This window comes from Roseibium sediminicola, from assembly GCF_023156505.1.
Taxonomy (GTDB): domain Bacteria; phylum Pseudomonadota; class Alphaproteobacteria; order Rhizobiales; family Stappiaceae; genus Roseibium; species Roseibium sediminicola.
The window spans coordinates 1-55675 of sequence record NZ_JALNMJ010000004.1 but is presented as its reverse complement, the minus strand read 5'-3'; the positions used below and the strand labels follow the sequence as shown (position 1 = coordinate 55675).

The 55675-nt window shown below is 58.3% G+C and carries 62 protein-coding genes, 2 tRNA genes and 2 pseudogenes (1 of these 66 cut by a window edge); 49 read left to right on the top strand and 17 right to left on the bottom strand.

Annotated elements, in window-relative coordinates; translation table 11 throughout:
• The 3 genes from M0H32_RS07525 to M0H32_RS07515 form a co-directional block, all read left to right on the top strand.
• Window positions 1-469: the 3' portion of a sensor histidine kinase gene (locus M0H32_RS07525; protein ID WP_248152777.1), read on the top strand. It extends 1049 nt beyond the left edge of the window; only the last 469 of its 1518 coding nucleotides appear in the window; its start codon lies off the left edge, out of view; the stop codon is at window positions 467-469.
• A gap of 17 nt (window positions 470-486) precedes the next feature.
• Window positions 487-1338: a response regulator transcription factor gene (locus tag M0H32_RS07520; protein ID WP_248152776.1), complete on the top strand. Its 852-nt coding sequence runs from the start codon at window positions 487-489 to the stop codon at window positions 1336-1338.
• Between the two features lie 154 nt (window positions 1339-1492).
• A complete protein-coding gene (locus M0H32_RS07515; protein ID WP_248152774.1) occupies window positions 1493-1990 on the top strand; it encodes a DUF192 domain-containing protein in 498 nt (165 codons plus the stop codon).
• A gap of 280 nt (window positions 1991-2270) precedes the next feature.
• On the opposite strand, the gene M0H32_RS07510 is transcribed toward M0H32_RS07515, so the two are convergent.
• From M0H32_RS07510 to M0H32_RS07475, 8 genes are all read right to left on the bottom strand, one after another.
• Window positions 2271-2945: a hypothetical protein gene (locus tag M0H32_RS07510; protein WP_248152772.1), complete on the bottom strand. Its 675-nt coding sequence runs from the start codon at window positions 2943-2945 to the stop codon at window positions 2271-2273.
• A gap of 182 nt (window positions 2946-3127) precedes the next feature.
• Window positions 3128-3775, bottom strand: coding sequence for a hypothetical protein (locus M0H32_RS07505; protein WP_248152770.1), 648 nt, complete (start codon window positions 3773-3775; stop codon window positions 3128-3130).
• A gap of 16 nt (window positions 3776-3791) precedes the next feature.
• Window positions 3792-4865 carry a DNA/RNA non-specific endonuclease gene (locus tag M0H32_RS07500; protein ID WP_248152768.1) on the bottom strand — a complete coding sequence of 358 codons (1074 nt, stop codon included), beginning with the start codon at window positions 4863-4865 and terminating at the stop codon, window positions 3792-3794.
• 200 nt (window positions 4866-5065) lie between these two features.
• Window positions 5066-6202 carry a tyrosine-type recombinase/integrase gene (locus M0H32_RS07495; protein ID WP_248152766.1) on the bottom strand — a complete coding sequence of 379 codons (1137 nt, stop codon included), beginning with the start codon at window positions 6200-6202 and terminating at the stop codon, window positions 5066-5068.
• 216 nt (window positions 6203-6418) lie between these two features.
• Window positions 6419-7045: a hypothetical protein gene (locus M0H32_RS07490; protein ID WP_248152764.1), complete on the bottom strand. Its 627-nt coding sequence runs from the start codon at window positions 7043-7045 to the stop codon at window positions 6419-6421.
• Window positions 7042-7305 (bottom strand): hypothetical protein, encoded by a 264-nt coding sequence (locus M0H32_RS07485; RefSeq protein ID WP_248152762.1) that lies wholly within the window; start codon window positions 7303-7305, stop codon window positions 7042-7044. The genes M0H32_RS07490 and M0H32_RS07485 overlap by 4 nt, the downstream gene beginning before the upstream one ends.
• Complete coding sequence (locus M0H32_RS07480) at window positions 7305-7601, bottom strand: DUF2312 domain-containing protein (protein ID WP_248152760.1); 297 nt, start codon at window positions 7599-7601, stop codon at window positions 7305-7307. The genes M0H32_RS07485 and M0H32_RS07480 overlap by 1 nt, the downstream gene beginning before the upstream one ends.
• Window positions 7598-7792 (bottom strand): hypothetical protein, encoded by a 195-nt coding sequence (locus tag M0H32_RS07475; RefSeq protein ID WP_248152758.1) that lies wholly within the window; start codon window positions 7790-7792, stop codon window positions 7598-7600. The genes M0H32_RS07480 and M0H32_RS07475 overlap by 4 nt, the downstream gene beginning before the upstream one ends.
• Window positions 7793-8415: 623 nt before the next feature.
• Between M0H32_RS07475 and M0H32_RS07470 the strand changes: the two genes are divergently transcribed.
• Window positions 8416-9183 carry a GNAT family N-acetyltransferase gene (locus M0H32_RS07470; RefSeq protein WP_248152755.1) on the top strand — a complete coding sequence of 256 codons (768 nt, stop codon included), beginning with the start codon at window positions 8416-8418 and terminating at the stop codon, window positions 9181-9183.
• Between the two features lie 663 nt (window positions 9184-9846).
• On the opposite strand, the gene M0H32_RS07465 is transcribed toward M0H32_RS07470, so the two are convergent.
• Window positions 9847-10323, bottom strand: a complete 477-nt coding sequence (locus M0H32_RS07465) for a helix-turn-helix domain-containing protein (RefSeq protein ID WP_248152753.1) — start codon at window positions 10321-10323, stop codon at window positions 9847-9849.
• 79 nt (window positions 10324-10402) lie between these two features.
• Between M0H32_RS07465 and M0H32_RS07460 the strand changes: the two genes are divergently transcribed.
• The 10 genes from M0H32_RS07460 to M0H32_RS07415 are packed head-to-tail and all read left to right on the top strand — an operon-like array spanning window position 10403 to window position 16536.
• Entirely contained in the window at window positions 10403-10639 is a 237-nt protein-coding gene (locus M0H32_RS07460) for a helix-turn-helix domain-containing protein (RefSeq protein WP_248152752.1), read from the top strand.
• Window positions 10636-10989 (top strand): hypothetical protein, encoded by a 354-nt coding sequence (locus tag M0H32_RS07455; RefSeq protein WP_248152750.1) that lies wholly within the window; start codon window positions 10636-10638, stop codon window positions 10987-10989. Before M0H32_RS07460 ends, M0H32_RS07455 begins: the two co-directional genes overlap by 4 nt.
• Window positions 10990-11009: 20 nt before the next feature.
• Window positions 11010-11186 (top strand): hypothetical protein, encoded by a 177-nt coding sequence (locus M0H32_RS07450; RefSeq protein ID WP_248152749.1) that lies wholly within the window; start codon window positions 11010-11012, stop codon window positions 11184-11186.
• Window positions 11187-11196: 10 nt separating this feature from the next.
• A complete protein-coding gene (locus tag M0H32_RS07445; protein WP_248152748.1) occupies window positions 11197-11607 on the top strand; it encodes a helix-turn-helix domain-containing protein in 411 nt (136 codons plus the stop codon).
• The gene (locus tag M0H32_RS07440) at window positions 11604-12098 is read left to right on the top strand and encodes a hypothetical protein (protein WP_248152747.1); all 495 of its coding nucleotides are present in this window, start codon (window positions 11604-11606) and stop codon (window positions 12096-12098) included. The genes M0H32_RS07445 and M0H32_RS07440 overlap by 4 nt, the downstream gene beginning before the upstream one ends.
• Window positions 12095-12316 (top strand): hypothetical protein, encoded by a 222-nt coding sequence (locus M0H32_RS07435; RefSeq protein WP_248152746.1) that lies wholly within the window; start codon window positions 12095-12097, stop codon window positions 12314-12316. The genes M0H32_RS07440 and M0H32_RS07435 overlap by 4 nt, the downstream gene beginning before the upstream one ends.
• On the top strand, window positions 12316-13131 hold the full coding sequence (locus M0H32_RS07430; protein WP_248152745.1) for a DNA-methyltransferase: 816 nt from the start codon (window positions 12316-12318) through the stop codon (window positions 13129-13131). Before M0H32_RS07435 ends, M0H32_RS07430 begins: the two co-directional genes overlap by 1 nt.
• Window positions 13125-14300: a DNA polymerase III subunit beta gene (locus tag M0H32_RS07425; protein WP_248152744.1), complete on the top strand. Its 1176-nt coding sequence runs from the start codon at window positions 13125-13127 to the stop codon at window positions 14298-14300. The genes M0H32_RS07430 and M0H32_RS07425 overlap by 7 nt, the downstream gene beginning before the upstream one ends.
• Window positions 14297-14653: a GIY-YIG nuclease family protein gene (locus tag M0H32_RS07420; RefSeq protein WP_248152743.1), complete on the top strand. Its 357-nt coding sequence runs from the start codon at window positions 14297-14299 to the stop codon at window positions 14651-14653. The genes M0H32_RS07425 and M0H32_RS07420 overlap by 4 nt, the downstream gene beginning before the upstream one ends.
• An 11-nt stretch (window positions 14654-14664) precedes the next feature.
• Entirely contained in the window at window positions 14665-16536 is a 1872-nt protein-coding gene (locus M0H32_RS07415; protein ID WP_248152742.1) for a DNA cytosine methyltransferase, read from the top strand.
• 2 nt (window positions 16537-16538) lie between these two features.
• Here M0H32_RS07415 and M0H32_RS07410 read toward each other — a convergent pair whose 3' ends face one another.
• Window positions 16539-17276, bottom strand: a complete 738-nt coding sequence (locus M0H32_RS07410) for a hypothetical protein (RefSeq protein ID WP_248152741.1) — start codon at window positions 17274-17276, stop codon at window positions 16539-16541.
• Window positions 17277-17320: 44 nt separating this feature from the next.
• On the opposite strand from M0H32_RS07410, the pseudogene M0H32_RS29720 reads away from it, so the two are divergent.
• The 17 genes and pseudogenes from M0H32_RS29720 to M0H32_RS07330 all read left to right on the top strand — a co-directional run.
• Window positions 17321-17588: pseudogene (locus tag M0H32_RS29720) on the top strand (CHC2 zinc finger domain-containing protein); the annotation flags it as partial.
• Window positions 17588-18538: a DUF7146 domain-containing protein gene (locus M0H32_RS07405; protein ID WP_425607306.1), complete on the top strand. Its 951-nt coding sequence runs from the start codon at window positions 17588-17590 to the stop codon at window positions 18536-18538. The pseudogene M0H32_RS29720 and the gene M0H32_RS07405, both read left to right, overlap by 1 nt.
• Entirely contained in the window at window positions 18531-20195 is a 1665-nt protein-coding gene (locus M0H32_RS07400; RefSeq protein WP_248152736.1) for a primase-helicase family protein, read from the top strand. Before M0H32_RS07405 ends, M0H32_RS07400 begins: the two co-directional genes overlap by 8 nt.
• A 334-nt stretch (window positions 20196-20529) precedes the next feature.
• Entirely contained in the window at window positions 20530-21327 is a 798-nt protein-coding gene (locus M0H32_RS07395) for a hypothetical protein (protein ID WP_248152734.1), read from the top strand.
• Between the two features lie 234 nt (window positions 21328-21561).
• Complete coding sequence (locus M0H32_RS07390) at window positions 21562-22251, top strand: hypothetical protein (protein WP_248152733.1); 690 nt, start codon at window positions 21562-21564, stop codon at window positions 22249-22251.
• Window positions 22248-24197 (top strand): phage terminase large subunit family protein, encoded by a 1950-nt coding sequence (locus tag M0H32_RS07385; RefSeq protein WP_248152732.1) that lies wholly within the window; start codon window positions 22248-22250, stop codon window positions 24195-24197. Before M0H32_RS07390 ends, M0H32_RS07385 begins: the two co-directional genes overlap by 4 nt.
• 2 nt (window positions 24198-24199) lie before the next feature.
• Window positions 24200-25798 (top strand): phage portal protein, encoded by a 1599-nt coding sequence (locus M0H32_RS07380; protein ID WP_248152731.1) that lies wholly within the window; start codon window positions 24200-24202, stop codon window positions 25796-25798.
• Complete coding sequence (locus M0H32_RS07375) at window positions 25798-26040, top strand: hypothetical protein (RefSeq protein WP_248152730.1); 243 nt, start codon at window positions 25798-25800, stop codon at window positions 26038-26040. The genes M0H32_RS07380 and M0H32_RS07375 overlap by 1 nt, the downstream gene beginning before the upstream one ends.
• A 10-nt stretch (window positions 26041-26050) precedes the next feature.
• The gene (locus M0H32_RS07370) at window positions 26051-27355 is read left to right on the top strand and encodes a S49 family peptidase (RefSeq protein WP_248152729.1); all 1305 of its coding nucleotides are present in this window, start codon (window positions 26051-26053) and stop codon (window positions 27353-27355) included.
• 88 nt (window positions 27356-27443) lie between these two features.
• The gene (locus tag M0H32_RS07365; protein WP_248152728.1) at window positions 27444-28151 is read left to right on the top strand and encodes a head decoration protein; all 708 of its coding nucleotides are present in this window, start codon (window positions 27444-27446) and stop codon (window positions 28149-28151) included.
• Window positions 28152-28239: 88 nt separating this feature from the next.
• Complete coding sequence (locus M0H32_RS07360; RefSeq protein WP_248152727.1) at window positions 28240-29289, top strand: major capsid protein; 1050 nt, start codon at window positions 28240-28242, stop codon at window positions 29287-29289.
• 7 nt (window positions 29290-29296) lie between these two features.
• Window positions 29297-29620, top strand: coding sequence for a head-tail joining protein (locus tag M0H32_RS07355; protein ID WP_248152726.1), 324 nt, complete (start codon window positions 29297-29299; stop codon window positions 29618-29620).
• The gene (locus tag M0H32_RS07350) at window positions 29620-30294 is read left to right on the top strand and encodes a DUF6441 family protein (protein ID WP_248152725.1); all 675 of its coding nucleotides are present in this window, start codon (window positions 29620-29622) and stop codon (window positions 30292-30294) included. The genes M0H32_RS07355 and M0H32_RS07350 overlap by 1 nt, the downstream gene beginning before the upstream one ends.
• Complete coding sequence (locus tag M0H32_RS07345; protein WP_248152724.1) at window positions 30291-30740, top strand: ferritin family protein; 450 nt, start codon at window positions 30291-30293, stop codon at window positions 30738-30740. The genes M0H32_RS07350 and M0H32_RS07345 overlap by 4 nt, the downstream gene beginning before the upstream one ends.
• 13 nt (window positions 30741-30753) lie before the next feature.
• Entirely contained in the window at window positions 30754-30936 is a 183-nt protein-coding gene (locus tag M0H32_RS07340) for a hypothetical protein (protein ID WP_248152723.1), read from the top strand.
• A 15-nt stretch (window positions 30937-30951) separates the two neighbouring features.
• The gene (locus tag M0H32_RS07335) at window positions 30952-31920 is read left to right on the top strand and encodes a phage tail tube protein (RefSeq protein WP_248152721.1); all 969 of its coding nucleotides are present in this window, start codon (window positions 30952-30954) and stop codon (window positions 31918-31920) included.
• A 1-nt stretch (window position 31921) separates the two neighbouring features.
• Window positions 31922-32368, top strand: coding sequence for a hypothetical protein (locus M0H32_RS07330; RefSeq protein WP_248152719.1), 447 nt, complete (start codon window positions 31922-31924; stop codon window positions 32366-32368).
• 122 nt (window positions 32369-32490) lie between these two features.
• Here M0H32_RS07330 and M0H32_RS07325 read toward each other — a convergent pair whose 3' ends face one another.
• The gene (locus tag M0H32_RS07325) at window positions 32491-32673 is read right to left on the bottom strand and encodes a hypothetical protein (protein ID WP_248152717.1); all 183 of its coding nucleotides are present in this window, start codon (window positions 32671-32673) and stop codon (window positions 32491-32493) included.
• Here M0H32_RS07325 and M0H32_RS07320 point away from each other — a divergent pair.
• From M0H32_RS07320 to M0H32_RS07255, 14 genes are all read left to right on the top strand, one after another.
• On the top strand, window positions 32672-35101 hold the full coding sequence (locus tag M0H32_RS07320; protein WP_248152714.1) for a phage tail tape measure protein: 2430 nt from the start codon (window positions 32672-32674) through the stop codon (window positions 35099-35101). The genes M0H32_RS07325 and M0H32_RS07320 overlap by 2 nt on opposite strands.
• A gap of 3 nt (window positions 35102-35104) precedes the next feature.
• A complete protein-coding gene (locus M0H32_RS07315) occupies window positions 35105-35473 on the top strand; it encodes a hypothetical protein (RefSeq protein WP_248152713.1) in 369 nt (122 codons plus the stop codon).
• Window positions 35470-35991, top strand: coding sequence for a DUF1833 family protein (locus M0H32_RS07310; protein WP_248152711.1), 522 nt, complete (start codon window positions 35470-35472; stop codon window positions 35989-35991). Before M0H32_RS07315 ends, M0H32_RS07310 begins: the two co-directional genes overlap by 4 nt.
• The gene (locus M0H32_RS07305; protein WP_248152709.1) at window positions 35988-36404 is read left to right on the top strand and encodes a hypothetical protein; all 417 of its coding nucleotides are present in this window, start codon (window positions 35988-35990) and stop codon (window positions 36402-36404) included. Before M0H32_RS07310 ends, M0H32_RS07305 begins: the two co-directional genes overlap by 4 nt.
• A gap of 53 nt (window positions 36405-36457) precedes the next feature.
• Window positions 36458-40801 carry a host specificity factor TipJ family phage tail protein gene (locus M0H32_RS07300; protein ID WP_248152707.1) on the top strand — a complete coding sequence of 1448 codons (4344 nt, stop codon included), beginning with the start codon at window positions 36458-36460 and terminating at the stop codon, window positions 40799-40801.
• Window positions 40798-41622 (top strand): hypothetical protein, encoded by an 825-nt coding sequence (locus tag M0H32_RS07295; protein WP_248152705.1) that lies wholly within the window; start codon window positions 40798-40800, stop codon window positions 41620-41622. Before M0H32_RS07300 ends, M0H32_RS07295 begins: the two co-directional genes overlap by 4 nt.
• Window positions 41622-42065, top strand: coding sequence for a hypothetical protein (locus tag M0H32_RS07290; RefSeq protein ID WP_248152703.1), 444 nt, complete (start codon window positions 41622-41624; stop codon window positions 42063-42065). The genes M0H32_RS07295 and M0H32_RS07290 overlap by 1 nt, the downstream gene beginning before the upstream one ends.
• 19 nt (window positions 42066-42084) lie before the next feature.
• Entirely contained in the window at window positions 42085-43539 is a 1455-nt protein-coding gene (locus M0H32_RS07285) for a tail fiber domain-containing protein (RefSeq protein ID WP_248152702.1), read from the top strand.
• A gap of 63 nt (window positions 43540-43602) precedes the next feature.
• Window positions 43603-43995 carry a hypothetical protein gene (locus tag M0H32_RS07280; RefSeq protein ID WP_248152700.1) on the top strand — a complete coding sequence of 131 codons (393 nt, stop codon included), beginning with the start codon at window positions 43603-43605 and terminating at the stop codon, window positions 43993-43995.
• 55 nt (window positions 43996-44050) lie between these two features.
• On the top strand, window positions 44051-44809 hold the full coding sequence (locus M0H32_RS07275; RefSeq protein ID WP_248152692.1) for a peptidoglycan recognition protein family protein: 759 nt from the start codon (window positions 44051-44053) through the stop codon (window positions 44807-44809).
• A gap of 77 nt (window positions 44810-44886) precedes the next feature.
• Window positions 44887-45354 (top strand): inadl protein, encoded by a 468-nt coding sequence (locus M0H32_RS07270; protein ID WP_248152689.1) that lies wholly within the window; start codon window positions 44887-44889, stop codon window positions 45352-45354.
• Between the two features lie 147 nt (window positions 45355-45501).
• Window positions 45502-45771 carry a hypothetical protein gene (locus tag M0H32_RS07265; RefSeq protein ID WP_248152687.1) on the top strand — a complete coding sequence of 90 codons (270 nt, stop codon included), beginning with the start codon at window positions 45502-45504 and terminating at the stop codon, window positions 45769-45771.
• Window positions 45768-46097, top strand: coding sequence for a hypothetical protein (locus M0H32_RS07260; protein ID WP_248152685.1), 330 nt, complete (start codon window positions 45768-45770; stop codon window positions 46095-46097). Before M0H32_RS07265 ends, M0H32_RS07260 begins: the two co-directional genes overlap by 4 nt.
• 654 nt (window positions 46098-46751) lie before the next feature.
• Window positions 46752-50036, top strand: coding sequence for a beta strand repeat-containing protein (locus tag M0H32_RS07255; RefSeq protein WP_248152683.1), 3285 nt, complete (start codon window positions 46752-46754; stop codon window positions 50034-50036).
• 317 nt (window positions 50037-50353) lie between these two features.
• Here the strand turns inward: M0H32_RS07255 and M0H32_RS07250 are convergent, their stop codons facing one another.
• The 4 genes and pseudogenes from M0H32_RS07250 to M0H32_RS07235 all read right to left on the bottom strand — a co-directional run bounded on the left by M0H32_RS07250 (window position 50354) and on the right by M0H32_RS07235 (window position 52470).
• Entirely contained in the window at window positions 50354-51115 is a 762-nt protein-coding gene (locus M0H32_RS07250; protein WP_248152681.1) for a hypothetical protein, read from the bottom strand.
• Window positions 51112-51213 (bottom strand): annotated as a pseudogene (locus tag M0H32_RS07245) (transposase domain-containing protein); the annotation flags it as partial. The pseudogene M0H32_RS07245 and the gene M0H32_RS07250, both read right to left, overlap by 4 nt.
• A gap of 344 nt (window positions 51214-51557) precedes the next feature.
• On the bottom strand, window positions 51558-52085 hold the full coding sequence (locus tag M0H32_RS07240; RefSeq protein ID WP_248152679.1) for a hypothetical protein: 528 nt from the start codon (window positions 52083-52085) through the stop codon (window positions 51558-51560).
• Between the two features lie 61 nt (window positions 52086-52146).
• On the bottom strand, window positions 52147-52470 hold the full coding sequence (locus M0H32_RS07235) for a molybdenum cofactor biosynthesis protein MoaE (protein WP_248152678.1): 324 nt from the start codon (window positions 52468-52470) through the stop codon (window positions 52147-52149).
• 309 nt (window positions 52471-52779) lie between these two features.
• Here M0H32_RS07235 and M0H32_RS07230 point away from each other — a divergent pair.
• Window positions 52780-52856: transfer RNA gene (locus M0H32_RS07230), tRNA-Pro, on the top strand.
• A 378-nt stretch (window positions 52857-53234) separates the two neighbouring features.
• The gene (locus tag M0H32_RS07225) at window positions 53235-53948 is read left to right on the top strand and encodes a hypothetical protein (protein WP_248152676.1); all 714 of its coding nucleotides are present in this window, start codon (window positions 53235-53237) and stop codon (window positions 53946-53948) included.
• Here M0H32_RS07225 and M0H32_RS07220 read toward each other — a convergent pair.
• Window positions 53920-54426 carry a hypothetical protein gene (locus M0H32_RS07220; RefSeq protein ID WP_248152675.1) on the bottom strand — a complete coding sequence of 169 codons (507 nt, stop codon included), beginning with the start codon at window positions 54424-54426 and terminating at the stop codon, window positions 53920-53922. The two genes, M0H32_RS07225 and M0H32_RS07220, sit on opposite strands and share 29 nt — an antisense overlap.
• A 43-nt stretch (window positions 54427-54469) precedes the next feature.
• Window positions 54470-54703: a hypothetical protein gene (locus M0H32_RS07215; RefSeq protein ID WP_248152673.1), complete on the bottom strand. Its 234-nt coding sequence runs from the start codon at window positions 54701-54703 to the stop codon at window positions 54470-54472.
• Between the two features lie 348 nt (window positions 54704-55051).
• On the opposite strand from M0H32_RS07215, the gene M0H32_RS07210 reads away from it, so the two are divergent.
• Together M0H32_RS07210 and M0H32_RS07205 are read left to right on the top strand one after the other, a co-directional pair.
• Window positions 55052-55357 carry an ETC complex I subunit gene (locus M0H32_RS07210; RefSeq protein ID WP_248152671.1) on the top strand — a complete coding sequence of 102 codons (306 nt, stop codon included), beginning with the start codon at window positions 55052-55054 and terminating at the stop codon, window positions 55355-55357.
• A 110-nt stretch (window positions 55358-55467) separates the two neighbouring features.
• Window positions 55468-55544 (top strand) — tRNA-Arg (locus M0H32_RS07205).
• Window positions 55545-55675 lie beyond the last annotated feature (131 nt).

The following is a 55675-nucleotide window of genomic DNA, read 5'->3' as shown; positions in this document are numbered from 1 at the left end:
GTTCCGGGACACGGTTCAGCGGATCTGCGCTAATTTTACCGAAGCCTGCTCCACCCATGCGATCGAAATCGATGTCTCGGCGTTGCCCGACAGCTACGACTTCGACGAAAAGCTGGTTGAGCTGTGCATCGAGAACCTCCTGTCCAACGCCGTCAAATATTCACCCAACGCCGCCCGGGTCTCGATCACCGGCGCGGTCACCGGCGGTGTCATCGAAATTGCGGTTTCGGATCAGGGCGTCGGTATTCCCGAGCCTGAAATCGGCAAGGTGTTCGACAAGTATTTCCGGGCGTCCACCTCGAGCGGCATTCCGGGAACCGGCATCGGCCTCAACATGGCCGCGCGCGCCATCGAGCTGCACAACGGCGAGATTCACATCGACAGCAAGGTCGGCGAAGGCAGCCGGATCGTGATCCGGTTGCCTGAAAGGAGCGACTTTCCGGACGAACAGGTCCGGTCGGTTGCCTGATCAAAAAGAGAAGACAGATGCAACAAAAACTCAAAATACTGTGCGTGGAAGACGAGCCCAATCTCCTGGAAGACCTCACCGAGGAGCTGGAGGAGGCGGGATATCTGGCCGAAACGGCCATGAACGGCATTGAGGCCATCAAATGCCTTCAGGCCGGCAGGCCGGACCTGATCCTGTGCGACATGATGATGCCGGAACTGGACGGGCCGGGGCTGTTGCAGCATGTCCGGCGCGAATATCGCGAGCTGGACACCGTTCCCTTCATCTTTCTGACCGCCAAGGCGACGCGCGAGGACATCATCGCCGGCAAGCGCATGGGGGTCGACGATTACCTGACCAAGCCGATTGACTACGACCTGTTGCTGGCGACGGTGGAAAGCCGGCTGCGCGAGGTCAAGCGGATCGAGGACATGAACCGGGCCAGGCTGCAGGTGATCGAAAACCAGCTCCTGGGACTAAAGGTGAACCGGGGCGCGGTCAGGGTTGCGATGGTCTCCAACAACATTCAGCTGGTCGCACCGATCAACACCGCCTTGCTGGACCTTGGCTGCGAAGTGCGCACGGTGCGCGAGGACGCCCTGAAGGGCAACGGTTTTTCCCCCCAGCAGGATGAAATCGTCTTTCTGGTCTACAGCCAGCCGGTGCATTTTTACCTGGAAGACCTGAAGGAGCGACGGGCCGACGAGAAGGTCGCGAAATACGTGGTGCTGGCGGCGCCCAACATGCATGGCGGCATCCGCGAGGCGATCATGGATTGCGGCATCGACGAGATCATCGAATATCCTTACAAGCCCGTAGATATCTTCAAGCAGATCGTGCTGCACCTGCGCGGACCCCACGCCGACGTGAAGACCGCGCTGTTGATCTGAATACTGCCCGGACGGGAACCGGACTGCCCTGCTAAGCGGTTGCTTGCCGTTTCAAGTGCCGCCGCGCACGACCATGATGTCGCCTTGATGCGCGTTCAAGAAATCTATGCCTATATGAGGGCTTGGCGCATAACGAGATGACAGGCGGCGACGTATGCGGTTTCAGAATTTCAACTCCCATCTTCCGCGGCTTGCTGCCTTTGTCGGTCTGGTCCTGCTGCTGGCGGCCCCGGTCGCACCCGGTTTTGCCGACGAAAGCCAGAAGGGCCTTCCGGTCGAGACCCTGTTCGTCTTTTCCGGAGACACGGAGCATCGCTTCGAGGTTGAAATCGCCGCGACCGACCGGCAGCGCTCCATGGGGCTGATGTTTCGCGAGGAAATGCCCGCCGACCACGGCATGCTGTTCCTGTTCGAGGGCGAGGGCCAGCGCTATTTCTGGATGAAGAACACGCCCTTGCCGCTCGACATCATCTATATCGGCGCCAACGGCAAGATCGTCAGCATCGCCGCCGACACCGAACCCTTCTCCCTCGACGCCATCCCCTCTGACGGCCCGGCGCAATATGTGCTGGAGGTGAATGCGGGGATTGCGAAGAAGCTCGGGATTACCGCCGGGGACAGGGTGGAAAGCCCGTCGATGGGGGCGGAGTAGGGGGAGGGCGTAAATTGAACGTCTTCTGATCAGCCTATCCACAGCGATCTCGTCCGTTTGTCTTCTCCCTTGACGCCCCGGCCGAACGCGGATAAACCCGCGCAATCAGGCGTCGGGGTATAGCGCAGCCTGGTAGCGCATCTGGTTTGGGAGGTTTCTGGCCCAAACCCGCAAATCCCTGAAAATCTTCACGAAAATCAGCTCAAAGACGTGCCTGAAGAGGTGAGTTCGGGACTATTTCGGGACGTCGGGGGGCATTTGAAGATCCTGAACGCGTAATTCAGAAATCAGTTTCTATGCTTGTTACGCAGCTTTTTGGAATAATCATGGAGACGCTTCCCGTTTTGGTAATTAGGAAATGTGATCCCGTGGAGGACCTAAGTGTGCCAACAGCGATAGCTGCGATCTTCTTGTCGCCTCGGTAGGTCTCGCAAACAAAACGGAATTCTGAATCATCTCCAGAGCCTAAAAAGTAACCGGCCGCCATTGGGACAATTATGATTCCGCAGATCAAATAAGTAGCTGAGAACGCTGTAAGCTGTCTCCTGCGGGTGTCGGAATCAAGGTTTCGCCCCCAAAAATACCAAGCAATTTTGTCAAACCTACTTTTGGGGATGTAATCAGATTCATCGAAGTTGGATTTTAATCTGCTCCACATAATGCCGAAAGCGCCTAGCACTGCTATGCTGAGCGAATAAAAGAGGACAAGGGGTTTGTTCAACGCACCCAAAATGAAATCCGATGGAGCGGCAAAGTCTGCATAGGAAAAACCGTATCGGTAGAAGACAGCCCAATTGTAGAAGTATCCCACCAAATTTATGCAAATAGTGGCTAGCAACAGCGTAACAACGTTGTTTTTATTTGCAATATTCAATATGTCAAATACGGTGGAGATAATGTTATCAATCGGGTTTTGTTTTACTTTTACACGTAATTCGGTTTCGGGTTTTTCCATTCGGGTCTCCACTAAATGTCAACCGCCATTTCGTTTCGGTGAATTATGCCCGATCATCGGGCTGCCGCTTTCCAGTGCTTCCAGGCGGTCGGGACGTGTAGCTTCAGCGCATGCGCACCTCTGAACGTGGAGGAATTGTCGGCGTGTTTGGATTCCTATTGGTGTTGCAACGTATTGCAGCCCTAACCAGGAGTAGTTTGTGCGTCGATGGAGTTTTGCTTGTTGGGAAATTGGTCAGTTATGGTCGAAAGAAGCGTATGGATACCGCTGCTACCACCGCTGATAATTGCAACCGTCAACAGAATATCCACGAACTGTAACGCTGCCCACTGAACCTGTGCCAGTGCATCAAATTGAACTTCTAATAGTGGGCTGAGGGCACGCGTTCCTGCAAGCGCCAATAGAGTGGAAACAATAACGGAAAAAGTCATTGTTACGAGCCGGGTACCGGTCCGATAAGCGAGCAATGTCTTTTTTGCCTGTGCCAGATTTGCTTTTGATGCGTCGTCAAGAGGTTCCGCTTCAATGGCTGCGATTTCTAGCTCAGCTTGTTTTCGTACCAGCAGTCGCGTACTGGACACAAAAACCTCATTTGCACGTTCAACAAAAAGGGCAATGATAAATAAGACACCGAGAGTGCTGATGGCTGCTTGCACTGGATCTACGACAAATAACAGCGGCTCTAACGCTGATACACTATCGGTATCGGTGGAGGAAGGGGCGTTGCTATGCAGTGATATAATCACCACTAGTAAAGCTAGGCCTATGATGAGGCTGCATATCTGCCAATATTTCTTTAAGTGATAGTCCTTTGATATATCAAGATACATTTTGAACTCCATTAAATTATCGAGTTAGTTGTGTGGCACGCTCTTCAATTTTGTTCTCGATGTCATCTGGCAAAGTTGAAAACAAATCGATGCCTAGCATCTCTTCGAGAGTGTCTACACTGAACCGGTAGTTACGAAATTGTCCGGCTCCGCGCGGTATGTTCGGCATTATGAAAGCGCGTGCACTCCATTGACCGTCACTTTGAGAGAGAATCGCTTTGAACGTGTGCGACGGAACAGCGATTTTCCCGCGCATTTTGTTTGAAGGGCTGTCTGGTCGACCGCTGGTGTCGACTGTGAGGCAACGCAAAGGCGGCCGGTTCTTCTGACATCTGGGATCGATTGGTACAAAGAGGCTTCCGGTGACGATCCATAGATCTGCGCCTGACTTTGCCATTACGCGCACGGCCGCTTCCAACTTTGACCATGCGCCAGAATTGATGCTTCCAAACTGCGGTACGGCATTGGTGTAAATGTGGGTGCCATCGACAGCTGCTTGGGTGCGGACATAAGCCTGTGCTGGCGCGAGATGCCCTTTGTGAAAATCTGAGCCAGCATAGACGCGATCGTTTGCCTGACCTGACAGTGTAAGCCGATTGTCTGTTTCCCAAGACGAGCGGTGACGCTCTCCCGGACCATCTAACTCGTCACCTCTCATCAGATACGCCACCCAAACGGGGACACGCCATTCCACATCTTGGCAAATTGCAAACAGTGAATTGCTCAACAATCGCTTGTTTGATCCACTACAGTCAGCTTCGAGTAGACGCGAATAGTCGATCGACGGTGGTGAAGTTGGTTGAATCGCCGCGGAAGGCTTGGTGTATCGCGAAAGAACCCAAGCCTGAGCAGAATCTAGCTTCACTAAAAACCAGTTCCCGTCCTCATTCTTGTCGACAATTTCAGCGAATGTTCCTGGATCGGCATACCCAAATCGGCTTTGGCGGGCATCCCTATGTAGTGGCACGCCTCGAGCCGTCCCTCCAACAAGAACAACTGTCTCACCAGTTGTTGTGGTTTGCGCAGTTGCTTGATGATTACCGCAAAGCAGCAAAGCCACTAAAAAATACAAAAAATTGCATTTGTTCATGAATTCGCCTCAGTGAATGAATAAAACAAATAAATCTAAATAATCATATCATGTCGACTAAAAAATACAATTTTTGAGGGTGTAAATCTCAATTGACTAGGTATGCGGCCTCGCGGTGTTAGCGGAAAATGCAGTGCGCCGACGAAAAAGTTGAGCAATGAAATGAAGGTATTCCGTGTACTTTGAGGGTTTGTCAGTTTTTAGTTTCGTCGGAAGTTTTTCGATTTGTTTCCCGTCAACGGACGGATGTTTTCCAGCGCTTCCAACCCCTCCCGCACATCCTCATCCAACACATGCGCATATCGCACCGTCGAAGAAATATCCGCATGCTTGAGCGCCTTCTGGACCAGCGCCAGGTCGCGGGTCTTGCGCAAGAGCTTTGACGCGAAATCGTGGCGCAGGTCGTGGATGCGGAAGTCGGTGATGCCGGCAGCTTTGAGCGCCGTCTGGATGGTGCGCCTGAAGCCGTTATAGGTGATCGGCCGGCGTTTGCCCCGGTGCGGGTGGCGCTGCATCTCGTAGCTCCAGACCGCTTTGCCCGGCGCCTTCTTGGCCTCCTGGACGATGACGGCCATCTGTTCCTTGGTGACCGGCACCCAGACCCAGCCTTCGCCCTTGATCCAGATCTGGATCCTGTTGCGCGGCTCGTCCAGGCGGTCCTTCGACATGCCGGTGACTGCGTTGACGCGCAGGCCACGGGAGAGCAGGAACCAGACGAACGGGGCATAGTCCGCGCGCATCATGTCCCAGAACCGGTCGGCCTCGTCGCCGACGAATTCGCGCACACGCTCTTTCGGTTCCTTGAGCCGCATGCCGGCCCAATCATAGGCGTCGAGGTCGAGGCGAACATGCCAGACACGTTTGGCGCGCTTCAGAACCTTGCGCATGATCTCGATGATCTGGCGGTTGACGGTGGCCGGCGCGATCAAGGTCGGGTTTTTCTTGCCCTTGGTCTCGCCGGCGCGCTTCCTGACGGCGATCGCGATGTCGTCGGTGGTCAGGCTGGTCAGTCGGCGGTCGCTGCCGATCAGGCGGCAGCAATGCTTCATGGCGGCCAGCTCGTTGATCTCGTTGCTGGTGCCCTCGATGACCTCCTCGTGATAGCGCAGGCACGCTTCGCCGAGGGTCATGTTATCGTTTGGGCCTTCGTCCCTTACGCGCCGTTTTTCCTTGTCTTCGAATTTTTGCGCGCGGCTTTTTGTCGTTTCGCCAGTTGATCCATGAAATCGACGACGGTGCCCGTCGATCGTGAGGACGAAGTCGTAGTGGTAATAGGGCGACGTGAAGCCCCATTCGCCTGTGGTCTTGTCCCTCTTGCGCGCTCTGAAAACTGACATGTCGCGTCCCCTGTCATGGCCGCGGCAATATCTTCTTTGGCATAGGCGCGCCGCGTTCCGCGCAGTCTGTAGAAAATTTGGCCCTCATCGCCCCATCGTGTCAACGTTCGGACATGCACACCGATAAACCTGGCCGCCGCCGCATGGCTGACCAGCGGCCGCTCTACGAACAGGTCGTCCAGCTTGGTTTGAACGGATTGGGGGAGGGGTTGCATATCAGCCCCTGAAACGAATGCCGATGAAGGAAAGCCGCAGCTCCAGTTCGGCCCGGGACTTGTCCTCGCCCCATGCCTTGACCGGAACGGCGAAGGGTGCTGGCAGCTGCCAGTGGCCGGGAAGGGCGCACGGCGCCATCAGGTCGCGCTGTTCGGAGGCTGTCAGCATCTTGTCGAGCCGCCGGAGGTAGGCGATGCGATCCTGAAAGGCGTCAGTGTCGTCCTCTTCGCGAATACCGGCGGCGGCATAGATCGCGGCGGTCACTTCATCCCGGGCTAGCCTGAAGGCCTCGATGAAATCGGCAGCGCTTGGCGAAAGGTCGGCGGCCATGAAGATGAAGGAGCGGGAGATCTCGCCGAAAAACGCCGCATGGAAATCCGACAGGAGCGCTTGCGGCTTGTACTTGTCCTCGGCCCGGTCGTACATCAGGCAGCAATGTTGCGCCGTGGTGTAGGTGACATGCGGTGTCGCGCCGTTGAAGCGGGGCAGCTTGACCAGGCTTTCGACCAGGTCGGGCCAGTGAATGTCCGTTGCCCGAAGATTGGCAAGATCGACCACGCGGCCGGATGCCATCTGCATCGGCGCGGTCATCGGCATGGCGTCTTTCGGTGTGACGAGCTGGGTCATTGTCCGTCCTTTATGTCCTGGCTGGCCTGAACGGCTTTGCCGTGGAGGGTCATGGCTTTTTTCTTGAGGCTGTCGACCAGCCGCAGGATTTCCGGTTTGTCGTGGGGGCGGATCTCCAGAAGCGCCTGGAGATCCGTTTCGCGCTGGCCGATCTCCGCGATCAGATCGGCGGTTTCGAACAGAAAGCGCTCCGCCCGGTGCGCGGCCGGCGGGGCAAGCCTCCTGGCGTCCGCCTTTACTGCCTCGGAGACCAGGGCCATCAGCCGGCGTCCTCCAGTGCCGCGGGTCCGGCTCCCGGATCTCTGTCCGGGACAAGCATGCCGAGCGCATGCATGTAGAGATCGAGAACAGCCTCTTCCTCTTCGCGTTCGTGCGGCTGCTTCTTGCGCAGGGAAACGACCGTGCGCAGGATCTTGACGTCATAGCCGTTGCCCTTGGCCTCGGCGTAGACGTCCTTGATGTCATCGGCGATGACCTTCTTTTCCTCTTCGAGGCGCTCGATGCGCTCGACAAAGGCACGCAACTGGTCAGCAGCAACGCCGCCCGGATCGCTCATGATTCTTCCTTCCTAAGGTTGAGGTCGTAGCCGGCCTGACGCGCGAGACGCCGAAACACGGTGACGGTCTGATTGAGTTCGGAACGGAATTCCGCGCCGTCAGGGCCTGTGTCCCCACTGAACAAATCGATCTGGCCTTCCAGACGATCGAGGACTTCACAGAGATCCTTGTCCGGTTCCTTGAGGCCCATGAAACGCTCCAGTTCGGGAAAAGCCCTGCAAAACAGATTGGTCAAAATCTGTTTGGCGGGGCGGCGCTGTCATCCTTGATTTGTACGTAGGGGTTCCGTGCGCCGCCCCTTGGTTGGGCTATTTCACTGGACTGTCCTTTCTGCTGGAGGAAACGGTTTCCGATGCGCGATGGGGCGCGTGTGCCGGGTCTTTCGCCCGGTTTGTTCCGGAGATGAGGCCGGCCGGAGCGGGGCTGCCAACGCTCCGGCCGGAGCTGCCCTGGCGATCTGCGGGGGAGGACGCCGCGTCGGGGCAGGAGAGCCAATTGCCGAATTGGAGAGGGAGGGTCTGGCAACGCTGCATCCGCAGCGAGCACGCGAGCAAACATAACGCAACAAACGGGCAGAGAAGTTGCGCCATAACGAACGCTAATTGGCTAAGGGGTTGCGCGTCGGCTAGCATCATGAACACCACCTAACAGGGGTTGTGCTTGTTTGTTCGAGTTGAACGAGATTATGCGTAACGCATAAAATTTGTCAACATGGCTTTTGCCAATTGTTCGTATCGGGAAAATTCATAAGTCTCCGGGGGAGTTATCCTCAGGATACTATAAGCTGGCTATCGAGATTGAGAGAGATTCTGAATGCTGCCCATTGAACTGGATCAGGCCTGCGTGGACGCTGAGGCGCACCTCATCAGCCGTTTTTCGGCCTCCGGTCTGTCGCTCCAGGTCGGCAGTGACTTTCGGTCTTTCGAACTTTTTGCCTGCGCCTACGACCGGGAGCTGACGGAGCACTTTTCCGTTAAGTTCCAGGCGATCACGCCTCCGCGGGGCTTCTGGATGATGCTCGTCGCACCCGAAGGTGAGGTGGTCGCGACCGTGGCGGCCCGGCTCGATGACCTGGGCGAGTCGACCCTGGCTGATTATTGGAAGTTGATCCTGCCGATCGTGTACCGAGACGCGTATGGCGCGCCAGTTTCATTGCGCGAGCGTCAACCGTCCTTCGTTCAGGAAGCAACCGGCAGGGTGATTTACCTGGGGGAAATGTGGGTGCATCCGGACTGGCGAAAGACGGGCATCGGCTCAGATCTTGCCAAGCTTGTCCAGCTTCGGGCCTTCCGGCGGTTCTCGCCCGTCAATGCGCTCTATGTCTGGATGCGACCGAGGGAGATCAAGGGAGGTTTCGCCAGCAGTTGCGGCTTTCAGACGCTTATTGAAAACGCGATAAACTGGGACCGACCACCGGCTGAGCGGGATGCCAAATCTTCGGTTTCAGAACTATGGCTGGCGGGCAATAAGGCTTCGGCGCTTCATGATCTCGTTTACGATCTATCAGCTGGCACTCCAAGGGGATTGTTAAAAGCAGGAGATGCCGCCGTGCTGTCCGTCTCGTGCGATAGGGAAGAATAAGCCGCTCATACTGCAGGTCGAAGACGTCTCCGGTGATCGTCTCGTAAACGGCGCTGACGTAGGAAAAGTGCGGCGATCCCGTTTCGATCGCTTCCCGGTAGGCCTGTCCGGCAAACCGGCGATAATCCGTGCCGATCATGTCGTCCGCGTCACCGCGCGTACACGAGCAGGCTGAAAGAATGTGAGCGGTAAGCGTGTCCCTGCCGACGTTGAGGATGGGCGGAGCCGCTTCGTCGCCGATGTCGCCATCAAACCAGACCAGGACCGAAGAGAAATCCATCAGGGAACGATCCTCGACGCCCTGGTTCTCCTTCCAGTGTTCCAGTAGATGCCGCGCGGCTGTGCCGCTGTGGCCGCGCTCCACGTTTGGAAGGTAGGTTCCCAGTGACTTAATGGATCGTTCTTTCATCGGTGGCGCTAAATCTTCTGTTCGCGAGCGTAATGTTCTTCCGGCATTCTTTCAGTATTAAACGCATCTGTTGTTCGCTCAGTCTGTCGAGCGGTGTATCACCGACTATTTCTCGAATTTTGGAATAAATCTCAACTTCAATGTCGAGCCGTTCGATGTCCTGAAGAAACGTATCGAATGCCTCTCGCACAGGGATTGCGCCTTCGCGTCTCCCCATAAGAGTTACGAAATGCATAGGGTATGAGCCCTCTCACTTATTCCGACTTGGAGGACTTTGCCGCCAGTTCCTGTCTGTAATAGTGGAGAACCAGTTCATCGTAGGTATCCTGGTCCACCATGCCCCCGCCCGTCATCCGAAACTGCATCTTCTGTGCGCGTTCGTCCGCAGCGTAAAAAGCGTCCCAGTCGATTTTATCCGAGTCGGGCGTGATACCTTCGTGAAACCTAGAGTTCGCCTTGGGTCGGGCTGCCTGTTTGAGTTGTTCGCCGTGCATAAGCCAGACGAAATCAACGCCAAACCGCCGTGCATAGCGCCGGCCGGCATCATCCTTGAAATCCCGGTCGCCGCTCTCGTGATGTGAGTAGGTTGCAATCTTCACATCGAGGGCGCGAGCCGCATCAGAAGCGGTCGAGTAACCCGCATCTATACGGGCTTTTTTGAGGCGTTCGTTCTTTTCCATGCGCGTGGGCGTCGTCTCGCAAGAAATACTGACGCCCTGGATTATGCTCATTTTCTTTTCCCTCTTGGTATTGACGTTTTTATGCGATGCGCATTAAATGGAGAAAATTTGTTGATGGAGATTGTTCGTTTTGGACAAAATTGAACAACTTAGACGCGATCTCGTCCGTGTGAGGAATCAAAAGAGCATTTCCCAACAATGGCTGGCGGACAGTTTGGGCGTTGCGCAGTCCTCGATCTCCCGGTTCGAGATCGGCTCAAGCAAGGGAACCGGGGCGCTGCGCAAGGCACTGAAGGATTTCGTTGTTTCCAATTCCACTGCTCCGTCCAGTTCATCCAACCAGAAAACTATAGGAGAAGGCCAATGACCGTTTCCTGCGGAAACGACACGCAAATTCTGCGGAACCGTTCGCGGGAGTTGGGGGTCAACATGGACCGGCTTGCCGCTTTCTTCCGTTACAAACACCCGACAGCGACTGCCGCCAACGTGGCGGGCGACCTGAATGTGTCGCTCCGGACGGCGGAGGGCTGGCTCGGCTCCAATCCATCGGCGCCGCGCTCTGCCGTACTTCTTCGCGGCGTGCTCGTCTACGGCCCGGAGTTCCTGGCTGTGCTCTTGCCGGAGCCGCCCGCGTGGCTGTCCGAGGCCGCTCAGAACGAAGCCGAAGCGAGGCTTCGCGACCAGATCAAAGCTTTGAAAGCGCAGCTGCCGCGCTGACCGAATTCCAGGAGGCCGCAATGGTGGGGAAGAACAAACTGGGTACACGCGTCGCCAATGTCGCGTTCTATTATATTTTCGGCACCCTCGCATGGGTCTGCCGGGGGATCGCCCATGCGGGTGTTTATGCCGGCATGGGCTGGTCGGAAATCTGGTTCTGGCTCTCCCGCCGCTGCCGCGATCTCTCCAGGGCGTGAGGTGAGGGAGATGAGCTACAGCGAGCCCGAGCAAGCAGCCTCGATCGATAAGGATGCGACCATCGAAGCGCTACGCGACCAGGTTGCATATCTGGAAGCGCAGCTCATGGATCAGGACGTCCATTTTCCCGGAACATGGCGGTTGTCGCCAAACGAGAAACGCATTCTGCGCCACCTGATCAAGCGCCCGTTGGTGACCAGGGAGTCGGCCATGGCCGTGCTCTACCACGAACGTGGCGGTAATGAGCCTGACCTGAACATCCTGAGAGTTTACATCCGCAGCTTGCGCCGAGCGCTGAGCCCGATGGGGATCGAAATTTTGACCCATCATGGGGAGGGGTATTCGATCTGCGCTGAGACCCGGGAGAGCATTCTGAGGCTTTGCGCTGACATTTCGCCAAACGGCGAGGCGATGTCATGACCTCGGCACCGCGCATTCTCCCCGATCTCGTGAGCGGGCTTGAAGACTTCTCCCGCAAGCTGGACCAAATCCTCGAACCGACCGCGATGGCGTTCCTTTCAAAGAAACATCCGGACGGCGTTGAGGTTCGGCACATCGCCGAGCATCACCGCCTGGCATGGTCTGAGGCTGTCGAGATGGTGGAGATCGCCTGGGCGGCGTGGCGGCTCAATATCCGCCGTGGGCCAAACGGCACCATCCGCTATGTCTGGCCGGTCAATACGGTGCCGCCGCTCAATTCCGTCGAAAAGGGGCTTCTGCGCCAGGCGCGCCGTGATCTCGCTGACGGGCCGGACAAGATCTTTATCGACGGCGCGGCCATGGATCTCGGCGTGGGTCCGGGCTCAGTCCGCAATGCCCTCGATTTTCTCGTGACCGCAGGACTTTTGACGCGCGAGGGCAAGACCTTCGCGCTGACAGAGCTTGGCCGCACCGAAGGAGACTCGGAATGAAGCATCAAGTCCTTTCGCCGCTTGAAGATCATGACCCGGCTGTTGCGGCTTTTTGGGCAGCTTATCCGGATGGACCTCCTACGGATGTTTTTGAGCCGGGGGAGAGCGAAGGCAAGATCCTGGCGCGCACAGTCGCCCTTGAGGAGCTTGGCGACATCAAGGCCGTCCAGACCTTCCCGTATCTGTTTCCCTATTATTTGCAGGAGCAGCTGCTGTGATGCCGACCGCCTCCTTCCTCGACGGACAGATCCAGCTTTTTCTGGGTGACGCGCGTGAGATCGTGCCGGCGTTGAACCGGAAATTCCGTGTGGCCTGTTATGACGCCCCATATCTGCTGACCTCCGGTGGTTCGGCGCGATCCTCGGCAAAGCACAAGGTTATGTCTGGCGGTTGGATGGCTGGTTACGACAATTCCGGCATGCTGATGGAAACGGACATCACCTGGAAGGAGATCATGCAGCTGGCCGCCAGCTGTCTTGAGCCCGATGCCGATGTCTATGCCTTCACCAACGACAAGAACCAATACGAGGCGCAGCGTGAAGCCTTCGCCGCCGGACTGAAGTTTCACAATCTTCTGGTTTGGGACAAGAAAACCGCCACCGCCAACGGCTGGTACATGAAGAACTGCGAGTTCGTTCTCTACTTTTATCGCGGCCGGGCGCGCCGCATCGCCAATTGCGGTGACAAGCAACTGGTGACGTACCCGCATCGGGACGAAACCAACCACCCGACCGAAAAGCCCGTGCCGCTGGTCGAGAGCTACATCCGCAATTCCGCCCTGCCGGGCGAGTCCGTCATCGACATGTTCATGGGGTCGGGCACGACGGCCCTGGCGTGTCTGCGCACGGGCAATCCGTTTGTCGGCGTCGAGATCGACCCGGCTCATTTCGAGACCGCCACCAGGCGCGTCGAGCGCGCGCTTTCAGAGCATCAGATTGACCTCTCCGGTTTCCGGCGCGGCAACAGACGCTCGACCTTTCAGCAATGCGATCTCGAAGACTTTGTAGGAACAAAGGGAGTACAAGCATGCTGATTGAAACAACAGCCGGTGATTTGCGCCTGGCGCTGGACACGGTTCAGGCGGCGGTGCCGCGCAGGTCTACCATTCCGATCCTGTGCGCGGTTCTTTTGCAGGACGGAGCCGTGCGCGGAACCTGCCTCGATATGGAGATCTCGGTCAGGTTCGCCGCGAAGCGTTTCGACGGGGCAGCCGTCATTCCGTTCCGACAGCTGCATGAGCTGGTCAAAAGTCTCCCGGCAGACCTGGACCTGCGCATTCAGTCGAAAGGCGATGACTACGGTGTTCATCTCTTTTTCCGGGGCGGACGGTATAAGTTGCCGTCGTTCCCGGCAACGGATTTCCCGACCTGGACCGGCAATGGTGACCTGGCCGAAATGGCAAAGCCGGACGGTTTTCGCGCTGCGCTGGATGCTTGCACCGGGTTCATTTCGACCGAAGAGACCCGCTATCACCTCAACGGTGTTTGCTTTTCGAAAGACCCGGATGGCAAGTCTGTGCTTGTGGCGACGGACGGTCACCGGCTCATCGCCTACGACTTTGCGCATGAATGTGAGATCAACCTGATCCTGCCGCGTGCCACCGTCCTCGCCCTTTTGGGCATGGTCGAACCGGAAGAAGTTCTCTTCAGCGACAGCAATATGGAGTTCCGCTTTCCGGGCGGAAGTTACCTGCGCACCAAGTTGATCGACGGGACATTCCCGGACTGGACCCGCGTGGTGCCGGCCTACCCGGAAGACACGCGGCGCATCAGTTTCGCACCGCTGGAAATGAAGAAGGCGCTTGACCGGATGCGGAGGTTGACCGGCCAGCGCAACAGAGGCTTAAGCATCAGTGCAAGCGCGAATGGCGATCTTCTCGTCGTCACAATGAATGGCATGGATGGCGAAGAATGCGCCGAGCGGATCGAAAGCGGTAGTGCTGAACACTGGCAGGGCGCTCAGGCCTTTTACGGCTTCAACTCGTCTTACCTGTCCGAGCTGTGCCAGCTTCATCGACAGGCGGAACGGATTTCGATTGTCGCCCCTGATGCAGGCAGCCCGGCAAAAGTTGGCCCGGACGAAACGAAAGCCACGACCGTCCTTATGCCCATGCGGGTTGATGAAGGCACGTTGGTGCGCACGGCATTGCTCACATTTGCCGGCGGCGCGAACGACCAGGATGCCAAGGAGGCGGCGGCGTGACCGTCTACGTCCTCCATTTTAACCCGCCCTTCAAGCATGCCCGCCATTACATCGGCTATACGCCCGACGAAACGGCCGAGCGCCGTGTGCGCGAGCATGTCGAGGGACTGGCCGCGGGCAGTCCGCTGGTCAAGGCGGCGGTGGAGGCCGGATGCCAAGTCACATTGGCCCACGAGTTTCCCGGCGCCGGCCGCGATTTCGAGCGTTGGATCAAGGACAAGCGCAGCACTTCCAGATGGTGCGCCTGTTGCGGCAAGAGCCTGCGCCCCGTTCCTGACCCCGGCAACATCCCGGCTGCGTTTCGGAACAAAAAGCGAACCTTCTCCAGCGGTCACTTGAGGGCGAACCCTTGAAGAAAAAGAAAATGTTGGTCGCGGATCTGCTGTGCGGTGCGGGCGGGTCCTCGACGGGATGCCGGCATGCGCTGGATGCGCTCGGGCTGGAGATGGAGCTGGTCTGCGTCAATCACTGGCCAACCGCCATCGAAACCCACCAGATCAACCACCCGAACGCCCGGCATTTCGTCCAGGACATCGCAACCGTTCGCCCGCATCTGCTGGTGCCGGAGGGCTATCTCGATCTGCTGATGGCATCGCCCACCTGCACGCACCACAGTGTTGCCCGCGGTGGCAAGCCGACCAGCGATCAGCAACGGTCCGACCCCTGGCACATCATCACCTGGCTGACCGAGCTGCGCGTCAAGCGCATGATCATCGAGAATGTCTGGGAATTTATCAGCTGGGGACCGGTCAACGCCCAAACCGGCAAGCCGGTCAAATCCCGCCGGGGTGAATATTTCCATGCCTGGATACAGACGATCCGGGGTCTCGGTTTTGAGCCTGAGTGGCGCAAGCTGAACGCGGCCGACTTCGGCGATGCCACGTCCCGTCAGCGCTTTATCCTGATGGCGCGGTCCGATGGCAAAAAGGTCATCTGGCCGATGCCGACCAACCGGAAGATTTCCGAGCTGAAGGACGATCTCTTCGCGGTCGAAAAGCCATGGCGGCCGGCATGGGAGATCATCGACTGGAACCTCAAAGGCAAATCGATTTTCGGGCGCTCGAAACCGCTGGCACCGAAAACGCTTTTGCGGATCTACGCAGGCGCCGTCAAATTCGGCTGGCCGGAACCGTTCCTGCGCCTGCTGCTCGCCGAGATTGAGAATTCCCTCCGGTTTCATATCCGGTGGTTCTTCTCCGTTCGTAACCGGAAGCCGGAGAAAAAGGCCCGGGCAAAGCGGCGCGCCGTGGTGCGCAAGAACATCCAGCACCTCCGGGAGTTCCTGGCGTCTCCTGTCGGTTTCGCCAACGGCGGCAAGTCGACCGAACCGCTGATCATCACGCTCCGGCAGAACGCGTCCGGCACGCCCATCGATCAGCCAATCCCGACCCTTGCCGCCAACGGGCAGCATGTCGGCCTTGCAAGCCCGGTTGTCGTCAACATGAAGGGCAAATCAACCGCTGGCAGTGCGTTCGATCCTCTGCCGACCCAAACCGCACACGCGCCGCACCTGTTCACAGCCGAGCCGGTCATCATGAACGGCAGAAAGGGCAACCAAGCTAAGCCGGCATCGACAGATCCGCTGCCGACACTCGACACAAAAGGCGGTGTCTGGCTGGCGGAGCCGATGGTGATGTCCTACTACGGCAACACGGAATGGTGCCACAGCCCTGAAGACCCGCTTGCAACGATAACCGCGAAAGAGCGGCATGCGGTCGTTGAGCCATTCGTCCTCTCTCAGGCATCGGGCGGGGCACCGCGCTCCACCGAAGAGCCGATCCCGACCCAGACAACGGGCGGCAACGGCGCATCCCATGCACTGATCTCGCCCTATTACAGCTCCGGCTCCGGCGAAACGTGCCAGTCGGCCGATGACTCGCTGCCGACCGTCACGTCGAAAGGGCGGTTCGCCATGGCGGTTCCCGTGACAAATTCCAATGGCGGCGCGCAGGCGCGCGATGTCCGGACAGCTCCCTTGCCAACCATGACAACCGCCAAGGGTGGGGAATTCGCGCTCGTGGAGACGGGCCCGGAATACGACATCCTGTTCCGGATGCTCGAACCGCACGAGCTGGCCGCCGCCATGGGGCTGGAAGGCTACAAATTCGCCGGCACCAAGACTGATCAGATCAAGCAGATCGGCAACGCGGTGTCCCGCCGGAAGATTCAGGCCTGCGTGACCGCCATCATGTCGGACGCCGCTCCGGCCGGCCAGCTGATGGAGGCAGCGGAATGAGCTTAAAGAGGGTTGTTTTTGTCGTCCGGGAACTGGCGGATACCGATCGCTTCAGCGCTTGCCTTGCCCAGTTGATAGAGCCGATCTGCAGAATGATCACGGTTCGCGAATATCTCGGAGAGATCTGGATAGAGTCTCGTGAGAGCGCGCCGCATGAGGGCAAAGTCCATAAGAAGCAATTCAAGCCACTCCTCGTCATCTGGCACGTATGTGAATTCTGCTCCGTCGACGTTGTAGGTGGGTATCTCTTTTTCCGAAGCCACTCTACGCATAAGGCGCAATACTTTGGTTCCTTTGGCATGGGCCATCGGAAGAGCCAGTCGAAGATATTCCTCATATTCTTCTTTTCGAAGTTGCCGATCGATCCGGTTCAACTCGCTCTTGAGCGCTTTGACGTAGTTCTCAATAGACTGGCCGGCTTCGAGAAACGTTTTTGTATCCTCAGCGTGTTTCCAGATGCGATTGAAACGATGCAGGACTTCTATGGTTTCCTCTTTAAACAGTTGGTTGGCCTCAGTCGACCGCCGGTGAGCGATGGTTTCGCTTTTTCTAATTTGATGAAGCAAAACGAACACGGTCACAACCGCTGCGACGGCGGCTGCCCAACCGCTCGTCGCACTCAGCCAGTTTCTAATTCCAGCACTCGCATCAACGGTTGCAGTACCGAATACAAATCCGACAAACACCCCCATCAGGAGTGTGAAAAAAATAATTGCGTTTCGAAACATCTCACTGCTCATGAAACTGCAGATAACACGGTCCGGTTGCAGATGGGAGTCTTCCCATGAAACGCTACACCGAGGCCGAAAAGGAACGGGTGAAGGAAAAGCACCCGATATCGACCATCATTGGCCGGCATGTCACCTGGCACAAAGGCAAGACCAATGCCGGCAAGGGTGATTTTTGGGCCTGTTGCCCCTTTCATCAGGAAAGGACGCCGTCGTTTCACTGCTTGGACCGGGAGCACACGTACAAGTGCTTCGGCTGTGGCGCGACGGGTGACCAGTTCACGTTCCTGCAGGAGCATGAAGGCTTGTCGTTTGTCGAAGCGATGGAAGGGCTCGGCGGCGAAGCTGATACAGAGCCTTTGACGCCTGAGCAGGTTGCCGAAGAAGAAAAGCGCAAGGCTGAAAAGCGCCGGCAGCAGGAAGCCTTCGCCGAACAGAAACGCCAAGAGGAAATACGCAAGGCCAGTCGCTACTGGAATTGGGGTGGTCGTGTTGCCGGCACTGAGGGTGTTGGTTATTTGCGTGGGCGTGGCCTGATGCCTATGCCGGTGCCTTTGCCGCTGCGCTTTCACCCGCATTTCAAATACTGGCACCAGCGGCCGGTTGCCGGCGATGAGCGGAAGAAAGAATTCTACGTGCTCTTTTCCGGCCCTGTCATGATGGCCGCGATCACCGGGCCGGATGGCGCATTTCTGGGTCTTCACGTCACCTACTTCGACCCGGCCCGTCCGGGCAAGAAGATCGCGATAGAGGACCCGTATGCCGAGCCGGACGAGGACGGCAATTTGCCACTCGTTGTGCCGAAGAAGATCCGCGGCTCGAAACGCAACGCTTCGATCAAGCTTTGGCAGCCGCCGGAATTCAACAGATTGGTGGTCGGGGAAGGGTGGGAAACCACGGCCTCCGTGCTCCTGGCCGAACACGGCACCGAGCGCTTCGAGCGAACGGCCTATTGGACCTCGATCGACCTGCAATCCATGGGCGGCAAGGCTGTCGAGACAGTTGCGCATCCGACGCTCAAGAACAAGGCCGGCCGGCCGCTCAAGGTGCCGGGGCCGGATCCGGATATGAGCGATGAGAAGGCACTGACCATTCCAGACCATGTTGAGGAGGTGCTGCGCCTTGGTGACGGCGACAGCGACCGCTTTACGGCCGAACAGGTCATGGCGCGGGCAGACGCCCGTTGGGCGCGGCCAGGCCGGAGGCAGCACACTGCGTGGGCGCCGGAAGGCGAAGACTTCAACGATATTCTGATGGGGGCAGCGCTTGGCTAAGAAAAAGAAATCGGCCGATGACGCCAAGCCCGACGTTCACAAGAAGCTCTTGGAGGAACTGACCGGTGGAAAGACGACGGAAACCCAGGCCGAGGGAGATCAGGACCAAAGGGGTATATCGCCTTCCGAGGGTGCCGAAAAAGCCGGGAAAAAAGGGGTTGAGCAGATCCGGGAGATCATCGAGCACGCCAGCCAGCCCGGTGCGGTTGATTATCAGGACGATCACTTGTCCGAAGATGATAACGACACGGGGAACGACACGGGCTCAAGCGCGCCCGTGCCTCAGGAATGGGGGTATTCCCTCGAAAAACTGAACGCTGAATGGGCGTTGGTCCTGATCGGCTCCAAGGTTGCCATGGTGCGCGAGCAGCCGCACGCCAAGGAAGAGGATCGGGTGCGCGTCGTTCAGGTAGACTCCTTTCATCGGCTCTATAACAACCGGCCGACACAGGTGATGGGCGCGGACGGCAAGATCAAGACAATCTCCTGGTCCAAGCGCTGGGAAAGCGAACGCCATCGCCGGCAGTTTGATGGCATCGAGTTTTGGCCTAATCCGGAGGGCGGCAAGGGCACCCGTGGTTATCTGAACCTTTGGCAGGGATTTTCCTATCGGCCGGACCCGAATGCCGGCTCCTGGAACGTGCTGAAGGACCACATGCTCACCAATATCTGCAATGCCGATATGGACCTGTTCAATTGGGTTTTCGCCTGGTTCGCGCACATGTTCCAGCGCCCGCGCGAGCGCCCGGGCACGGCCATTGTGGTCCGCGGTCTGATGGGGGCAGGCAAGTCGCTTGTCGGCGAGATCATGGGCAGCCTGATCGCGCCGCATTTCTTCCAGGTGGACGATCCGCGCTACATCACCGGCCAGTTCAACGCCCATATGAGCGCCTGTTTGCTCCTGCAGGCGGAAGAGGCCGTTTGGGCCGGTGACAAGGTGGCGGAGGGCCGTCTCAAAGGTTTGATCACGTCAAAGACCCAGATGATCGAGTCCAAGGGTGTCGATCCGTACCGCCTCGACAACTTCGTGCGCATCATGATGACCTCGAACGAGGATTGGGTTGTCCCGGCCGGCAAGGACGAGCGGCGCTATTGCGTGCTCGATTGCGCCCCGAACGTGAAAGAAAATCACGAGTATTTCGGGGAGATGATGGCGGAACTGGATAAAGGCGGCCGCCAGGCGCTTCTGGCGGATCTGCTTTCGTTTGACCTCTCGACGGTCAACCTCAGGAAGATCCCGCGCACCGGTGCGTTGCTGCAACAAAAGCTGCGGTCCTTGGACAGCGTCGATCAATTCATCTTCGAGCGGCTTTATGAGGGGACTTTGCTGAGGGCAGACGACAACTGGCAGCCGTTCAATCAGATCGTCAAGCAGACGCTGTATGAGGAATACCTGACCTCGGCCGACAAGGTCGGCATCAAACGGCGTGCGGATCTCAACCAGTTCGGCAAGTCGCTTATGAAGCTCATTCCGACGATCAGGGAGGCCAGGCCACGGGCCTCAGATGGTCTGCGCCCACGCGTTTACATCTTCCCGGAGCTTGAAGACTGCCGTCGGAGCTTCGAGGAAGCTGTTGGCCAAGCCGTCGATTGGCCGACTGAGGAGGCCGAAACTTCATTTCATAGCGAACAATCCGCTTTCGGAGAGACAGGATGAGAGGGGTGAAACGGTATTCAGCGCGCGCCGGTCCATGCTCTGTGTGGACCACGCTCTATAGGGTGGACCGGAATTTGCCAATGAAAACAATGGGTGGTCCATGTGGTCCATGTGGTCCACACAAAACGGCGCCCCGCGCGCGCGTGAAGTGGGACAAGCGATATACCCCTTTGAGCCTGCTCTCTACAGGGCCGGTTTGCCCGGACCACCTGGACCTCGTTTCTAACCATCTGAAAAGCTTGGAAAAAGCCGGTCCACCTTATTGTTTTTTTGACTGGACCACCATGGACCACATGGACCATTTGATTATAGGCACGGAAACCGGGGCATTTGCATGAAAAAGCGCATCGATATCGAAAAGCTGTTGAAGTGGGCGTACTGCGAGGAACTGCCGAAAGGTGGAAGCGGCGGGGCCGGAATGAGGGCTGCGTCGGCATGGGCTTCGGTGGAGAGCTTTATGCAGCTGCTGACGAAGGTCGATGACAACGAATATGGCGTTGTGCCGACGCTGAGCCCTTTTGACGGTGAGCCCCATGAGGACGCACTCAAGGTGCATGCTGCCGTCAACGCGCTTGATCAACTCGAGCTTGACTTTCCAGAGAATTGGAACCCGATGCCGTGCATCGAGGAACATCCGGAAGAGTGCGCCAGCGTCATGAGCCAGGTGCGGTTCGGTCTCCGGCAGCGCAAGCGCTCCGCCTCAGACATTGTCCGCAGGCACGCCATCTTGGGTGGTTGCCCGGATTGGCATGGTGAAACTCCTGTTCTTGTCGCTCGCAAGAACCGCAATGGTCAGGATGCTTGGTTCCGGATGATCGTGCAGCAGGGCTCGGACCCGGAGGGGCACCCGGTCGAATACAGGCATGAGACCGAGGACGGCTGGTGCCGTGTTCAAAAAGCGCCGAAGCGTGGCGCATATCGCAAATTCCATTTCGATCCCGACCCTGTGCCATGCATGATCGCGCGAGGCGAGTACCAGATCTGGTGTTCATGCCTTGCCGAATTGGTAGAAAATCTAAGTGAAAACATGGAGTTGTGGCACTTGAACGAGTCGAATATGGAGCACTGCCCATGGGAGCCGGGTGCGGCCAGAGCGCCGCGCATCCTGATGCCGATTGAAGAAAGTTATTGACTTTACAGTTCGGCTTGACATAGAACAGCCGCACTGAAAAAGGTTCAAAACCCGCTGGCAACCCCGGCGGGTTTTTTCTTTGGGGTTTTAGGGACCGTACCAGCCAATCCACAAAACGGGGCGGCTTAGCGTTTGGGGTGGCCAGTCTGACCCTAAAATCGAAGCCTAAACTTGGGTAAAGTCCTAAAGAACCAGCTAAATACCTAAAGTAGAGGCCTAAGCCGGAGACGCGCCGTGACAACGCATGCGGATGAAAATGCCGTTGTCAGCAAAGGTGCGTTTGCCGACATCCTCGGTGTCAGCGCCGGACGGGTGTCGCAGTACATCTCTGAGGGCAAGATTTTTGGGCCTGCGCTGGTGGGGGAGGGCAGGCGGGCGCAGATTAACGTGCCTGTCGCCCGCGAACAGCTCCGACGCGCGCTCGATATTGGACAGATGCTTGGCAACGGCATCGATACCAGGCTGTCAGCCTCACCAGTTCCGGGCGGTTTGCCTTTCGACGTCGCGCCGGCTCCGGCACAGCCCGCGATGACTTCTCCAGCGCCGCCACAAGATCCTCGTAGCGATAGTGTCGAGGACCAGCTTAAGCGTCAGCGTCTGTTTCAGGAACAGATCCGCAGCCGCAAGGCGGCGGAAGAGGAAGAGGAGCGCAAGGGCCGGTTCACGATCACGCAGGAGGTCCAGTCAACCAACCGGCGCATCGCGGTCGAGATGATCCAGACCTTCGAAGGTTCGCTCCCGAACATGGCCGCCGCGGTCGCCTCGCACTTCGAAGTGCCCGTCCGCGACGTGCTGCATCTTCTTCGGGGCGAATTCACGCAGATGAGGTCTCGCGCAGCGGAAAAGGCGCGCGAGAAGGGCGCAGACCTGCCCGAGACCATCGAAACGGAAATCACAACCGACGACGAGGACGAAACAGATTGAACTGCATCGTCGTCAACACGGCCAATCCGGAACGCCTTGCCTATGACGCGATGGCGGATGTCTGGACGCCGCCTCCGCGTGTCGATTACCTGAAGTGGGCCGAAGACAACATCGTACTTTCCGAGCGCGAAAGCCCCTATCCCGGTCCCTATAACCGGGATCTCTTCGGATACTTCGACGAGGTCCTAAGGGCGTTTTCGCCGGAAGATCCGTGCCGCATAGTGACGCTGAAGAAAAGCGCGCAGCTCGGTGGTACGGTCCTGGCCAACATTTTCTGTTGCGGCTCGCTCGCCATGGTGCCAGGCGATTTCCTCTATGTGCACCCGACGGAGGGCAACGCGCAGCGCTGGTCCAAGCAGAAGCTTGCGCCGATGCTGAAGAACACGACGTCATTGCGCGCGCTCTTTTCTCAAAAAAGCCGGGATGGCGGCGACTCGATCCTCTACAAGGAGCGGATCGACGGGCGCGGCGCCATCCAGATCTCCGGAGCGAACTCTCCGGCGTCCCTGTCGATGGTGACCATGAAGAACCAGGTGCAGGATGACTTGGCGAAGTGGGAGACAAACTCGGCAGGCGATCCGGAAGCTCAGGCGGATAGCCGCAGCCAGGCGCACGAATTCGCGAAGATTGCTAAGATCTCGACGCCGTTGATCCTGCCGGGCTGCCGGATCTCGCGGAACTACGAGGATGGCAGTCAGGAACAGCCGTTTGTACCCTGTCCTCATTGCGGGCACATGCAGGTTCTCGAATGGGACAACATGCTTGCCAACCTGGACGAGGAACATCCGGAAAGGGCGCACTTCGTCTGCACCGATCCGGAGTGCGGCGGTGTCATCGAGGAACACCATCGGCCGGCCATGCTGAAAAAGCTGGAATGGCGGACGCAGAACGAAAAGGCGAAGCGGCAACACCGATCCTTCTGGATCTGGTCGGCCTATTCGGTCCTTCAGACCTTCGAACGCATTGCGCGGGCATGGCTGAAGGCCAAGGGAGACCCGGCCAGCGAACAGACCTTCATGAACGACGTTGTCGGCCAGGCCTACAATGCCGCCGGCGACGCGCCGCCCTGGGAGGAGCTGAGAGACCGGGCGGCCGAGTCGGATTATTCCAAGGGCCAGATCCCCGCCGGCGCGGTGCTGATCACACTCGGCATTGACTGCCAGGATGATCGTGTCGAATGGCATCTCGTCGGCTGGGACCGGGATCTGCGCCGTTATGTCATCGACTACGGTGTTATTGCTGGTCACATCAGTGAAAAATCGGCGCGCGGGATGCTGGATCTCCTGATCGTCAGCGAGTGGAAGAATGCCTACGGCCACAAACTGAAGCCCGATCTGACGGCCATCGATGGCAACTATTCGACGGCCGATGTCTGGGGATGGGCGAAGCGGCACCCGGCCTCGAAGGTCATCATGGTCCGCGGCGCCCGTTCCGAGACCGCGCCGCGCCTGCAGCGGGTCAAACAGGAGTACGACGACAAGACCGGGAAGGTGAAGAAATACTCCCGGCGCTTCTACAACTTCAACGGCTCGATCATGAAGTTCGGGCTCTACAAGAACATCCGCAAGACCGATCCTCTGGAGCCGGGTTATGTGGCGTTCGCGAGCGGACTGGACGACGAGTATTTCCGTGGTCTGACAGCCGAGCGCCGGGTGGTAGAGAAGAACCGGGACGGGTTTGACGTCTGGAAGTGGAAGAAAGACCCGACCCAGAACAACGAGCCGCTCGACACAATGAACCAGGCGGAGGCCGCGGCGACAAAATACGGTCTTCGCTCGATGCCGTCCGCGGTCTGGGACCGTCTTGAAGCGGAGCGATGGACGCCGGTCCCGGAAGCGCAACTCGACTTAGAAGATCTGCCGCTCGCTCCGGCCCCTGCGCCAACCACCAAAACTAGCAAGAAAACCACCACATTCGCAGGTCTTGCGAAAGCCTTGAACGGATAATCATGCCCCCTTCGGTTCCGACAATTCCGCGCCGCGACATACTGCCGGCCGGGCGCGAGCAATCGCAATATCTGCGCCCGGACCGCAGCGGCTTCCTGGCCGGCTGGCCGCGTCCTGCCTTGCGCGAGGCGAAGCATGACGTTCGACAGGCCTGGGCTGCGGTTGCCTCCCGCGCGGTGGAATCGATCCACAATTCCGGCTGGATGAAAGGTGCCGTCGACCAAGCTGTCGGCGACACGATCGGCAACGGGCTGAAACTCAACCCGATACCGGACTTTGCCGCCTGCGGTTTTTCCAGTCAGGACGAGGCTGACGAGTGGTCGCGCAACACCGCAAAGCGCTGGAAAACCTATTCCCGCAATCCTCAGGAATGCGATGCACGCGGCAAGATGACCGTTGCGGCGATGGCAAAATGGCAGCTGCGCAGCCACTACGGTTTTGGTGAAGGCGTGGCCCGGTCGTTGCTCCGCCGCCGCAGCGATTCCCTGACCGAGACGAAAATCCAGTTGCTTTCCCCGCTTCGGATCACACAGGAAACGAGAGACGAGGCCCGGCTTCACCAGGGCGTTTTTCTCGATGGTGACGGCATGGCGATTGGGTACCGCATGCGGGCGCGCCAGAACGGTCATGAACGCACGGTGGACGTGCCGGCTCGCGACAGACATGGCCGTCCGTTGATCATCCATACGTTTGACGGTGAAGCGGACCAAACGCGAGGTGTATCTCCCTTCGCCGCGGTGCTGAAGGTATTTCGCCAGGTCGATCAGTTGGCAGATGCCACCCTGGTGGCAGCTCTTCTGCAAACAATCTTCGCCGCGACCATCAAATCGGACTCGCTGTCCGAGGAAGTGTTCGATGGCCTGACGACCAAGGACGAGGACGGCAACGTATCAGTCAGTGGCGATCTTGCCGGATTTTTCGAAGCCAAACAGGAATGGGCCAAGGACGCGAAGCTCGATTTGGGCGCGCACGGCAAGGTCGCGCACCTGTTCTTTGGCGAAGAACTTCAGTTTCACAACACCAATCATCCGCACAACAACTATCTGCCTTTCATGCGGAACCTGTTGCGCGAGATCGCCCGCGCGATCGGCGTTTCCTACGAGGCGATGGCGTTCGACTATGAGGGGGCGACCTATTCGTCGGTTCGGATGGGCATTGCATCGCTTTGGCCGCAAGTGATCACGCGGCGTGAGGACCTGTCGGCTCCGTTCTACCAGGCAGTGTATGACGCCTGGCTCGAAGAACAGGTCTTCAAGGGCTGGATCTCGTTCCCGGGCGGGTATCGGAATTTCCTGCGAGTGCGCGGTGCAGCGACACAGGCGGAATGGCGCGGCCCTGCAAAGCCGACCGCCGATGATCTGAAATCCGCCAAATCGATGGGCGAGCGGCTGGAGCGCGGCGTTTCCAGTCTTTCGATCGAATGCGCGGAACTTGGCTACGATTGGGAAGAGGTTGCTGAGCAGCGCGCCCGGGAGTCCAAACGGTTTGAAAGGCTCGGTCAGGCCGATCCCCATGCTGCCAAAGGGTCACCCCTAGTCGATACCAGCGGTGCCCCGCCGACGGAAGACGACGAGGAAGATGACAACAAGGACGAAAACTGATGGCCAGCATTTTTGACGGGATCGACACGAGCAATCCGTGCCTCGTCTGGCCGCTTTTGCAGACAGCGCTCTACAAGCTTTCGGCAGGTGAGGTCGAGGTTCGGGTTCGTCACGAGGACTTCGACGTCACGCTGCAACCGGCAAATTCGAAAGACCTGGAGCGGATGATCACGAAACTCAAGGCCGACTGCAATCGCAAGCAAGGCGTTCGAAGCCGGTTTGCGATCCAAGGCGGCTACTAAGGGACCGACCATGCCAGACGTCAACGAACTGAGCTACCTACGAGCGGCAACGCAGGTTTTCGATACCCCGTTGCTGTTGGCCGAAAGCCAAGGTCTCCTGATCGGCGAATATGTTGCCAGCCGCATGCTTGGTGTCGTGCCCCCGGAACCGAAAGGTAATCGGTTCCGAGGCGAAGATGCCTTTGAACCGGGTGACAAGGGCCCCGAGTGGCAGGGATATGCGCGGATCGGCAGCGTTGCGCGCATCAGCCTCATGGGCGAGCTGGTCAACCGCGGTGCCTGGATGGGGAGCTATTCCGGCATGACTTCATACGAAGGTTTTGCCGAGCAACTAAACCGGGCCGGCGCCGATCAGGAAGTCAGTGCCATCGCGCTCGACGTAAACTCACCTGGCGGCCAGGCCGCTGGGATGGTCGAAGCAGCTCGACTGGTTCGCAAGATCAACCAAATCAAGCCGGTGATCGCGGTGGTCAACTCGACGGCGGCTTCCGCCGCCTTCGGGCTGATCAGCGGCGCCACCAAGATCGTCATGACGGAAAGCAGCGAAGTCGGTTCCATCGGCGTGTTGTGGCTTCACTTCGACCGAAGCAAGCAGTTGGAGGCACGAGGCGTCAAGGCGACGATCATTCATGCCGGTGCGCGCAAAGTCGATGGACACCCATTCGGTCCGCTGGAAGGGGACGCCAAGGCGCACATCGAGGCGCGTGTCAATGCGATCATGAGCCAGTTTGTAGGTCTCGTGTCCGAACACCGCGGCATTGAGGAACAGGCGGTTTTCGACCTTGAAGCTTCCATGCTTGGAGCTGGCGCCGCGATGGAAGCAGGTCTTGCCGACCAGATCGGCACGTTCGACGAGGTCCTCGAGGACCTTGCCAGCGCCCGCGTCGGGCGCACCATCTCGCAAAGGAAGGGACTTATCATGAGCGAGAATAACCAGGGGCCCGATGCAAGCGCCTCGGGCATCACGCAGGCGCAGCTCGACACGGCTGTTGCAACTGCCAGGAAAGAAGGCGCGGCCGAAGGTGCATCCGCCGAGCGCGGCCGCATCAAGGCCATTCTCGACAGCGAAGAGGCGGAAGGCCGCGAAGAGCTGGCCCGTCATTTCGCCTTCGATACCGACCAGGCACCGGAAGCTGCCAACGCCGCGCTTTCGAAGTCGGCGAAGGCCGCGGCGCCGAAGGACGAGGAAGGCGACGATTTCGCGTCTTTGAAAGGCCAGGCTGCTGCCGGTGCCGCCCTTGATTTCGGCGGTCCCGCCAACACCGAAAAGCCGAAGTCCGGCCTTTCCAAGGCCGTCGACCGCTACGCCAGCTAAGGCGCTTCCCAACATTCGAGACTTTTGACCTCGACCCAAGCCGGGCCGGGGAACGCAACAACTCGGCCGATTGAAGAGGACTTTCAACATGCTGCCGTACTATTCCATGACACAGGCGCAGGGTCTTTCTTCCCTGCTGAAATGGGAAGTGCATCCCGACTTCTCCCGCGAACCCGTGACGCTTCTTGCCGGGAGCGGTTCCGTTCGCAAGATTGTGCTCGGGACCATCCTTGCTCTGCTGGCGACGACCGCAGACGTGACTGCCGTTTCTGCCGCAGACGCAGGCAATACCGGGGACGGAACGCTCACGATCGCCAACCCTGCGGTGACCACCGCCGTCAAGGAAGGCGTCTATACCGTCGTTTGCACCGATCCCGCCGTCGATACCGGGACATTCGAGGTGTCCGATCCGGACGGAAAGTCGATCGGAACGGCCAAGGTCGGCGTCGCCTTCGGCAAGCAGATCCGGTTCACCATCGCAGATGGCGCGACCGATTTTGTCGCGGGCGACCGTTTCGAGGTGACCGTCACCAAGGGCGATATCAATCCAAATGCCGGCAAAGTCGTCGCCTGGGACCCCGCAGGGGCGGCCGGGTCTGAGATCCCGTGGGGCATTGCGGCGACAACGGCAGAAGCGCCAGACGGCACCGATCTCGATCTTGGCCTGATTGCCCTGCGCCGCCAGGTGCTTTGCTTTGAAAAGGGCATCGTCTGGCCGGACGGCGTTACCGCCGCACAGAAGGCCGAAGCGCTCGAAGCCCTGGAGGAACAGGGCATCGTGGTCCGCACCGCCTAACCCAAAACAGACAAACCAGAGGCCGGCACCGCCGGCCTTTTTCATTTGGATTTCCGGCAGGACCGGAAACGATCAGGAGTGAAAGGCTATGCCGGAAATTCTCTTTCCCTATACCAATGTGGAGCTGACCGAAGAGGTCAACCGCATCCCGAACTTGTTCGGTCTTCTCAACGCCCTCAATCTTGCTCCGGGCGAACCGATGGCGTCCCGTATGGTCCGCATCGATTACCGCGACGGTCAGCTCGTTGTTCTGGCCGCCGAGGAGCCGGGCGCACCGGGCCAGATGTCGGAACAGGACAATGTCGGCGGCACGATCCTCACCATCCCGCATTTCCCGCACCTGGAAACCATCAAGGCGGAGGACCTGGCAGGCGGTCTGGAAGTCATCAACGGCGTTCTGCAGGCCCGCAACCTCGACACGGAGACTGCCCAGCGCCTGTCGCGCATCCGGAACCACCATTCGGTCACGCTCGAATACATTCGAATGGGCATGCTGCGGGGCCTGATCAAGGACGGTAAAGGCCGCACGCTCTACAACCTCTTCACGGTTCTGAACCTCACCAAGAAGACGGTCGACTTCAAGCTCGGCACCCCCGCCACCAAGGTGATCGAAAAGTGTGAAGAGGTCATCGATCACGTCCTCAGCAATCTCAAGGGCGAGACTTCGACGCAGATCGAATGCATTGTGTCTTCTGCCTTCTTCAACAAGCTGGTGGCGCACGCGAATGTCGAGAAGTTCTGGATCCAGACCCAGAACGCACCGACGTTGCAGAACATGGAGCGGGATCGCCTGGGTGGAAACTGGGGCCGTGTCTTCGAGTTCGGCCAGATCCTATTCCGTGAATACAAGGGAACGTTCCCGGTGCGCGGTGTCAACGGGGCGATCACGTCTGAGGCGGCCGTCGAAAGCGGCAAGGGGCATGCCTATCCGTCAGGGACGCAGAACCTGTTCCGGACCTATCAGTCCCCGGCGCATCACATCGAGATGGTCAACATAGCGCCCAACGCGGACGATCCGATCTACATTTCGACAAAAGTGCTCGACCATGGCTCCGGCGTTGAAATGAAGTCGCAATCGAACCGCCTGGCCGTTTGCAAACAGCCTAACCTTCTGGTCGAAGTCTACAGCTCCGACTAATCCGGCCATGCGTTCCGATATCGCTCAGAAAGCCATCGACGCCGCGTTTTCAAAACTCGGCGTCGACGGTTTCTATCAGCCGGAGACCGGCGATCCCGTGCCTTGTAAGGTGCTGTTTTCCTCGGATGACGACGAACCGCTGGATTTTGGCGGCAAATCCCGTCCGGTTGGCCGGGAAAGTGTTCTCAAACTCCGTGCTGCCGAAGTGACGCCGTCGAAAGAGCGGGTGATCACTATCGCTGAGACTGGCGCCATTTACACGATTAAATCGCTCCCGATATTATCGGGCTGTGCGCGATTGGTCTGGAAGTTCAAGGCGGTAGCCAGCTGATGCCTGATTTGAGACTGGCGCTTGTCGGGGACCTGCAAAAGCATCTCGACGCGGAAGAAAAGGAAGTCTCGATTGCTCTGCGCCTCGGGACCGAAGACGTTGCCATTTTGGGCAAGAAGAGGTTCCGGCAGCAAACGACAGCAGCCGGACTTGGGCGGAAGGTTGCCAAAGCCTGGCGGCACAATGTTTATCCACGTCATGGTGTCGAAACGCTGGAACCTGCAGCGCTGATCTTCACCAAAGCGCCCGAGATCATTCAGTCCTTCGACGAAGGCCAGACAATCCGCCCGAGAAACAAGAGCTTTCTGGCCATTCCGACAGACTTTGCCCCGAAGAGCCGCGAACGGCTTTCACGCGGGCGCCGCATGAGCCTGAGGGAGTTCACGGAAACCTTCGGCAAGGATGCCCTTAGTTTCCGGGCGCGTTCTGGTTCACAAGGATCAATCGTCTACGCTTTTGCTGAAGACGGTTTTCGGCGCTCGCGCGGCAAACGGGGCGGGTCCCGTCGCATCAAGGCAGGTGGCCGGCAAAAGTCAGAACGGGTTCTTATGTTCGTGCTCGTCAAACAGGTTCGCCTTTCGAAGCGATTGGACGTGTCCTCGATCGAGACTGTTCTGCGCAGGCAGTATCCAACACTCCTCACGCGGCGTTTGACCGAAAGGCTGTCCCAATGAGTTCGGATGCAGTTCTAACCGCTTTGCACACGGTGCTGACCGATCTCTCCGCGGCAGAGGCCGACGTGCCGGCGATCGCGCGGAACCAGACGCTGGACGATGCCTTCGAAGCGCTTGCCGGTGGGTCGCTGTCCTATGGCAACATGGTCGACGGGGATCTTGAGCGTATCACCGAAGCGCTCGGGGTGCCGGACGGGCAATTTGAACTGCGTCAGTTTGCTCTTCTGGAACTGATCGTGAAAGCGGCCACGGACGAAGCGCGCCGGGCGGCACTTGGGACGATCCTGGCAAAGGTGCATGCGGCTCTCGAGGCTTCGACCGGCAACGTCGCAACGTGGGAAATCACCGGTCTCGACCGGCTCGGCCAGGCGACAGACGGCGATCCCGAGGCCTCCGGCTACACCGTCGAAATCACCTGCGAATTCGTTTCTGACGTGCCTTACTAAAAGGAAAATCCCCATGACACGCAAACGCGACACCGCGCCGGAAACGGCGGGGAAACCCTTCGTGCTGCTCGAAACCGTGCCGGACCTCGGCACGCGGGGCAGCATCAAGTCCCTCAATGATGAGCAGGTCGGCGAACTGGGCGCGAAGGTGCGCCCGGCAAGCTCCCGCGACCTAGAGATCGCCGGCAAGGCGTAACAGGAGACCTCTGACATGCCCACAAGTGCAACTCCGCGCGGCAAGACCGCCAATCTTCTGTTCGGCGATCAGGCCGACTTTTCGACGCCAGCACCCGTCGATTACATTTCGACGCCGTTCTATTCGGAAAACCTTGGCGAGTCAGAGCCGCTGGATACTGATCCGCTGCTCGGTACCGCGCGCACCAACAACCGGGACCAGACTGCGCCCGCACCTGGCCTGGTGACCATGGGCGGCGATATTGTTGTGCCGATGGATGTGAACCATTTGCCGTACTGGCTGACCATGCTCTTCGGGGCGCCGGTAACAACGGGCGCGGGTCCTTACGAGCACGTCTTCACCAGCGGTGGCGAGGTGCTACCCTACCGCACAATCGAAATCGAAAAACGGGCTGGGTCTGCGTTTTTCCAGAACATCGGCATGTTGGCGTCAGGCTTTTCCTTTGACAGCGCCCGCGCCGGGGGCTTCCGCCAGGCGACCGTCAACCTGGTCGGGCGCAGCCAAACGAAACTCGGGGCGAGTGCGGGCGGCAACCCGTCTGCGCAACTTGCGCTGAGTCAGATCCCGGCTTCCAAGGGGCTCATGCGCATTGACAGTGTCGACGCCGCACATTTCCTCGGCGGATCGTTCAACTACCAGAACAACCCCGCGCCGGATGAAAGCTTGAACGCCACCGAATATCTGTCCGGCTACCAGCTGGACGACGATGCAACGTGCAGCGGCTCAAATCGAGTTCGGTACGTCAATGACAGTTATTACGACATCATGACTGCGGGTGATCCGGTGGCCCTGGAGCTGGAGTTTTTGCTGTCGGCAAACGCCAAGATCTTGTTCGCGATGCCGGCGGTGACGTTCGAGCGCACCCCATTTGCGCCGATTTCCGGTCCTGGTGGTCTGGAGGCGGAATTCAACTGGCAGGCGCATCAGACAGCCGCCAGCGCGATGTTGACCGTGACTGTCACCAACCAGATCGCGACCTACTAAGATGGCGGTGCGTCTCGGTAAGACCAAACTGGTCCCGGCCGCGGTGGAGTTTCCTGACGGGATCTCGCTCACCATGCGCCGGGCCAATTCCGTCGACCTGGAAGAGGCGGAGGCGGAGGCCGGACGGCTCGTGGCTGGCCTTATCGAGGGGGCAGAGGCCTTTTCCGGGTTCGGGTTCGATGGAATCGACGGGGTCGGATTTTCCGATGTCGAGGAAGCGCTTGGCCTGTCTCAATTCCTCACCCTTGCACTGGTGTTTGAGCGGGTGGTTTCGGACTGGACCGGCTTGATCGGCGACGATGAAAATCCCGCCCCCTTATCGCGGCTCTATATCGGCCGGTTTCTGCTGGATCCGATTTATCGCGGGCAATTCCGCAGAGAAGCCTATGCCCGTCTCTATCTGGAGATCACGGAGGGAAACGGGTCCGCCGCCTCGCTGAATGGATAGGGCGGGGCGGCCTGGACTACTGCTCGAATTGCAAGAAGAGCGACGTGACATGCGGCAAGGCCTGCCCCGTCGAAAAGCACAAGCCGAATACGCGTGAGGGTAGGGCCGCCGTCAGAGTGGCGTCACAGCCCGGCGTTCAACGCATACATGCGTTTTCCGGCGAACCTGTCGGCATCGACATCACCGAGGCCAAGGCCCGGATTGTCGAAGACGCCGACCCGAAACTGCTCATGAAATGTCTGACCGAGTTCGAACGCGGCCTGTTGACAGGACGCGCGGCGGCTAAAGAGGGAGGCCCAGAACATGGCACCTAGAACACCGCAAGTCGGCGTCCGTCTTGCCGCCCTGGATGGCAAGGTAGTCCAGCGTGAATTTCGGAAGTTCGGCAAGGAAGGTGAAGCCGCGTTGCAGCGGATCCAGAAGGCTTCCGCTCCCACGTCGCGCAGCCTGAAGGCTGTCGATGCCTCGGTGAACGACATGAAATCGAGCGCTGCAGGGTTGTCTGCCCGGATCGGCCCGCTCGGCTCTGCTCTGTCAGCACTCGGACCCGTTGGCCTTGCCGCATCGGTGGGTATCGGTGCCTTGAGCTTGGGTTTGGCGGTGGCGACGGATAGAAGCCGGGATGCTGTCGCGGCCATTACCGAAGTAGCGAACTCCGCGCGCCGGGCGGGTCTCGATGTGCAGGACTTTCAGGAGCTTGGTTATGTAGCTGAGGTCAATCAGATTTCTATCGATGCGTTGACAGACGGCATCAAGGAACTGAACCTCCGGGCGGACGAATTCATCGTCACCGGCAAGGGCTCCGCCGCAGAAGCCTTCCAGCGTCTTGGTTTCAGCGCGGACGAACTCAGTGAACGACTTCGAAATCCTGCTGACCTGATGGTAGAAATCATCAAGCGCACCGAGGACCTGGACCGCGCCGCGCAAATCCGCATTGCGGATGAACTGTTCGGCGGTACCGGCGGCGAACGTTTTGTCGAGTTGATCGATCGAGGCTCTGCCTCGGTGCAGGATCTTGTCAGGGAATTCCGGGAACTGGGAATTGGCTTTGATCGGAACATGATCGACAAAGCCGAAGAAGCGGATCGGGAATTTCGAAAGCTCGGCATTCAGCTCGATAACGATTTCAAGAAAGTCCTTATCGATCTGGCGCCGGTAGCGCTGGCTGTAAGTGGTGCAATTGTGAAGATCACAGGCGCAGTCCGTGGCTTGATTGATGCCCTGAGTGACTTCGAAGACCGTTCCGCGCAAGGTCGAGCTAGGGCATTGGACCGCCTTCGCGAGGACCTTGCCCGCCAGGACGAAAAAATCCGACTAGAGCAGTCCAACCCGAATACTGTTGGGTTCGTCAAAACGGCAGAACTAAACCAGTTACAGGAGGAACGCTCCCGCATCCGTCGTGAATTGACGGCACTGGAGCAGGCCGAATTCCGCATCCACGACCGGGAAAGCACCCGTAGGCTCGGCACGGGCAGCACGATCAACGAACCGACCGAAGCCGACCGTGCTGCGGCCGAGGCCTGGCGCAAACGCATTTTGACAGCGGATGAAGAACGAAAAATTGCGCTTCAGGAAATCGATAAGCTCGAAAAGGGCGGGCTATTAACAGCCGAAGCGGCCGCTCTTTCGCGATTGGATGCGGAGAAAACCTACGCAGCGGCGATAAAGAAAACCGGCACTGCTGGCCGAAAGGAAGAAGCTAAGCTCCTGCGCGAGGTGCAATCGCTGCTGAAGACCAGCGCGACGCCAGCGCAGGAACTGGAAACCCGCCTGAAGCGGATCGCCGAGCTGCAGAAGGAAGGCGTTTTCGACAAGGCGACTGGTGGAAAGGGCGAGGCGGCTGCGAATGCCGCGCGCGTCACGGCCATGCGGGAGTATCTGGGGGCGGCTGAAGACACTGCCGGAGCGCTGGAGAAGTTGCGTCAGCTGGCGCAGGACGGTATCGGCGCGGATGCGCTGGCCGCACAGATCGCGCTTGCAGAGCGGGCCGGCAAGTCCTTTGGCGAAACCATGAAGGAAGTCGGCGGAACCGTTGCCGACAGCATCACCGATGCCATTTTCGATGCCGGCGAAGAGGCTAAGGATTTCGGAGACATCATGAAGTCGCTCGCTCGCCAGTTGGCACGCGATTTCCTCAATTCCAACCTGCGCAACCTGTTCGGGCAGATTACGGGCGGTCTGGGGGGCGGTTACGGGGGAGGTGGAAGCGGGATCTTATCGATCCTCACGGGCCTTCTCGGTGGTGGCCGGTCTTCGTCCTCTGCCGTTCTGGCGGCGACGGCCGGCATCTACCACGATGGCGGTAAAATCGGTCCTGGCGGAAGGACCCGTCAGGTACCTGCGTCGTTGTTTGCCAATGCCGAGCGGCGTCACTCCGGCGGCTTCATCGGTCCGCGTGAGCGGGCCATCATCGCGGAAGACGATGAGCGTGTCTTGACGCTCGCCATGCAGAAAAACACGGCGGACAGCTTTCGGTCGCTTGCGGCGCTGGCAAACCGTCCGGCTGCCGCCATGCCTTCGGCTTCTGCTGCGCCGATCGTCAATATTTATCCGCAAGCTGGGCAGGAGGTGACGACGCAACAGCGACAGGGCTCCAACGGCGCGGCAGAACTAGATGTTATCCTCGGGCCAATCGAGCGGGCGCTTGCAACCAAGGTTGCCGAAGGCGGGAAACTGTCAACGGCCATCGGCAAGCGGTTCGGTCTGAACCGTGCCAACGGACTGGCGGGGTAAACCATGCCGCTTCCTTCCTGGCCGGCCAGCGTGCCGGAGAGCCCGGTGCGCGGCAGCTACCGGGTGCCGCAGCCGTTCAACCAGAACGACATAACTGAGTTCGAGGCGGGGAACTCCCGCGACCGGCCGCGGGGTACGGTGCAGTACCGGATCGTCGAACAGTCGATCCGGATGACGCAGAGCGAATTTGAGACCTTTGACAACTTTGTCCGCAACGATCTCGCCAAAGGGTCGCTGCGCTTCACCATGAATGTCTGGAACGGCTACGCCATGGCCTCCGCCACCGTGAAACTCTCCGGTCCCGACAAGTTCACGGTGGCGCCGAAAGGACGTGTACTGCTGGTTTCCATGCGTCTTGAGGTGGAGCTATGAGCACAATCACTGAAGCTATCCGCGAAGCCTATGCTTCCTGCGAGGGCGATATCATCCTGGAAACCGTCGAGTTGCGGCACCCGGCGTTTCAGGAAGGCGGCAGCCCGATCGCGCTCCGGTTCGTCGCCGACGGCGTTGATCAGGACCTGTTGCTTGAGGCCGACGCGGCGATGAATCCGGGCGAGGTGGTCACCTTCATTTCCATGCCCTTCGGACTTGATCCGCCATCAGACGAAGAAGGCGCGGTACCGCAGGTCAAGTTCTGGATCGATAACGTTTCGTCCGAGGTGCACAAGCACCTGCAGCAGGCGGTCCTGATCCGCTCACCAGTTTTTGTGACTTGGCGTGAATATCTTGTGGGTCAGGCAGGGCCGCAACAGCGTGTCGACGGGATCGAACTGCGCAACGTAAAGGTCACATCCTTGCGAGCGACGGCGACGGCGCAGCCGGGCAATTGGTCCGACCGGCTATTCGGCAAAGTCTATGATCGGGACGGATTCCCGACGCTGTCAACATGAACACCTTGACGCCTGACCAGATCGGCCGGCTGTCCCGGTTGATCGGGGCGCCCTACGATCCGGAGAACCGTGCGCCGGGCTTTCACTGCTGGGGCGCCTTCTGTGCCGCTCAAGAGATCCTCGGCCATTCCGGCTTGCCGGATTTCGTACCCAAAAACGTCACCCTGGCCGCGCGTGCCAGGGCGCTTCGCGAACATCCGGAGCGCTCCAACTGGCGCAAGATCGACAACCCCGTCATGGGCTGCGCCGTCCTGATGGCCAAGCAAACCGTCGCCACTCATGTCGGCTGCTGGCTCGACCTGGATGGCGGCGGCGTTCTTCACGCTCTCCCGAATATCGGGGTTGCTTTCGAAACCCTTCAAAGACTGAGGCAAGCGTCCTGGCGATGCATCACGTTTCACCTATCGATTTGACCCCGAGCACAACGCCGTTACCCCCGTGCACGCCCGTACGGCTGCCTGTGGTCATGGGGGCGTCCCTCGCTGAAATCATCACGGCCCACGGCCCTGCCAGATCCGTTGCGTTCTATGTGACGGTCAACGGGGAGCCTGTGTTGCGCAAGGGCTGGGACATGGTCCCGGCACACTCCGATATCGTTGAAGCCGTTGTCCTTCCTCGGGGCGGAGAAGACAGCAAGTCCGTACTCGGCATCGTCGCTCTGATCGCGCTTTCCGCATTTGCTCCCTGGGCGGGTGGACTGATTGCCGGTGCGCTTGGCGCGAGTTCCACCGGCATCATCGCCGGTCTTGCCGGCGCCGCGATCCTTGCTGGCGGTGGTATTCTGATCAACACGCTGCTGGCACCGAAACCGGCCTCGACTGCAAGCACGGATCTGGCTGCATCGCCGACCTATACCGCCAACCCGTCCGGCAACCAGGCGCGGCTCTACCAGACGATCCCGGTGCAATACGGCGAACATCTGATGGTGCCGGACTATGTCTCAGATCCCTACCAGGAATTCGACGGCAACGATCAGTATCTGCACCTGTTGTTCGGCCGGGGGCTCGGGCGCGCTGCGCCGAAGGACGTGCGGATCGGCGAGACCGTCGTCTGGAACGATAGCGAGGGCTATACCGGTTCGATTGATGATATCGAGATTGAGTTTTATGAACCTGGAGAACAGGTCACCCTGTTTCCGGTGCAGGTCGAAACCTCTTCCGAGGTTGGCGGACAGCTTATGGAACAGGGCAACACGCTCGGTCCATATGCTGCTGTACCGGCAGGTGAGACCGCGCAAAAGCTCGCCGTCGACGTCGTGCTGCCCGAGGGCTGCTATCATATTGAGAACGACGGCGCGAAACAGTCGGCAACGGTCCAGTTTCATTTCCAGTATCGCGAGATAGATGATCTTGGTGCGCCGGTTGGGGCCTGGCAAACGCTGGCCAACGAGACCTTGACCCTTAGGACAACGACACCGCAGCGGTTTTCCTATGCTGCTGATGTGCCTGTCGGGCGCTATGAGGTCAAAGCCGACCGGATCAACGCCTGGTCTGATGGAGATCAGACCTTCGACCGGCTCGAATGGGCGGGCCTGCGCGCTTATCTCGATGGGCCGCAGAGCTTTGCTGATCTGTCCACCATGGCCGTCAAGGTCAAAGTGAACGGTCAACTGACGCAGCAATCCTCCCAGGACTTCCGACTTGTCCAATGCCGCATTCTGCCTGTCTGGAACGGCGTTGCATGGATTGAGCAGGAAACCAGGTCGATTGCTTGGGCGGCGGTAGATGTCGCCCGCAACGCGCTCTACGGGGCAGGGGAAGCCGACAGCAAGATCGATTTTGCGACCTTCATGGCCTATGACGCGCTCTGGGATGCGCGCGGAGATTACTTTGACGGGATCTTCGACACGCGGCAGACCCGGTTCGATGTGATCAATACGATCCTGGGGGCAGGCCGCGCGAGCGTGCGGTTCGCGGGTGACCAGATCTCCATGGTGCGCGATGAGCAGAGAACGCTTCCGTCTCAAGTCTTCTCCGACCGCAATATCGTGCGAGGGTCACTGGAGGTCACTTATGATTTGCACCAAACCGACAGCGCTGACGATGTGATCGTGGAATACATGGACGCCACTTCCTGGACGACGGAAGAGGTTCGCTGCACAATCGCACAATCCACCTCAGAAGCGCCGGCGCGCGTGCGTATGATCGGGCCGACGAACCGCGATCAGGCATGGCGCGAGGGCATTCACCTTGCGGCCGACAACTATTTTCGCCGGGAAAAGGCAACCTTCCGCACGGAGCTGGAAGGCCGTTTGGTGGCTCGTGGCGACCTGATCCGCATTCAGTCCGATATGCCGCAGACGTGGGGCAAGTCCGGCACTGTCAAAGCCTATTCAGGACTGACCGTGACCCTTGACCGGGAACCGGAAACCGATCCTGCCAACACCTATATTCGGTTTCGTCAGAAGAATGGCGAAGAGTGGGGGCCATGCAAGATCACCTGGACGCCAGGCGCCAAGGTCGTTTCACTGGACAGTGATGACTATGACGCGGCAGAGGCCGTCTTCGGCGAGCTTTGGTCTCATCTTGACGACAATGGCGGGGATGCGCCTGTTTACCTGCTTGGGGAAGGTTTCGACTTCACCTTCAACGGCATTGTGCTCGGCATGGTGCCTGAGGGCAAACGGGTCCGGCTGGAAGTGGTTCGGGAAAATGCCGCCGTTTACCTCGCCGACGATGGCCTGACGGTCCCGGATTATCCGAGCGGCACGTTGCTTCCGCCTTCTTCTGGCGCGCCGGTAATTCAGAGCATGACCGTTGCCCGGGAACTGAGCGTAACGGAAAGTTTCCTGAGTGTATCTGCGCTGCCCGGTCCTGGGGCTAAGACGTTCAAAATTGAAATTTCATACGACGAAGAGACATGGGCTCCGGTCTATGAAGGTTCGTTGCCTGTCGCTTCCGTCGCCGTTCTCCGCGACGCACTATGGGTGCGCATGCAGGCAATCGGAGACCGTCCAGGTCCTTACAAGTTTGCAGCAGTCGCAGCAGCGCCGGCAGAAATCAGGTTGCCGGATGGTGTCGTTGTGCAATCCGCCGCCAATATTTACGACGACATTCGCGGGACGGTGCCGGCCGGAGAACTGTTGAGCGATCTTGAAGCCGCCGAGCTGATGGCTCGGGAGCTTCGGGATAGTCTTTCGCAGGAAGGCGCCCCGGTGCCGAAGGCAATCAACTCGGTTGCCTGGCAATTGAATGAAGCTGCGCAGGGCCTGCTTCAGAACCTGCTCGATACGCAGGACCTGAAAACGACCCTGAAAGAGGCTGGCATAGACGTTGTCGGCAACAAAGTCCGGATTTTCGGCCTGGACCAATATGTCAGCGAGAACGATGCGCGGGTGTCGTCGGTCGAGATTTCGCTTGATGCCGCCAATTCGCAGATCGCGCTTAAGGCCTCGCTTTCGGAAGTCACAGAGCTGATCGCGACGACTGTCAGTTATACTCCTGCCCGCAGATGGGAATGGAACGGAACGGTTGAAAGCTGGACGGGCGTCAATGCAACTCTTTCGGCCGGCACTTCCACTGTAACGGTTACAGGGACGGGAGCGGGCAGCGGTCTGACGATCTCCGGCCTCGACATCGATGCGGCGGAAGCAACGTTCATTCGCTTCCGCGTTCGGCGTGTCTCTGGGTCTAATTGGTCCGGAAAGGTCGAATGGGATACCGGTGGCGGCTTCCTGTTCGAGCAGGCCATTACCGAGCCGGACACGCCGTCGGTGATGACAGAAATCACCGTTTCACTCGCCGCCAATCCGGAGTGGAACGGCACAGTTCAAGGCCTTCGGCTGACGTTGGGCGACGGTTCGACAGTGTACGAGCTGGATTATCTGGAGGTCGCCGCCAACGCACTTTATGACCTGCTTACAGCAGGGATCGATGCTCGTGTTTCGGAGGTTGAGGCCGATCTTGATGCGGTCGAATCGGCTCTTACCCTGAAGGCAACTGTTGCCGACCTGGGGGTGGCGGAAGGCCGGATAACGACGGCAGAGACCCGGCTTGATGGCCTGGACGCTACGATTGCGTTGAAGGCCTCCCAGGCAAGTCTCGATGCTGTTGAGGGGCGTATAGACACGGCAGAGGTCGAAATCGACGCGCTGCAGGGGCAAATCCAGCAGTCCATTGTTTCGATCAGTGTCGACAATAACAACCAAAACGATTTGAACGGCCAGACGCTGCTAGACCGGATCTTTGGCGATCTCGATTTCCGAAACGATTTTGAGGGTCGGTTCGCTTCGGCGGTCACTTCTCTGGTTGCGCGCACGGATGCCGGCGACGGTGCCCTTGCACAGTCCATTCTCAATCTGACGGCGATCGTCAATCAGAATGCGGCCTCGATCGTCTCGGAAAGCTTGGTCAGGGCAAGTACCGATGGAGCGCTTGCCAGTTCTATCAACTCGGTGTCGACAACCGTTAATGGGCACACGTCCTCGATCTCGACACTGCAGTCATCGGTAGACGGGCTTGAGGCGCAATATGTGCTCTCGGTGTCTGCTGGAGGCGCGGTTGGCGGGTTCACGATTACCGGTATCGAGAAAGGTGACGGGTCGGGCAGCATTGATTTCGGCATTGCGGCAGATCGGTTTTTTATCGTCGACCCGAACAACACCGGTACGGCGGTTGCTCCACTCGTTTTCCAGGGCGGCACGCTGTACCTGAACGATCTGGTTGCGGTGTCGATCACGGCCGACACGCTGAGTGCCGTTTCCGTTGACCTCGGCATTGTGAGGCTTGGCAAAATTCAAAACATCACCGCAACAACTACGTTTTTGATCGATGCGACAAACGGCATTATTCACATGGAGAACACGGCATGACCGTCTTCCGGGCTGATCTTCAGAAAAACATTGTCGCGATCTATACCGGGAGCCGGGATGAGGGTGTCGAGGACAATCCGCTTGCCAACATGGACCGTGTGATCTTTCACTCGGACCTTCCCTATGTCGAGGCGGTCGACAAAGTCAGCGGGGAGGTTTTGATACCTGCGCCCAGCAACACGACCTGGGGCTATTATTCGCAGGTCAATCTTTTTGCGCACGGCCTCAGCTATACGCCGCTGATTATCCCGCTTGCCCATAATGTCTATGACATCAATGGAACGCTTTGGAGCGTCATTCCGGCGAACCTGTCGTTCCCGAACTGGCGTGCGAACCCGCGTGACTACTTCAATCCGCCGGCGCAGGGTGCCAATGGGCAGGTTGGTTACACAAATATCTGCGCCACCGACACACATGTTGTCGCGACGACGATGTGGAACAACGCAATTGGCAGCGTGCTTCGTTTCAATCTGAAATTCACTGTCTACGTTACCAATGTCGCCCTGTCCGGCACGGTCAATCCACCGCTGTCGTCGGAGCTGATCCGGCTCGACGCGGATGAGTTGAAGATTGCCGGCAAGTTTTCTTCGCTGGACACGCATTTTTCAGAAAGCGGACCGGGCGACCCGGTCCATTTCCCGATGGGCGGGGGCACGCTCGTCAACGAAAACATCGGCCTGCGGTCCATGGCTATCACGTTCAACGGTTCGAAGTTCCGTGGAAGCCCCTACGGGACAAAGGCGCCCATTCAGTACAGCAATGTGAGCAGTGAGACGAACAGCGTCTCGACCGGATCGATCACCGCAAAGGCGGACGGCTGATGCCGACCCTGATTGACCTCGCCAACAACATCTACCGTTTTGGGGGCTTCGACCCGGATAACGGCATGATGCTGCCGTTCGCGGCTTACACGGGAAGTCTGTCATTTCCGTCTCGCTCCACCGGATCGAGCACGGCGGCATGGGATCTTGCGACGACGGTGGCGACCGGACTCGACCCGCGCGCCACCTTCGCCAGCGGCATGGGACAGCTAACTGCGCCCGGTTATTTCACCAGCACCTGGTATTCATTCGGCGGGTCAACGCTGATCGTCTGGCAGGAGAATGGCCCCGGCGGATTTTCCGCCAAATATCAGGTCTTCAGCGCGATCAGCGGTGGCAACCTGATTGTTGGTGGGCGTCAATACATTTCGAACCATTCAACAGTGCAAAGCGCCACTTTCAATTTCCGCATTCTGCTGCTCGGCTTTGCAAGCGCAACCTAACCACATCTGAGGTGCAAACATGACCAGTTACAGAACCGGGCTCGTCACGGTGACCAACGGCTCGACGGCGCTTGCCGGTTCCTCCACCGCATGGGAGAGCGCTATTGTTCCGGGTGACCTGTTCGCCCTGACGTTGGCCGGGCCGTTCTATGAAGTGACGGCAGTCATTTCCGACACATCCATCGTACTGGACCGGGCCTATGCGGGGTCAACACAGTCTGGCCAGTCATACGTGATACTGCGTCTTTCCCTGTCCCGGCAGTCGACGGCCTATCTGGCGAACCGTGTCCAGGGACTTCTTGATGCCTATGACGGTGTGTTGTCCGTTTCCGGCAACGACCAGTTCCTGACACTGGACAAAGCAGTAGCTGCAAACAGTGCCGTGACCCGGATCAGGACGGCCGGTGCGGAGCGATGGAAAATCGGGGCGGATGGCACTGATGACTATTCCTTTAAAAGATCAGCTGATGGCGCCACCTTCAGTACAGCGCTTTCAATCGCACGCTCGACGGGTACCGTTTCGATCACGTCGCTCGACGCGACGGTGCTGCACCTTATTCGGAGCGGCACCAATGCAGCGATCCGCGTTCAGTCTTCCGGTGGTTCGATTTATTACGGAGCGGATTCGGCCGGTGGATTTGCCGTAGCCACGAGCGCGAACCTGAGTTCCAGTCCGTTGTTCGCGGTCGATACCAGCGGCAACGCGGCGCTGGCCGGGGATCTGGCCGGATCTGGTGGCGCGTCCTTCGCCGCAAAGCTAAGCCTGGCCAGTGCCACCTATCAGGACCACCTGGAACTGGCGCGCGGCACCACGATCTGGCAGCTTTCGCCAAGCACGGACGGTTCCATCGATTTCACGCAAACCGGAACGTCTGGGAGTGCTGAAGACGGTCTGGTCCAATTGCCGGGGCTGAAGGTGGAAGGCAATATTCTTCCGGCCACCGATAACAACAGCAACCTGGGCAACGGGTCGAAGCGTATGGCCGTTATCTATGCGGTCACCGGCACAATCAACACCTCTGATGTCCGCGAAAAGAATTGGCTTGGCAGTCTTGGCGCAAAGGAAGTTGCGGTCGCCGGTCGCGTTGCCGAGAACATTGGTTCTTTCCAGTGGCTTCAATCCATCGAAGAGAAGGGTGTTGAGGGCGCGCGAAGGCATTTCGGTCTGACGGCCCAGGCCGTGGAGCAGGCGTTCATTGACGAGGGCCTTGATCCTGCAAATTACGCAGTCTGGTGCCGTGACCCGATCATGACCGTCGAGCGGTGGACCGAAACTGAGACCCAAGATGTCGATGGGGAGGCTGTCACCGTTACGGTCGAGAAAAGCCGCAGGGTTCAAGAGCTGGATGAGGACGACAACCCGGTGTTCCGCGACGGACTGCGACACGATCAGGTGATGATGATGCTGTCGGCGGCAGCATTGGCGCGACTGGACAATCATGCCGCCCGCCTGGATGCCCTGGAAGCGGCCTAATTCTCAAGATCCAATCCACCAAACGGCCCGCTTTGTGCGGGCCTTTTTCATGAGGAAAGCAAGATGCGTTACATCGAACTGAAAACCCTGGGGATCGACCCGCAGGACCTGAACGACCGACTGCAGTCCGGTGCGATCACAGGCGAACAGGCAAAAGCAGAGATGGATGCAAAGGGAGCGCAGCTGGATTATGCGGCCATTATCCGCGACCTGGTCAAAGCGCCTCAGCAGGGTGGTATCGATCTTGATGCCATGCGCCGCCACATGCGCATTCTCGACGCGCTGGACACCGCTAACAGTCTTCTCGCGCTTGAAGACGCCGATCATGCGCTGCTGGCAAAGCTGGTCAAGGGGCACAAATGGGCTATGGCTGACCGGAACATCCTGACGTTTTGTGAGGACATCGCCGCGGCGCCTTGCACAGATCCGCGCCTGATTGCAGAGGCGGCCGAATAGAGCGCGGCGTAAACTCTGCTCGTCAAGTGACCCGCCCTTCAAGGCGGGTTTTTTCATGTCCAAACAACAGGAGCCTGCGATGTTCCATTTTGCCAAACCCGCCCGAACCGTGCACACGACCTGGCTGCATTGTTCCGCATCCGACAATCCGAAACATGACGACGTGTCCGTGATGGACGCCTGGCACAAGGCGCGGGGCTGGTCCGGTGTCGGCTATCACTTCTTTATCAAAAGGGACGGCACGGTGCAGACTGGTCGGCCGATCAACCGGATCGGCGCGCATGTGGCGGGCCACAACACCGGCTCTATCGGGATCTGCCTGCACGGCCTGAAAGAAGACCGTTTCACCAAGGCGCAGTTTGAAAGTTTGCGCAAGCTTTGCCGCCAGATCAACGCTGCCTACGGGCTTCAGATGCGGTTCCGTGGTCACCGCGAAGTTGCGGCGAAAGCCTGTCCGGTGTTCGACTACCGCAAGGTGTTGGGTCTCGACAGCAAGGGGTATGTCATTGAACCGGTCGGAACTCGTGAACCGGTGCGCCTGAATGCGATTCCGGACACCGACAGCGCCGCCACGGTCAATTATCCCGAACTCGATATCGGTGACCGGGGCGATGCCGTGAAACGCTTGCAGGAGCTATTGAATTCCGCCGGTGCCTTCATGGGCATAGATCTCAAGGTCGACGGCATCTTCGGAGGCCAGACGGCTCAAGCCGTGATTGATTTGAAGCAGGAATATGACCTCTATCCGACTCCTGTCGTGGTCGCCCATGTCTGGCGCACGCTGATCGCGGCCGAAAAGGCGCAGGCGGCCTAACCGCCATAGGTCCGGCCCGGCGGCCCGGTCGTTCTGAAAGCCGTCGCACATCACCCCGACAATTGGAGATTTCTATCATGATCCGCATCGCATGCGCGGCGCTGATGGCGCTCGTTCTTTTTCCCGTGTCCGCCATGGCGGCCGACACGTCCGTTGATCTGTCTGGCCTGGTTGAGCCGGCCGCGCAGATCGTGGTGGCTGTTCTGGGTGCCTTTGCGCTCTGGCTGGCCCGCAAGGCGGTCGACGCCTTCCAGGAGCGTACCGGCCTTGAGCTGGACGGCCAGCTGAAACAACGGGTCGATGACGCCCTGTTCAACGCCGTCCAGTTCGGCAAGGCCAAGGTGCTGACAAAGGTCAAGGGTCGGCAGGTGACCTTTGATGTCCGCAGCGAAGTTCTGCGCCACGCGATCAGCTATGCGCAAGGCGCCGTTCCTGACGCCCTGGACTATTTCGACATCGATCAGTCGCGGCTTTACGACCTGCTCGAAGCCCGTCTCGGCATCGATCTGGACCTTGACGGCGACATTGCCGGCCAGCCGGCATGACGGCGCTCCTGGCGGCCCTCAAGGCCGTCTTCACGGATTGGCTCGTCGGCGTTGCCGGCGAGCTGTTCCGCCAGTGGCGCCATGACCGGACCACCCGGCAAAACGCCCTCCTGAAAGCTCAGCTGAAATCCAGAAAGGCAATCGACCGTGCGCAAGCTACATCTTCTCGCCGCGATGATCGCGCTATCCGTGAGCGCCTGCGTCGGCACGCAGGGCGGCGGTAACAGCCCGGCGGCCGGTCTGGTGGCCGGTGCCGCGAAAGCCGTAACACCGGATGCCGCCGGCGAAGTCGGCGACGTCTGCAAGGCGCTTTCACGGATCAAATGGACCGAGGCAGACGCGGACCATGTGTCCGGCACCCTGGCCGGGTCTTTGGATGAGGTCCTGGAAATGGAACGGGAGCACGGGTGCAAATGAAACAGATCATTGAATGGTTCTGGCAACTGCCCCTGACCAAGATCACCGTTATCGCCGCTTTTGCCGCCATTGGCGCGGCCCTGCCGAAAGACTTGTCCGTGCGTGATCGCTGGATGACATTCTTTATCGGCTTCGTTGCGGCCCTGGTGTTTGGTGAGCCGATGCGCTCTGTCCTGGGCCTTGAGGAAACGTGGGCGTACGGTATGGCAGGCGTGCTGGCGATGACGGGGCGGAACATCGCCGTCTGCATTATTCGCGCCAGCCGCGACCCCAAGGCTTTTGCCAAGGATCTGATGGAGATATGGCGGGGGTCGCGAAGCGGGTAGGGTGGCCATAAGTCAAAAAAACGCCCCACGGAAGGTTTTGCGGGTTCCCGTGGGGCGTGTGCAAATAACGGTGGGCTAATAAATTATCTGCAACCTTTGCATTTAAGCACGGTTGTATCTTGAGGTAAATGCCATTGTTAATTATTCACTAACGTGTCTTCGTTGCGGCACTGAGGGGACACATGGAACAGCCTGGCTCGGGGCAAAAGTTCATTCTGTATTTTGCGCTAGGCGTCCTGGCTGCGGGTGTCGTGCTGCTGGCATGGTCGGAAATTCCGATCAGGGTGCAGTGGTAAGGTCGGCCGTGCTTTCATTTGCTGTTGTCTTCTGAGCTTGTCAGTTCGTGCGACTTCCGGGTCGCTACCGATTTTCCACCAAAACGAGTACAACTGAGGAGGCTGCGTGTCGACAACATGTACGCAGCACGTGAGACGCGCATTTATGTTTCGGTGATTTGATCCGTGCTTCTTAAGCACATCGATTAAACGGATGCAGATTCACCATTTCTTAAGGTTGAGTGTTGATCAAAAATTGAAATTGATTTAAATAAATTCGCGATCCGTATTTGAGAATGTTGGAATTCGCCATAAGTAAGTGATTTTTTCTTACTTAAAATGTAAAAATCATATATTAATATTTCGGGAGTTTTTTCTCGTGTCAACAGTAAGTGCTATCATACATACTGGGTTAGGTAATAGCTATTATGCGTATATCCCAGAATTTGATTATGGTTTTCAAATAAATTCTATAGATTATTACTCAGCTGGTCCAACCTATGGCGGGGTGCCCAGTTCCGTTGCAGGCGGTTTTGTGTTCCAAGGCAAACTGGGACACAATGATGCTCTTTATTTCAGCGATGGAAAAAACACAACGGTGATCGAGTACGCTGAGGATGGTTCTGCAATTGGTGAGCCTCATGCGTTTTTAGAATTTGCTGGTGAATCCGTATTTCTCGACTATTACGAGGACCCACTTTACATCACGAACGGCAGCGCGCCACCCACAGAGCTGATTTCGACTGACGTGGTTGATTACAAAATCGTGGGCGATAGCCTCTATGTTTGGACCAATGGGGATATCGTACGGGTCAACCAGGATCGAACCACGCAAGTTGTTTATGACAACGATGCAGCCGGGGCACTGAGCGGACTCCACATTCGTGGCATGTTTGAGTTTAATGGCGAGCTTTGGGTTCGTGCCAGTTCCGGTAATGATAACGATTTTTACAGGTATGACCCAGGCTCGGGTGTTTTCAGTGAGATGAACGTGGCTGAAAACAGCGGAGGCGATAGCCTTTACTATCGCGATAGCTATGTGACCGACGGTTTGATGTTTAGTTGGTTTTATCACCGCGATTATGGGCGAGAGTTGTACGTCAGCGACGGCACTTCGGGCAGTTTTAGCCGCGTCTTGGATATCAATGTTGGTACCGGCAGTTCCTATGTTAGTAGTAGTAAACCATCTGCTGCACTTGGGAATTCACTGATTTTCATAGCCGATGACGGCAGCACGGACGATGAAGAGTTGTGGGTTTCTGATGGTACAGCCGGTGGGACTTTTGCGCTTACAGGCACGGGAACAACATTTGGTGCTTACGGTTCCTATCGTGCTCAGATGCAAGCTACAGATGAATTGGTATTCTTCACCGGGTATTCGAGCACAGGGCCCGAACTTTATGTGACGGATGGTACCTTGGAAGGCACTCAAACGGTGCTCGACCTGCCGCTGTCCAACGCTGGAAACATCAGGTTTTTGGGTGGCTGGAACAATGGGCTTCTATTTTCTTCTTCCGATATGGATGGTAGCGCGCTTTGGTACTCAGACGGCACTGCAGCAGGTACCTTCGTATTACACAACCCTTCGCCGGACACTAATCAGTTCAACGTAGAAATCACTTTCGCCGGATTTGCGGAGCTTGATGTTGAGAATTTGGCGCCGCGGAGAATAGATGGAACTGCCGGGGCAGACCGACTTGTGGGCTCTCTTTTAAAGGAAGAAGTCTATGGACTGGCCGGCAATGACACGATCATAGGTGGCGCGGGCGCAGACATCATTGACGGTGGAGAAGGCAGCGATACGGCCGACTATTCGGCATCCTCCGGTGGGGTTGCCGTTAATCTGGCCGCGGGCTACGCCAACGGCGGTGATGCGACCGGTGACACGCTTACGTCCATCGAGAACCTGACCGGAACCAACTTTAACGACACATTGCGTGGCGATGATGGCGGCAACATCATTTCTGGTGGCCAGGGTCGGGATATTTTGGACGGTCAGGGTGGTCTGGACACGGTGGACTATTCGACATCCTCCGCGGGCGTTGCCGTCAACCTTGGGGTCAACTACGCCGGCGGCGGAGACGCCACTGGTGACAGGATTTCCAATTTCGAACGCATCAGGGGGTCAGAGCATGATGACCGGTTGGTCGGGTCGGATGCTGGAAACCGCCTCTTCGGAGGGGCCGGGAATGACTTTCTCGATGGCGGCGGTTCAGGCGATTTACTGTATGGCGAAGGCGGCAATGACATCCTTGTCGGAGGCGCTGGCGCGGACTTTGTTGATGGAGGGGTCGGTAAAGATACAGCCGACTATTCTAGCTCCAGCGCGGGCGTCGCTATCAACTTGAAAGTCGGCTACGCCAACGGCGGTGATGCGACCGGTGACACGCTTACGTCCATCGAAAACCTGATCGGATCTAACTATAACGATACGCTGCGCGGGGATGAGGGCAATAATGTCTTGGCCGGTGGTCTAGGCAGAGACCTTCTTGATGGCCAGGGCGGTCTGGACACGGCGGACTATTCCACCTCTTCTGCTGGTGTCGCTATCAACTTGGCCGCGGGCTACGCCAGCGGCGGCGAGGCGACCGGTGACACGCTTACGTCCATCGAGAACCTGACCGGAACCAACTTTAACGACACATTGCGTGGCGATGATAGCGGCAACATCATTTCTGGTGGCCAGGGTCGGGATATTTTGGACGGTCAGGGTGGTCTGGACACGGTGGACTATTCGACATCCTCCGCGGGCGTTGCCGTCAACCTTGGGGTCAACTACGCCGGCGGCGGAGACGCCACTGGTGACAGGATTTCCAATTTCGAACGCATCAGGGGGTCAGAGCATGATGACCGGTTGGTCGGGTCGGATGCTGGAAACCGCCTCTTCGGAGGGGCCGGGAATGACTTTCTCGATGGCGGCGGTTCAGGCGATTTACTGTATGGCGAAGGCGGCAATGACATCCTTGTCGGAGGCGCTGGCGCGGACTTTGTTGATGGAGGGGTCGGTAAAGATACAGCCGACTATTCTAGCTCCAGCGCGGGCGTCGCTATCAACTTGAAAGTCGGCTACGCCAACGGCGGTGATGCGACCGGTGACACGCTTACGTCCATCGAAAACCTGATCGGATCTAACTATAACGATACGCTGCGCGGGGATGAGGGCAATAATGTCTTGGCCGGTGGTCTAGGCAGAGACCTTCTTGATGGCCAGGGCGGTCTGGACACGGCGGACTATTCCACCTCTTCTGCTGGTGTCGCTATCAACTTGGCCGCGGGCTACGCCAGCGGCGGCGATGCGACCGGTGACACGCTTGCATCCATCGAAAATATCACCGGGTCCGGTAACGGTGACGTCTTGCGCGGAGACGAAGGCGAAAACACGATCGAGGGCGGTCAGGGCAACGACATTCTTACCGGCAACGGCAGCAGCGATACGTTTGTTTTCAAGGATAATGACGGTCACGATCGGATAACGGACTTTGACACGGCGGCGGACCTAGTTGAGCTGTCTGGAATTGCCGGCTTCGGTAGTTTCACGGATGTCCAAGCCGCATTGACCCAGGACGGCTCCGACACAGTGCTGGACTTTGGTGACGGTCAGACGATCCGGTTTGACGACACGTTTGTAAACTCTCTGACTTCCGATGATTTCAGTTTCTTGTAGGAACTGTTGCTTCTAGTAGCAGTGGAACCATCACTAGGCACAAGTCGTATTACCCACCCACTCGCGTCAAAAGGGCGTAGCCCGGGTCCAGGCCGTACCATCTACGCAGGCCATCCTTCATTATGTAGTTCGGCCGCGTTCCCACCCATGACCCGCCGCACCGACTGCACCTGAAACGCCGGTGCCTCGCCAGATCGGCGACGACATCGCTTTCCGAAAATCGATTGAGGCTAACAATCGTCATCTGGGCGCAGCGCATGCAATGCACCTCTGGACGCCGTCGCAACGTAAGCGTCCGGTGAATTACCCAATTATCTTCATCGAAAGAGAGTCAAAATGATCGACGCACGTTCGTTCATTTCGCTCCGAAGGTAAACCCGGTCTCGAGAGCCACGCACCGGGGCATCATTCCATTGATCATTGTACCAATGGTTGGAGAGGACATCTTCCAACTCCGCTTGCAAGTTGCTGCTCCGATCCGTAGTGATCCTGTCTTTCAATTGCTCAGGAAGGCTTGCAAACATCCTTTTCAATTCATGCCGTGTTTCTAGACCGCGTTCAGTCGAATAGCCCCAACAAATAAGACCCAGTGTCGGCTTGGCTTTCGTGGTCCACCGGTATCGAGCGTTTGTCTTGGAAAGGTATCCGGCTTCGGCAAATGCGTCTCCCAGAGATACCAGTTCCGCCGGCAGTTCAAAAGGTTCGTAGGAAAACAGTGGATGGTCCCATCCATCAGGGTGCCATTCTGCCGTTGTGTTCAGGAAACATTCAAAGGCCCACAGGAGGTCCACGCAAAATCTAGCGCCGTTGGCTAGATGCGCGGGAAGAGCATCATCTGTAAGTTTGAAGTGAAGCTGATGATCGATAATCTCGGCGCATTCGAGCATCACATAGATCTGCTGATCACAACTCATGTCGGACTGCCCCCCTACGAAGTCACCTATGGCAAAGCGCGCTGCTTGTGCCGGCGATCTACGCCCACGGTCAAGTCTGAGAGCGGTAATGGTTTGAACAACAAGTTCGGAAAAAAGGCCTTCTTCGGCCGCTGAAAATGCCAAAGGGCAATTAGCTGACGTCATACCAAACCAGTCTGCGGGGTTGCTACCTCGGCAAATGCCCAAGGCAGAAGCTCATCGATTCTATTGATGGGATGATCAGCGATGCGGGTCAGTACGTTCCGCCAACGCGCTCCGGCCCAAACTTTGCCGTTGTAGGAGACATGGGCGACGACTGCGTCGCCGTCTAGGATCTCACAACGCGGTGTCTGGCTCCCGCCAAGTCCGAGCCGGTCGATAGTTTCACGGTAGACCTTGGAGGTTTCTTCGATGCCGTAGAAGGGAAGGCGCTGGCCGCCGACCAGAACCGCCGTCGCGCTGATGGGAAAGGTCTGGGTCATGTCTGCTGTCCTCATGTGGTGGGCGGTAGCGCCCCGTTGCTGACATTCTCAATGTAGTACTAAAAGTACTATTTTGCAATAGGGCAAGGCGAGATTTTTGACTATGCGCGAAGTTCTCGCTTTGCTCAGTTGTGTTTGATGCCGCCGCCCTTGCGCTCGGAGCGGATGTCGGAGCGCTTCACATTGCGCCAAGATCCGTTTCCGATCCTGTTGAGCGCCTCGTTTTCGTCCTTGCGGTCAAGGGCGCCGTGGAGCACGGCATAGGCAAGCGCGCGCCGACCTGGTCCGGAAAGGCCTTGCTTGGCCGACATGATCCGGCGGACCGGGCTGCCGTCGCCTTGCGGGTCGGCAAGGCCGATAAGGGCGGTCAATTCGCGTGACGAGATCCCGAAGTGATCTCGCGCGTCCTTGACCAGCTTGGCGTCCTGTTCCATCTGGACGCGCTTCTGAAACGCCTTAGCTTCCTCGACGTCGGCGAACCAGCCGGACGGGGCAGGCAGCGTGTCGATCCATGTCTTAAGGCTGTCAGGATCGCTTTTGGCGTCGGCCGGAACAATCTTCAGTTCACATAAGGCATCGAACAGCGACGTGTCGTCATCAGCGGCATGGATGCTCGGGATCGCATTTGGCGAAATGATTACGGCGACAGGCATGACTGTCTCCTCTCTTGAATTTGCTTTTTGAGGGGGAGGGGCCGCAGCCCCTCCGGTTGGGTCATTCGATGATTTCGACATCACCGCCCGCGTGGGAGACGAAAACCGCCTCCTGATCGGTGTCGGCGAGGATGCCGCGTGCAAGCTCGCGAAGGGCTTCGCGATGGCCCTCCTGCTTGGTCATGGCGGACTGGATCACCATGACGTCGTCCTTGAAGAGACGGCCATGGTCGTTGACCCAGAAGCCCTTGGCTTCCCAAGCGGTTGCGCCGCCATGGGTTTCGCAGAGCGTCTGGATAGTGCGCTCGATAATCGGGGAGTTGTCGGACCCGTCGTTGTCCTTCATCGGGATGATGATGGAAGCGGAGGTCAAAGCGTCGAGCATGAGATTTCCTTTCTGAAAAATGAGCGGTAGCGCTCCGTTGCTGACAATTAGAAGGTAGTACTTTTAGTACTGGAGTGCAAGCGGTTTTTTGCGTGGCGGCAAAGTTTATTTGATCACGGTTTGTTCCTTGCTCAAGTTGGAACGGGGAAGAGGTGGCGTTCCGCTTGCACCGTGAACAAGAGTAGAACGAATTCTGGGACTATTCTGGGACTCTTTTGTCCGCCTTTGTCCACAACGGACATATTTTCATGCTTTGTTCTAGCTTGACCTTGGCTCCGAACGTCTATAAATCCCCAGAAATCAACGGCCCGGGGTATAGCGCAGCCTGGTAGCGCATCTGGTTTGGGACCAGAGGGTCGCAAGTTCGAATCTTGCTGCCCCGACCATTTTCTTCCCTAAAATCGTCTTGTCGTTCCGGGTGGATCGCCCGGTTTTGGCTATTGCTGTGTCGGGCTTGCTGTCGGCGAGTGCTTTTCTCTTTATGTGCTGCCGGCACATGTCCGGATGCCCGGTTTTCCATTGTAACCTGATCTGCATTTGCAGTTATTTCGGCACGCTTGCCTAGACGTGTGATTTCGACGCGCTCATGTCGTGGGGCTGTCCCGCCTAGCGCAACAAGATCGTGCAAAGGCCGGGATAACTTCGGGGAAGGCGCAAGGCCGCTCTTGTGCAACCTTGCCCGGACAAACACACTGTTCTCTCAGGCGTTTAAACAGGGTCTTCTGGCAACGCCGGCCGCGTGAGGGCGCGGAGAACGGGGCGGGATGATGGTACCGGACCAGGACGAACAGGCCACGCTGGAGGTGACGGCCGCGATCGCCGCGATCACGGCCAAGGTCGAGCAGGGCGGGCTTTCCTTAAAAGAGAGCGCGGATTTCGGCCAGTTCGAGGACATCGTCCGGGCGACGGAAGATAAGTACCTGATGGAGGACTTCTCGCCGCGCTTCTTTGACCTGCACGGTGCTACGGCCTTCTGGGTCGGGGCCTATAACGGCCATGGTAATCTGGTTTCGGTTCAGGCCGCCAAGGTCGAGGATCTGAAGGACCGCAGCCTGGCGGAACACTGGCAGCAGCAGCAGCGGCGCATGTTCGTCGATCCCAATCCCCAGGCCCGCTTCGGCACCGAGCACGCCTATGATGCCTACTTCATGCGCGGTCGGATCGTCTATCACGGCAATCTGTGGCTGCGCCGGGACATTCGTGGCCAAGGGCTTGCCGAGCCGCTGACGCAGCTGGGGTTTCTGCTGTCGCTGCTCAAATGGTCGCCGGATTATCTTTATGGCCTCATGGCCGCCAGAAGCGCGGAGAAGGGGTTTGGCATCCGGGTCGGTTACCGCCGGTTCGTGCCGCGCGGAACCCATTGGGAGCGCGCTCCGGGGCATATCAGGCCCGACGACTGGCTGGTCTATGCCACGCGCAGTGATCTGCACGGCCTGGCGAAGCTGATTGTCAGGACGTCCGGCGCAGATCCTGAATGACACCGAAATAGGCGCAAAACCTGACGGAGGACTGCAGGGCCGGCCGGACGGCGACGATCAGCCGCTCAAAGGCGACCTCGAAGGTTTCGCCGTTCACATGCACCTCGGTGCGGGCGTAGCCGTAATAGGGCGTGCCGTCGAGCGCCTTGCCATAGCCCTCTGCAGAGGCTCGTTCCAGGTCCGGGTCCGGCGTGCGCAGACCTGAAGCCGGGCTGGTGGGCGTTGCCCAGTCTTCGCCGAACAGGGTCCGCTGGCCGCTCTCCCGGCCGACATAGAAGATGGGTGGCGGCGCGCCGTCTTTCATCTTGTCGGAGCACAGGCTGAGATAGGGCAAGTAGGGCTTGAGGCCTTGCTGCACCTCGCCCCTTGGCGCGGTCATGACGGTTTCGAAAAAGGCAGACAGGACCGGATCCGCCAGGCCTCTTTCGATGGCCTGCGTTCCGATTTCCGAAAAGAGGGCGTTCGGGCGCGTCAGCACGGGTCCAGTCTCGCCTTTGTCCTTGGCCGTTCCCGGCCCTTGGTTACTTGTCGAAAGCCTGCAACAACAGGGACATGACATTCAAGAATTCGTCGCGTTTTTCCGGAGACAATTGCTCCGGATCGGAAACGCCATAATCCAGCGTCAGGATCATGTCCCACATCTCTGTCAGGTTGGCCGCATCAATGGCCGCCTTCAGATCGAGGCGTTCCGTCGCGGCCGGCCGCACATGTTCCGGGACATAGGTCTCCAGACGCTTCAGATACTCATAGTGCATGTCCAAGCCTTGTTGTTCTTGCGCACCGCGCACAAACCATAAGGGCCGGCCAACCTGGATGGTCGGTTGCCGGTTGGGGTCATTTTGTGCTCGGCCGGATGGTCACAGCCTAATTCACGTAACGGTAGTTAATATCACGCGATACATACCTTTGTCATGTTACAGAAGTGTCATGCTTCAACCATCGGGAAACGCCGTTAATGCAATCTTTCCGCAGGTTGCAAGGTCCGGAGCGGCGGCAAGATTGGGTGCGGATCCAAGATCGAGGTTGACTTCGCGGGCAAAGGCGGGAAAAAGCTCATGGGAGGAGACATTCCATCTCGTGAATTGATTTGAGGGCACAGTCACATGGTTGCGCGCATCTACCGTCCGGCAAAAACCGCCATGCAATCTGGCAAGGCGAAGACCCAGCGCTGGGTGCTGGATTATGAGCCGGAAGTGGCCAAATCCGTGGAGCCGCTGATGGGCTACACGTCCTCATCCGACATGCAGCAGCAGGTCCGCCTCTATTTCGAAACCCAGGAAGAAGCGGTTGCCTATGCCAAGCGGCACGGGATCGCGCACCGGGTGGAAAAGGCCCAGGAGCGCAGGGTGCGCGGCGCGGCCTATGCGGACAATTTCAAGTTCAACAGGGTCGCGCCCTGGACACATTGACGGCTTTCGCCGCGACCGGGATTGCCTGTTGAAAGCGGCGATTGCGGATCGACAAGACTGCCCGTTTCAGGGAAGAGAGGGAGCGGCCGCGTTGCCGCCACCTCACATAAGGCCCCGTAGCTCAGCTGGATAGAGCACTCGCCTTCTAAGCGAATGGTCGCAGGTTCGAATCCTGCCGGGGTCGCCATTTTCCACAATGTCCGATCCGGAGACATAGGTAACAGTTTGTACCGGAGACATGGGTTACAACCTCGTGCCGAACGGGTTGTCGATTGTCTGTAGGGTTCTCTGCTCCAGGTCGATATATCCCAGATCATA

Coding starts and splice junctions, on each gene's coding strand:
- M0H32_RS07520 (WP_248152776.1), top strand. CDS start 487: ATGCAACAAAAACTCAAAATACTGTGCGTGGAAGACGAGCCCAATCTC.
- M0H32_RS07515 (WP_248152774.1), top strand. CDS start 1,493: ATGCGGTTTCAGAATTTCAACTCCCATCTTCCGCGGCTTGCTGCCTTT.
- M0H32_RS07510 (WP_248152772.1), bottom strand. CDS start 2,945: ATGGAAAAACCCGAAACCGAATTACGTGTAAAAGTAAAACAAAACCCG.
- M0H32_RS07505 (WP_248152770.1), bottom strand. CDS start 3,775: ATGTATCTTGATATATCAAAGGACTATCACTTAAAGAAATATTGGCAG.
- M0H32_RS07500 (WP_248152768.1), bottom strand. CDS start 4,865: ATGAACAAATGCAATTTTTTGTATTTTTTAGTGGCTTTGCTGCTTTGC.
- M0H32_RS07495 (WP_248152766.1), bottom strand. CDS start 6,202: ATGTCAGTTTTCAGAGCGCGCAAGAGGGACAAGACCACAGGCGAATGG.
- M0H32_RS07490 (WP_248152764.1), bottom strand. CDS start 7,045: ATGACCCAGCTCGTCACACCGAAAGACGCCATGCCGATGACCGCGCCG.
- M0H32_RS07485 (WP_248152762.1), bottom strand. CDS start 7,305: ATGGCCCTGGTCTCCGAGGCAGTAAAGGCGGACGCCAGGAGGCTTGCC.
- M0H32_RS07480 (WP_248152760.1), bottom strand. CDS start 7,601: ATGAGCGATCCGGGCGGCGTTGCTGCTGACCAGTTGCGTGCCTTTGTC.
- M0H32_RS07475 (WP_248152758.1), bottom strand. CDS start 7,792: ATGGGCCTCAAGGAACCGGACAAGGATCTCTGTGAAGTCCTCGATCGT.
- M0H32_RS07470 (WP_248152755.1), top strand. CDS start 8,416: ATGCTGCCCATTGAACTGGATCAGGCCTGCGTGGACGCTGAGGCGCAC.
- M0H32_RS07465 (WP_248152753.1), bottom strand. CDS start 10,323: ATGAGCATAATCCAGGGCGTCAGTATTTCTTGCGAGACGACGCCCACG.
- M0H32_RS07455 (WP_248152750.1), top strand. CDS start 10,636: ATGACCGTTTCCTGCGGAAACGACACGCAAATTCTGCGGAACCGTTCG.
- M0H32_RS07450 (WP_248152749.1), top strand. CDS start 11,010: ATGGTGGGGAAGAACAAACTGGGTACACGCGTCGCCAATGTCGCGTTC.
- M0H32_RS07445 (WP_248152748.1), top strand. CDS start 11,197: ATGAGCTACAGCGAGCCCGAGCAAGCAGCCTCGATCGATAAGGATGCG.
- M0H32_RS07440 (WP_248152747.1), top strand. CDS start 11,604: ATGACCTCGGCACCGCGCATTCTCCCCGATCTCGTGAGCGGGCTTGAA.
- M0H32_RS07435 (WP_248152746.1), top strand. CDS start 12,095: ATGAAGCATCAAGTCCTTTCGCCGCTTGAAGATCATGACCCGGCTGTT.
- M0H32_RS07430 (WP_248152745.1), top strand. CDS start 12,316: ATGCCGACCGCCTCCTTCCTCGACGGACAGATCCAGCTTTTTCTGGGT.
- M0H32_RS07425 (WP_248152744.1), top strand. CDS start 13,125: ATGCTGATTGAAACAACAGCCGGTGATTTGCGCCTGGCGCTGGACACG.
- M0H32_RS07415 (WP_248152742.1), top strand. CDS start 14,665: ATGTTGGTCGCGGATCTGCTGTGCGGTGCGGGCGGGTCCTCGACGGGA.
- M0H32_RS07410 (WP_248152741.1), bottom strand. CDS start 17,276: ATGAGCAGTGAGATGTTTCGAAACGCAATTATTTTTTTCACACTCCTG.
- M0H32_RS07405 (WP_425607306.1), top strand. CDS start 17,588: ATGGAAGGGCTCGGCGGCGAAGCTGATACAGAGCCTTTGACGCCTGAG.
- M0H32_RS07395 (WP_248152734.1), top strand. CDS start 20,530: ATGAAAAAGCGCATCGATATCGAAAAGCTGTTGAAGTGGGCGTACTGC.
- M0H32_RS07380 (WP_248152731.1), top strand. CDS start 24,200: ATGCCCCCTTCGGTTCCGACAATTCCGCGCCGCGACATACTGCCGGCC.
- M0H32_RS07375 (WP_248152730.1), top strand. CDS start 25,798: ATGGCCAGCATTTTTGACGGGATCGACACGAGCAATCCGTGCCTCGTC.
- M0H32_RS07370 (WP_248152729.1), top strand. CDS start 26,051: ATGCCAGACGTCAACGAACTGAGCTACCTACGAGCGGCAACGCAGGTT.
- M0H32_RS07365 (WP_248152728.1), top strand. CDS start 27,444: ATGCTGCCGTACTATTCCATGACACAGGCGCAGGGTCTTTCTTCCCTG.
- M0H32_RS07360 (WP_248152727.1), top strand. CDS start 28,240: ATGCCGGAAATTCTCTTTCCCTATACCAATGTGGAGCTGACCGAAGAG.
- M0H32_RS07355 (WP_248152726.1), top strand. CDS start 29,297: ATGCGTTCCGATATCGCTCAGAAAGCCATCGACGCCGCGTTTTCAAAA.
- M0H32_RS07350 (WP_248152725.1), top strand. CDS start 29,620: ATGCCTGATTTGAGACTGGCGCTTGTCGGGGACCTGCAAAAGCATCTC.
- M0H32_RS07345 (WP_248152724.1), top strand. CDS start 30,291: ATGAGTTCGGATGCAGTTCTAACCGCTTTGCACACGGTGCTGACCGAT.
- M0H32_RS07340 (WP_248152723.1), top strand. CDS start 30,754: ATGACACGCAAACGCGACACCGCGCCGGAAACGGCGGGGAAACCCTTC.
- M0H32_RS07335 (WP_248152721.1), top strand. CDS start 30,952: ATGCCCACAAGTGCAACTCCGCGCGGCAAGACCGCCAATCTTCTGTTC.
- M0H32_RS07330 (WP_248152719.1), top strand. CDS start 31,922: ATGGCGGTGCGTCTCGGTAAGACCAAACTGGTCCCGGCCGCGGTGGAG.
- M0H32_RS07320 (WP_248152714.1), top strand. CDS start 32,672: ATGGCACCTAGAACACCGCAAGTCGGCGTCCGTCTTGCCGCCCTGGAT.
- M0H32_RS07325 (WP_248152717.1), bottom strand. CDS start 32,673: ATGTTCTGGGCCTCCCTCTTTAGCCGCCGCGCGTCCTGTCAACAGGCC.
- M0H32_RS07315 (WP_248152713.1), top strand. CDS start 35,105: ATGCCGCTTCCTTCCTGGCCGGCCAGCGTGCCGGAGAGCCCGGTGCGC.
- M0H32_RS07310 (WP_248152711.1), top strand. CDS start 35,470: ATGAGCACAATCACTGAAGCTATCCGCGAAGCCTATGCTTCCTGCGAG.
- M0H32_RS07305 (WP_248152709.1), top strand. CDS start 35,988: ATGAACACCTTGACGCCTGACCAGATCGGCCGGCTGTCCCGGTTGATC.
- M0H32_RS07300 (WP_248152707.1), top strand. CDS start 36,458: ATGGGGGCGTCCCTCGCTGAAATCATCACGGCCCACGGCCCTGCCAGA.
- M0H32_RS07295 (WP_248152705.1), top strand. CDS start 40,798: ATGACCGTCTTCCGGGCTGATCTTCAGAAAAACATTGTCGCGATCTAT.
- M0H32_RS07290 (WP_248152703.1), top strand. CDS start 41,622: ATGCCGACCCTGATTGACCTCGCCAACAACATCTACCGTTTTGGGGGC.
- M0H32_RS07285 (WP_248152702.1), top strand. CDS start 42,085: ATGACCAGTTACAGAACCGGGCTCGTCACGGTGACCAACGGCTCGACG.
- M0H32_RS07280 (WP_248152700.1), top strand. CDS start 43,603: ATGCGTTACATCGAACTGAAAACCCTGGGGATCGACCCGCAGGACCTG.
- M0H32_RS07275 (WP_248152692.1), top strand. CDS start 44,051: ATGTCCAAACAACAGGAGCCTGCGATGTTCCATTTTGCCAAACCCGCC.
- M0H32_RS07270 (WP_248152689.1), top strand. CDS start 44,887: ATGATCCGCATCGCATGCGCGGCGCTGATGGCGCTCGTTCTTTTTCCC.
- M0H32_RS07260 (WP_248152685.1), top strand. CDS start 45,768: ATGAAACAGATCATTGAATGGTTCTGGCAACTGCCCCTGACCAAGATC.
- M0H32_RS07250 (WP_248152681.1), bottom strand. CDS start 51,115: ATGACGTCAGCTAATTGCCCTTTGGCATTTTCAGCGGCCGAAGAAGGC.
- M0H32_RS07240 (WP_248152679.1), bottom strand. CDS start 52,085: ATGCCTGTCGCCGTAATCATTTCGCCAAATGCGATCCCGAGCATCCAT.
- M0H32_RS07235 (WP_248152678.1), bottom strand. CDS start 52,470: ATGCTCGACGCTTTGACCTCCGCTTCCATCATCATCCCGATGAAGGAC.
- M0H32_RS07225 (WP_248152676.1), top strand. CDS start 53,235: ATGATGGTACCGGACCAGGACGAACAGGCCACGCTGGAGGTGACGGCC.
- M0H32_RS07215 (WP_248152673.1), bottom strand. CDS start 54,703: ATGCACTATGAGTATCTGAAGCGTCTGGAGACCTATGTCCCGGAACAT.
- M0H32_RS07210 (WP_248152671.1), top strand. CDS start 55,052: ATGGTTGCGCGCATCTACCGTCCGGCAAAAACCGCCATGCAATCTGGC.